Annotated in this window: 49 protein-coding genes and 1 riboswitch (1 of these 50 cut by a window edge); of the genes, 21 read left to right on the plus strand and 28 right to left on the minus strand. The window is 69.7% G+C overall.

Annotated elements, in window-relative coordinates; all coding sequences use genetic code 11:
• The 6 genes from ACXJLU_RS10335 to ACXJLU_RS10360 form a co-directional block, all read right to left on the minus strand.
• Window positions 1–370, minus strand: a 370-nt coding sequence (locus tag ACXJLU_RS10335; RefSeq protein WP_457330509.1) for a CinA family protein, incomplete at its 3' end; no start/stop codon positions are given.
• Complete coding sequence (locus tag ACXJLU_RS10340) at window positions 367–924, minus strand: phosphatidylglycerophosphatase A family protein (RefSeq protein WP_457330511.1); 558 nt, start codon at window positions 922–924, stop codon at window positions 367–369. The genes ACXJLU_RS10340 and ACXJLU_RS10335, both read right to left, overlap by 4 nt.
• Window positions 921–1,883, minus strand: coding sequence for a thiamine-phosphate kinase (thiL, locus tag ACXJLU_RS10345; RefSeq protein ID WP_457330630.1), 963 nt, complete (start codon window positions 1,881–1,883; stop codon window positions 921–923). The genes ACXJLU_RS10340 and thiL overlap by 4 nt, the downstream gene beginning before the upstream one ends.
• A gap of 8 nt (window positions 1,884–1,891) precedes the next feature.
• Window positions 1,892–2,752: an SPFH domain-containing protein gene (locus ACXJLU_RS10350; RefSeq protein ID WP_457330513.1), complete on the minus strand. Its 861-nt coding sequence runs from the start codon at window positions 2,750–2,752 to the stop codon at window positions 1,892–1,894.
• A 22-nt stretch (window positions 2,753–2,774) separates the two neighbouring features.
• The gene (locus ACXJLU_RS10355) at window positions 2,775–3,401 is read right to left on the minus strand and encodes a response regulator transcription factor (RefSeq protein ID WP_073465212.1); all 627 of its coding nucleotides are present in this window, start codon (window positions 3,399–3,401) and stop codon (window positions 2,775–2,777) included.
• A gap of 77 nt (window positions 3,402–3,478) precedes the next feature.
• Entirely contained in the window at window positions 3,479–5,521 is a 2,043-nt protein-coding gene (locus ACXJLU_RS10360) for a sensor histidine kinase (protein ID WP_457330633.1), read from the minus strand.
• Between the two features lie 170 nt (window positions 5,522–5,691).
• Here ACXJLU_RS10360 and ACXJLU_RS10365 point away from each other — a divergent pair, with 170 nt between their 5' ends.
• The 4 genes from ACXJLU_RS10365 to ACXJLU_RS10380 all read left to right on the plus strand — a co-directional run bounded on the left by ACXJLU_RS10365 (window position 5,692) and on the right by ACXJLU_RS10380 (window position 10,042).
• A complete protein-coding gene (locus ACXJLU_RS10365) occupies window positions 5,692–7,986 on the plus strand; it encodes an NADP-dependent malic enzyme (protein ID WP_073465080.1) in 2,295 nt (764 codons plus the stop codon).
• A gap of 386 nt (window positions 7,987–8,372) precedes the next feature.
• A complete protein-coding gene (locus tag ACXJLU_RS10370; RefSeq protein ID WP_235002265.1) occupies window positions 8,373–8,720 on the plus strand; it encodes a guanyl-specific ribonuclease in 348 nt (115 codons plus the stop codon).
• Between the two features lie 43 nt (window positions 8,721–8,763).
• Window positions 8,764–9,159 carry a barstar family protein gene (locus tag ACXJLU_RS10375; protein ID WP_056813467.1) on the plus strand — a complete coding sequence of 132 codons (396 nt, stop codon included), beginning with the start codon at window positions 8,764–8,766 and terminating at the stop codon, window positions 9,157–9,159.
• A 253-nt stretch (window positions 9,160–9,412) separates the two neighbouring features.
• Window positions 9,413–10,042, plus strand: a complete 630-nt coding sequence (locus ACXJLU_RS10380) for a porin family protein (protein WP_457330516.1) — start codon at window positions 9,413–9,415, stop codon at window positions 10,040–10,042.
• Between the two features lies 1 nt (window position 10,043).
• Here ACXJLU_RS10380 and rsmA read toward each other — a convergent pair whose 3' ends face one another.
• From rsmA to ACXJLU_RS10395, 3 genes are read right to left on the minus strand one after another with little or no spacing between them, the layout of a single operon-like run.
• Window positions 10,044–10,808 carry a 16S rRNA (adenine(1518)-N(6)/adenine(1519)-N(6))-dimethyltransferase RsmA gene (rsmA, locus tag ACXJLU_RS10385; RefSeq protein WP_457330518.1) on the minus strand — a complete coding sequence of 255 codons (765 nt, stop codon included), beginning with the start codon at window positions 10,806–10,808 and terminating at the stop codon, window positions 10,044–10,046.
• 19 nt (window positions 10,809–10,827) lie between these two features.
• The gene (locus tag ACXJLU_RS10390; protein ID WP_457330520.1) at window positions 10,828–12,165 is read right to left on the minus strand and encodes a peptidylprolyl isomerase; all 1,338 of its coding nucleotides are present in this window, start codon (window positions 12,163–12,165) and stop codon (window positions 10,828–10,830) included.
• Complete coding sequence (locus ACXJLU_RS10395) at window positions 12,162–14,567, minus strand: LPS-assembly protein LptD (protein WP_457330522.1); 2,406 nt, start codon at window positions 14,565–14,567, stop codon at window positions 12,162–12,164. Before ACXJLU_RS10395 ends, ACXJLU_RS10390 begins: the two co-directional genes overlap by 4 nt.
• Window positions 14,568–14,682: 115 nt before the next feature.
• Between ACXJLU_RS10395 and ACXJLU_RS10400 the strand changes: the two genes are divergently transcribed.
• Window positions 14,683–15,753: an aminoglycoside phosphotransferase family protein gene (locus ACXJLU_RS10400; protein ID WP_457330524.1), complete on the plus strand. Its 1,071-nt coding sequence runs from the start codon at window positions 14,683–14,685 to the stop codon at window positions 15,751–15,753.
• Here the strand turns inward: ACXJLU_RS10400 and ACXJLU_RS10405 are convergent, their stop codons facing one another.
• Entirely contained in the window at window positions 15,754–16,704 is a 951-nt protein-coding gene (locus ACXJLU_RS10405; protein WP_073465073.1) for a LysR family transcriptional regulator, read from the minus strand. It lies immediately after the preceding gene.
• Window positions 16,705–16,751: 47 nt separating this feature from the next.
• Between ACXJLU_RS10405 and ACXJLU_RS10410 the strand changes: the two genes are divergently transcribed.
• From ACXJLU_RS10410 to ACXJLU_RS10420, 3 genes are all read left to right on the plus strand, one after another.
• Window positions 16,752–17,333 carry a DUF4148 domain-containing protein gene (locus ACXJLU_RS10410; RefSeq protein WP_457330635.1) on the plus strand — a complete coding sequence of 194 codons (582 nt, stop codon included), beginning with the start codon at window positions 16,752–16,754 and terminating at the stop codon, window positions 17,331–17,333.
• A gap of 162 nt (window positions 17,334–17,495) precedes the next feature.
• Complete coding sequence (locus ACXJLU_RS10415; protein ID WP_457330526.1) at window positions 17,496–19,430, plus strand: ABC transporter ATP-binding protein; 1,935 nt, start codon at window positions 17,496–17,498, stop codon at window positions 19,428–19,430.
• 5 nt (window positions 19,431–19,435) lie between these two features.
• Window positions 19,436–21,085, plus strand: coding sequence for an NAD(P)/FAD-dependent oxidoreductase (locus ACXJLU_RS10420; protein ID WP_457330528.1), 1,650 nt, complete (start codon window positions 19,436–19,438; stop codon window positions 21,083–21,085).
• Here the strand turns inward: ACXJLU_RS10420 and ACXJLU_RS10425 are convergent.
• The 7 genes from ACXJLU_RS10425 to ACXJLU_RS10455 all read right to left on the minus strand — a co-directional run bounded on the left by ACXJLU_RS10425 (window position 21,075) and on the right by ACXJLU_RS10455 (window position 29,553).
• Entirely contained in the window at window positions 21,075–22,400 is a 1,326-nt protein-coding gene (locus ACXJLU_RS10425) for an amidohydrolase (protein ID WP_457330637.1), read from the minus strand. The two genes, ACXJLU_RS10420 and ACXJLU_RS10425, sit on opposite strands and share 11 nt — an antisense overlap.
• 86 nt (window positions 22,401–22,486) lie before the next feature.
• On the minus strand, window positions 22,487–23,962 hold the full coding sequence (locus ACXJLU_RS10430) for a M20 family metallopeptidase (protein ID WP_457330530.1): 1,476 nt from the start codon (window positions 23,960–23,962) through the stop codon (window positions 22,487–22,489).
• A gap of 140 nt (window positions 23,963–24,102) precedes the next feature.
• A complete protein-coding gene (locus ACXJLU_RS10435) occupies window positions 24,103–24,936 on the minus strand; it encodes an alpha/beta hydrolase (protein ID WP_457330532.1) in 834 nt (277 codons plus the stop codon).
• A gap of 57 nt (window positions 24,937–24,993) precedes the next feature.
• Window positions 24,994–25,854: an alpha/beta fold hydrolase gene (locus tag ACXJLU_RS10440; RefSeq protein ID WP_457330534.1), complete on the minus strand. Its 861-nt coding sequence runs from the start codon at window positions 25,852–25,854 to the stop codon at window positions 24,994–24,996.
• 85 nt (window positions 25,855–25,939) lie between these two features.
• Window positions 25,940–26,470 carry an SRPBCC family protein gene (locus tag ACXJLU_RS10445; protein ID WP_457330536.1) on the minus strand — a complete coding sequence of 177 codons (531 nt, stop codon included), beginning with the start codon at window positions 26,468–26,470 and terminating at the stop codon, window positions 25,940–25,942.
• Between the two features lie 18 nt (window positions 26,471–26,488).
• On the minus strand, window positions 26,489–27,517 hold the full coding sequence (locus ACXJLU_RS10450; protein WP_457330538.1) for an MBL fold metallo-hydrolase: 1,029 nt from the start codon (window positions 27,515–27,517) through the stop codon (window positions 26,489–26,491).
• Between the two features lie 20 nt (window positions 27,518–27,537).
• Window positions 27,538–29,553, minus strand: a complete 2,016-nt coding sequence (locus ACXJLU_RS10455) for a ferritin-like domain-containing protein (protein WP_457330540.1) — start codon at window positions 29,551–29,553, stop codon at window positions 27,538–27,540.
• A gap of 72 nt (window positions 29,554–29,625) precedes the next feature.
• On the opposite strand from ACXJLU_RS10455, the gene ACXJLU_RS10460 reads away from it, so the two are divergent.
• The 3 genes from ACXJLU_RS10460 (at window position 29,626) to ACXJLU_RS10470 (ending at window position 30,817) form a co-directional block, all read left to right on the plus strand.
• The gene (locus ACXJLU_RS10460; protein WP_457330542.1) at window positions 29,626–30,240 is read left to right on the plus strand and encodes a DUF1993 domain-containing protein; all 615 of its coding nucleotides are present in this window, start codon (window positions 29,626–29,628) and stop codon (window positions 30,238–30,240) included.
• A 62-nt stretch (window positions 30,241–30,302) separates the two neighbouring features.
• Window positions 30,303–30,527: an addiction module protein gene (locus ACXJLU_RS10465; protein WP_457330544.1), complete on the plus strand. Its 225-nt coding sequence runs from the start codon at window positions 30,303–30,305 to the stop codon at window positions 30,525–30,527.
• Window positions 30,524–30,817: a type II toxin-antitoxin system RelE/ParE family toxin gene (locus tag ACXJLU_RS10470; RefSeq protein ID WP_457330546.1), complete on the plus strand. Its 294-nt coding sequence runs from the start codon at window positions 30,524–30,526 to the stop codon at window positions 30,815–30,817. Before ACXJLU_RS10465 ends, ACXJLU_RS10470 begins: the two co-directional genes overlap by 4 nt.
• Here ACXJLU_RS10470 and ACXJLU_RS10475 read toward each other — a convergent pair.
• From ACXJLU_RS10475 to ACXJLU_RS10485, 3 genes are read right to left on the minus strand one after another with little or no spacing between them, the layout of a single operon-like run.
• Window positions 30,814–32,241, minus strand: coding sequence for an efflux transporter outer membrane subunit (locus ACXJLU_RS10475; protein WP_457330548.1), 1,428 nt, complete (start codon window positions 32,239–32,241; stop codon window positions 30,814–30,816). The two genes, ACXJLU_RS10470 and ACXJLU_RS10475, sit on opposite strands and share 4 nt — an antisense overlap.
• Window positions 32,234–35,422, minus strand: coding sequence for an efflux RND transporter permease subunit (locus tag ACXJLU_RS10480; RefSeq protein ID WP_457330550.1), 3,189 nt, complete (start codon window positions 35,420–35,422; stop codon window positions 32,234–32,236). The genes ACXJLU_RS10475 and ACXJLU_RS10480 overlap by 8 nt, the downstream gene beginning before the upstream one ends.
• A 40-nt stretch (window positions 35,423–35,462) precedes the next feature.
• Complete coding sequence (locus ACXJLU_RS10485; protein ID WP_457330552.1) at window positions 35,463–36,737, minus strand: efflux RND transporter periplasmic adaptor subunit; 1,275 nt, start codon at window positions 36,735–36,737, stop codon at window positions 35,463–35,465.
• Window positions 36,738–36,960: 223 nt separating this feature from the next.
• On the opposite strand from ACXJLU_RS10485, the gene ACXJLU_RS10490 reads away from it, so the two are divergent.
• A complete protein-coding gene (locus ACXJLU_RS10490; protein WP_457330554.1) occupies window positions 36,961–37,665 on the plus strand; it encodes a TetR family transcriptional regulator in 705 nt (234 codons plus the stop codon).
• Here the strand turns inward: ACXJLU_RS10490 and ACXJLU_RS10495 are convergent.
• The gene (locus ACXJLU_RS10495) at window positions 37,592–38,770 is read right to left on the minus strand and encodes an MFS transporter (RefSeq protein WP_457330556.1); all 1,179 of its coding nucleotides are present in this window, start codon (window positions 38,768–38,770) and stop codon (window positions 37,592–37,594) included. The two genes, ACXJLU_RS10490 and ACXJLU_RS10495, sit on opposite strands and share 74 nt — an antisense overlap.
• Window positions 38,771–38,868: 98 nt before the next feature.
• Between ACXJLU_RS10495 and ACXJLU_RS10500 the strand changes: the two genes are divergently transcribed.
• Complete coding sequence (locus ACXJLU_RS10500; RefSeq protein ID WP_457330559.1) at window positions 38,869–39,639, plus strand: DeoR/GlpR family DNA-binding transcription regulator; 771 nt, start codon at window positions 38,869–38,871, stop codon at window positions 39,637–39,639.
• Window position 39,640: 1 nt separating this feature from the next.
• On the opposite strand, the gene ACXJLU_RS10505 is transcribed toward ACXJLU_RS10500, so the two are convergent.
• Together ACXJLU_RS10505 and ACXJLU_RS10510 are read right to left on the minus strand one after the other, a co-directional pair.
• Entirely contained in the window at window positions 39,641–40,603 is a 963-nt protein-coding gene (locus tag ACXJLU_RS10505; RefSeq protein ID WP_457330561.1) for an MBL fold metallo-hydrolase, read from the minus strand.
• An 82-nt stretch (window positions 40,604–40,685) separates the two neighbouring features.
• On the minus strand, window positions 40,686–41,279 hold the full coding sequence (locus tag ACXJLU_RS10510) for a helix-turn-helix domain-containing protein (RefSeq protein ID WP_457330563.1): 594 nt from the start codon (window positions 41,277–41,279) through the stop codon (window positions 40,686–40,688).
• 131 nt (window positions 41,280–41,410) lie between these two features.
• Here ACXJLU_RS10510 and ACXJLU_RS10515 point away from each other — a divergent pair, with 131 nt between their 5' ends.
• The 5 genes from ACXJLU_RS10515 (at window position 41,411) to ACXJLU_RS10535 (ending at window position 44,473) form a co-directional block, all read left to right on the plus strand.
• Complete coding sequence (locus ACXJLU_RS10515) at window positions 41,411–42,124, plus strand: SDR family NAD(P)-dependent oxidoreductase (RefSeq protein WP_457330565.1); 714 nt, start codon at window positions 41,411–41,413, stop codon at window positions 42,122–42,124.
• Entirely contained in the window at window positions 42,121–43,242 is a 1,122-nt protein-coding gene (locus ACXJLU_RS10520) for an S-adenosylmethionine:tRNA ribosyltransferase-isomerase (RefSeq protein WP_457330567.1), read from the plus strand. Before ACXJLU_RS10515 ends, ACXJLU_RS10520 begins: the two co-directional genes overlap by 4 nt.
• A gap of 49 nt (window positions 43,243–43,291) precedes the next feature.
• Window positions 43,292–43,879 (plus strand): chalcone isomerase family protein, encoded by a 588-nt coding sequence (locus ACXJLU_RS10525; protein WP_457330569.1) that lies wholly within the window; start codon window positions 43,292–43,294, stop codon window positions 43,877–43,879.
• Window positions 43,880–44,003: 124 nt separating this feature from the next.
• Complete coding sequence (locus ACXJLU_RS10530; RefSeq protein ID WP_457330571.1) at window positions 44,004–44,279, plus strand: hypothetical protein; 276 nt, start codon at window positions 44,004–44,006, stop codon at window positions 44,277–44,279.
• Window positions 44,279–44,473 (plus strand): hypothetical protein, encoded by a 195-nt coding sequence (locus ACXJLU_RS10535; protein ID WP_457330573.1) that lies wholly within the window; start codon window positions 44,279–44,281, stop codon window positions 44,471–44,473. Before ACXJLU_RS10530 ends, ACXJLU_RS10535 begins: the two co-directional genes overlap by 1 nt.
• Window positions 44,474–44,479: 6 nt before the next feature.
• On the opposite strand, the gene metW is transcribed toward ACXJLU_RS10535, so the two are convergent.
• Window positions 44,480–45,064 carry a methionine biosynthesis protein MetW gene (gene metW, locus ACXJLU_RS10540; RefSeq protein WP_457330575.1) on the minus strand — a complete coding sequence of 195 codons (585 nt, stop codon included), beginning with the start codon at window positions 45,062–45,064 and terminating at the stop codon, window positions 44,480–44,482.
• Window positions 45,061–46,209, minus strand: coding sequence for a homoserine O-succinyltransferase MetX (metX, locus tag ACXJLU_RS10545; protein WP_457330577.1), 1,149 nt, complete (start codon window positions 46,207–46,209; stop codon window positions 45,061–45,063). The genes metW and metX overlap by 4 nt, the downstream gene beginning before the upstream one ends.
• A 46-nt stretch (window positions 46,210–46,255) precedes the next feature.
• Window positions 46,256–46,333: riboswitch (SAM riboswitch) on the minus strand.
• A gap of 205 nt (window positions 46,334–46,538) precedes the next feature.
• Here metX and ACXJLU_RS10550 point away from each other — a divergent pair.
• A complete protein-coding gene (locus ACXJLU_RS10550) occupies window positions 46,539–48,323 on the plus strand; it encodes a pectate lyase (RefSeq protein WP_457330579.1) in 1,785 nt (594 codons plus the stop codon).
• On the opposite strand, the gene ACXJLU_RS10555 is transcribed toward ACXJLU_RS10550, so the two are convergent.
• The 3 genes from ACXJLU_RS10555 to ACXJLU_RS10565 form a co-directional block, all read right to left on the minus strand.
• Complete coding sequence (locus tag ACXJLU_RS10555) at window positions 48,309–50,012, minus strand: VanW family protein (RefSeq protein ID WP_457330581.1); 1,704 nt, start codon at window positions 50,010–50,012, stop codon at window positions 48,309–48,311. The two genes, ACXJLU_RS10550 and ACXJLU_RS10555, sit on opposite strands and share 15 nt — an antisense overlap.
• Window positions 50,013–50,082: 70 nt before the next feature.
• On the minus strand, window positions 50,083–50,943 hold the full coding sequence (locus ACXJLU_RS10560) for a response regulator (protein WP_457330583.1): 861 nt from the start codon (window positions 50,941–50,943) through the stop codon (window positions 50,083–50,085).
• Window positions 50,940–54,332 carry a hybrid sensor histidine kinase/response regulator gene (locus ACXJLU_RS10565; RefSeq protein WP_457330585.1) on the minus strand — a complete coding sequence of 1,131 codons (3,393 nt, stop codon included), beginning with the start codon at window positions 54,330–54,332 and terminating at the stop codon, window positions 50,940–50,942. The genes ACXJLU_RS10560 and ACXJLU_RS10565 overlap by 4 nt, the downstream gene beginning before the upstream one ends.
• 188 nt (window positions 54,333–54,520) lie before the next feature.
• On the opposite strand from ACXJLU_RS10565, the gene urtA reads away from it, so the two are divergent.
• Together urtA and urtB are read left to right on the plus strand one after the other, a co-directional pair.
• Window positions 54,521–55,786, plus strand: a complete 1,266-nt coding sequence (gene urtA, locus ACXJLU_RS10570) for an urea ABC transporter substrate-binding protein (RefSeq protein ID WP_457330587.1) — start codon at window positions 54,521–54,523, stop codon at window positions 55,784–55,786.
• A 111-nt stretch (window positions 55,787–55,897) separates the two neighbouring features.
• Window positions 55,898–56,509 carry the 5' portion of an urea ABC transporter permease subunit UrtB gene (gene urtB, locus ACXJLU_RS10575; RefSeq protein WP_457330589.1) on the plus strand. 303 nt of this gene lie beyond the right edge of the window, so only the first 612 of its 915 coding nucleotides appear in the window; it begins with the start codon at window positions 55,898–55,900; the stop codon falls past the right edge of the window.

Below are 56,509 nucleotides of genomic sequence, written 5' to 3' on the forward strand. Positions count from 1 at the left end.
GCGCCCAGGCCAGCCACACCGTGCCGACCGGCTTGCCCGGCACCGCGCCGCCCGGGCCGGCGATGCCGGTCACCGCGACCGCGAAGCGCGCCGGCGAGTGCCGCAGCGCGCCCTCGGCCATCGCGCGTGCCACCTCTTCGCTGACGGCGCCGTGCTGCGCGATCAAGGCGGCAGGCACGCCCAGCATCTGCGTCTTGGCCTCGTTGCTGTAGGTCACGAAGCCGCGTTCGAACCAGTCGCTCGAGCCGGCGACCGAGGTGCAGGCCGCGGCGATCAGCCCGCCGGTGCAGGACTCGGCCGTCGCGATCGAGCCGCCGCGCTGCCGCAGCACGCGGGCCAGCGCCAGCACGGCCGGTTCGAACTCGTTCACAGGAACCTCCACAGCGCGATCACCAGCAGCGCGCACAGCGCCGCCACGAAGTCGTCGAACAGGATGCCGAAACCCTGCGCCCAGCCGATCGGCTGGCCGCGGCGCAGCTTGAAGAGGCCGTCGGCCCAGGCGACCGGGCCGGGCTTCACCGCGTCGAAGAAGCGGAACAGGCCGAAGGCCACCGCCTGCGTGAGCAACCCGGCCGGTGTCACCAGCCACAGCACGGCCCAGAACGCGAGCACCTCGTCCCAGACGATGCTGCCCGGGTCGGCGATGCCCAGGTTGCGCGCCGTCACCGTGCAGGCCCACCAGCCGACCAGCGTGCCGACAGCCAGCACCAGCAGCCACTGCAGGTCGCCCAGGTGGGGTTGCATGATGACGAACGCGAGCCAGGCCCACAGCGTGCCGACCGTGCCCGGCGCGACCGGCGACAGCCCGCTGCCGAAGCCGAGTGCGATGACGTGCGCCGGGTGGCGGAACATGAAACCGAGCGTGGCGCGCTGCGGGGCGGGGCGCAGCGGCTGAAGCAGGGGCGGCTCGGTGGGCGTCGTCATGATTTGAAGTGGTCGAAGGCCGCGAAGCGCTGGTCGACCGCCGCGCCATCGCCGTCCACCAGTCGCAGGCCGTGCGAGGCCGGCTCGATGCGGCCGATGCGCGTCACCGTCACACCGGCTCCGTGCGCGGCTGCCAGCACGTCCGCGGCCTGCGAGGGCGGCGCGGTGAACACCAGTTCGTAGTCGTCGCCGCCGGCCAGCGTGCAGTTGCGCTGCAGCGCGAGCGGCTGCGCGGCCAGCACCGGGCTGCGCGGCAGGGCATCGACCTGCAGCGTGGCGCCTGCGTTCGAGCGCTTCAGGATGTGGCCGAGGTCGCCGAGCAGCCCGTCGGAGAGGTCGATCGCGCTGGTCGCGATGCCGCGCAGCGCGATGCCGAGCGCGACGCGCGGCGTCGGCAGCTCCATCGCGGCGCGCACCTGCTCGAAGCCGTCGCCGGCCAGCGCAATGCTGCCGCGGAACACCTCGAGCGCGAGCCGCGCATCGCCCAGCGTGCCGCTGACCCAGATCTCGTCGCCGTCGCGCGCGCCCGAGCGCAGCAGCGCCTGCCCGGGTGGCAGCTCGCCGAACACCGTGATGCACAGGTTCAGCGGGCCCTGCGTCGTGTCGCCGCCGACCAGCTCGCAGCCGTGTGCATCGGCCAGTGCCAGCAGGCCACGCGAGAAGCCGTCGAGAAAGGCTGTGTCGATGCGCGGCAGCGCCAGCGCCAGCGTGAACGCGAGCGGCTGCGCGCCGCAGGCCGCCAGGTCGCTCAGGTTGACCGCCAGCGCCTTGTGGCCGAGCCGCTCCGGCGCGACCGTCGACAGGAAGTGCCGGCCCTCGACCAGCATGTCGCTGGAGGTGGCGAGCTGCATGCCCGGTGTCAGGTTCAGCAGCGCGCAGTCGTCGCCGACGCCGAGCGCCGCGCGCCGCGCCGGCCGCGTGAACCAGCGCGCGATCAGGTCGAATTCGCCGACGCCCATCGCCTCGCTCACTTGCCGGTGCCGCCGATGTTGATCAGCGGTGCCGTCTGCATGTTCGCGGGAATCACGACGGTGGTCGTGCCGCCCTTCTCGGCGAACTTCTGCAGCGCCAGGTTCGACTCGTGCTGCAGGTACTCCCGCGTCAGGCTCTGGTTGATGATCTGGTTGGCGCGCGCGATGCCCTCGGCCTTCTTGACCTCGACCTGCGCCTCGGCTTCGGCGATCGCGATGCGCTGCTTCGTCGTCTCGAGCTGCTTCTGCGCCGCGACCGAATCCTGGATGGCTTTCTCGATCGCCGGGTCGGTGGTCAGCGAGCGGATCACGACGCGCGTGACCAGGAACACGCCCTTGTCGTTGGCATCGAGCTCGCCCTGCAGCGATTTGCGCACCGCCAGCGCCAGCTCCTCGCGCTGCGTGTGCATCACCAGGCTGTCGATGTGCGAGGCCTGCTGGTAGATCGCATTGCGCGCCAGGCGCTGCAGCAGCGCATAGGCCGGCAGGTAGACGCGGCTGCCTTCGTCGCGGGTGTGCTGGCCGGCGTACTTCACGTACAGGTCGGCGATCGAGCCGGGCATGACCCGGTAGTAGACCGTCACGTCCAGGTCGCGCAGCGACAGGTTGTCGCGGGCCTTCGGCGTCAGGTCGTTCAGGTCGAGGCCGATCTCCTTGGCCGAGAACTCCTGCACCCGGCTGATGCCCGGAAGGCCCAGGTAGATGCCGGGCTCGACTTCGTCGGGGCTGACCTTGCCGAGCGTCGTGCGGATGCCGACGTTGCCCGACTCCACCGTGCCGCAGCTGCTGAAGCCCGCCACCAGCAGCAACACGACCGCCACGGCCACGACCGTGCGGATGATTCCCTGGATGCTCATCGTCGTATCCCTCCTGTCGGCATTATGTTTCGCGCATCCGGTTGGCCAGTTCGACCGCGGACTTCACGTCCATCTTCTCGAACACGCGTGCCCGGTGCACCTCGACCGTGCGCACGCTGATGTTCAGCTCGTCGGCGATCAGCTTGTTGGGCCGGCCGTCGATCACGCGCTCCATCACCTCGCGCTCGCGCTCGGTCAGCTCGGCCAGGTGCTGCTCCAGCGTGACGCGGTCGCGCCGGCGCAGGATCGCCTGCGTGCTCTGCGCGAGCGCCTGCTCCACGCGGTCGACCAGCGCGTTGTCCGAGAACGGCTTCTCGACGAAATCGAACGCGCCGCGCTTGACGGCGGCCACCGCGGTCGGCACGTCACCGTGGCCGGTCAGGAAGATCACCGGCAGCGCCTGCAGCAGGCCACGCTCGGCCAACCGTTCGAACAGCGCCAGCCCGCTGGTGCCGGGCATGCGCACGTCCAGCACCAGGCAGCTCGGCGACGTCGGCCAGCCGGCGGAAGTGGCCGCGGCCAGGCGCGGCGCGAGCATGGTCTCGAAGGCCTCGGCGCTCGCGAAGCCTTCGGACAGCAGCCGGCGCGAGCGCAGCAGCCAGGCCAACGCCTCGCGCACGATGTCTTCGTCGTCGACCAGGTAGACCATCGGCAGGCCGAGGTGGGGCGGCGTGGTCGCGCTGCCGCCGTGGGAGGGGCTGGGGTGGCTGTGGGGGGGACTGCTGTTCATGGGCTCGCGTTCTTGCTGTCGGCGGGCAGCGTGAACCTGAATTCTGCGCCGATCACGCGCTGCGCTGCATCGAGGCGGTTCTCGAACACCAGCAGGCCGCCGTGCTGCTCGATCACCGTGCGGCACAGGCTCAGCCCGAGCCCCATGCCCTCGGGCCGGGTCGTGAAGAAGGGCGTGAACAGCCGCGGCGCGACCTCGTCGGCGACGCCGGTGCCGCGGTCGACGATGCCGAACGCGACCCAGCGGGCGTCGACTGGGCGCACGCGGATGGTCAGCTCGCGCTCGGCGGCGGGCGTGTGGGACTCCATCGCCTGGATCGCGTTGCGCGTCAGGTTCAGCAGCACCTGCTCCAGCATCGTGCGGTCGCAGACCACGCGCGGCATCGGCTTCGGCAGGTCGAGCTCGATGCGCGTGCCGCTCTTGCGCGCCTGCAGCCGCACCAGCGGCAGCACCGCGTCGATCAGCAGGTCGGCGCGCACCGGCTCGCGCGCCTGTTCGCGCCGGCGCACGAAGTCGTGCACGCTCTTGATCACGCGGCCGGCCCGCTCGGCCTGCTCGGCGATGCGCTGCGAGGCCTGGCGCAGCAGCGGCAGCGTGTCGGCGCAGTCGCCGTCGACATCGTTGATCAGGTTCAGCGAACCAGCGGCATAGCTCGCGATCGCCGCCAGCGGCTGGTTCAGCTCGTGGCTCAGCAGCGAGGCCATTTCGCCGACGGTGGCCAGCCTTGCCGTCGCCTGCAGCCGCTCCTGCTGCTGGCGCGAGACCTCCTCGATCTTGCGTTGCGCGCTGACGTCGAGCGCCGCGCTCATCCAGCCGGTGTGGCGGCCGGCGCCGTCGACCAGCGGCGCCTCGAAGATCATCACCGCGAAACGCTCGCCGGTGCGCCGCATGAACACCGTCTCGTAGCCCTCGCGCGGCGGCACCGTGCCGGCCAGGCGCACCTGCTGGCGCTTGGTGTACTCCGAGGTCAGCTCCGGCGGCCAATAGGGTGGCGTGGTCTGCCCGACCAGTTCGGCCGCGCTGAAGCCCACCATCTCGCAGAAGGCCGGGTTCACGTAGGTGATGCGGCCGTGCGGGTCGCGCGCGCGCAGCCCGGTGACCAGCGAATCCTCCATCGCCTTGCGAAAGCTCAGCGCCTCGGCGAGCGCCGACTCGGCACCGGCGCGCTTGCGCACGTCGCGCGCCAGCAGCGCCACCACGCCGCCGAGCGCGAGCGACAGCCCGAGCACCAGCGCGGTGCTGAGGTTCGGGATCAGCTGCGGCCGGCCGGCGCTGCTGTCCACCCGCAGCTGCAGGCTCAGGCCCGGCAGGTCGACCAGCCGCTCGGCGATGAAGGCCCCCGCGCCGCGCGGCAGGCCCGCGCGCGCGAGCCGCGTGCCGTCGCCCTCGATGAACGACAGCTCGTGCACCCGCTTCACCTCGCTGCCCACCGTTTCGTCCAGCAGCCGGCCGAGCGCGAAGGTGCCGGCCATGAAGCCGAGGTTCTGCCCGCTGCCGGCGATCGGGATGCAGACGTCCATCACCTCCAGGCCCAGCCCGCCGGGCAGCGGCACGAAGTAGCTGCGCGAGTACGACGGGCTGCCCTGGCGGCGCGCGGTGGTGCACGCGAGCTCGGTCTCGAGGTCGATGTCGTCGCGGCGGATCTGCGTGAAGGCCGAGCCGTGCAGCGGCGAGTCGACCGATTCGGTGATCTCCAGCTGCGCGTCGCGCCGCTCGATGCGCAGCAGTTCGCGGTGCGTGCGCAGCAGCGTGGCCGCATCCTGTTGCCACAGCGGGATCGACGGGTTGTTCCACAGCAGCGCCTGCAGGCTCTGCAGGTCGCGGCCGAGCGCCTGCTTGATGTCGCCTGCGGCCGCGGTGGCGGTGGCATCGACCTGCTCCTGCGCCCGGCTGCTCTCGTAGCCGAGCGTCAGCCACACCAGCAGCGACTGCGCGATCAGCAGCAGCGCCACCAGCGTCGCCCACGGCAGCGCGCGCCGCCAGCCCCGCGGCGGCAGGGATTCGGGGACGGAAGGGGGCGGGGGCAGCGGGGGAAGCATCACTCGGGCGCGGATCACTCGGGCGCAGGGAACACCCCGCAGTATTGCGAATGGCCGGGCCGCGCGGGTACGCAGTTTCGCGCATGGGGGCCGGCGGCGCGCTGCGCAACACTGCAATCCGCGCCCCCTCCTACAATGCTTTCCCCTTCGAGGACCCACGAGATCACGCCATGGCCCAATCAGACAACAAGCATGCGGAACTGCGCCGAGCGGCGCTGGAGTACCACGAGTTCCCGGTGCCCGGCAAGATCGCCATCGCCGCGACCAAGCAGCTGATCAACCAGCGTGACCTGGCCCTCGCGTACTCGCCCGGTGTGGCTGCGGCCTGCGAAGAGATCGTCGCCGACCCGGCCAACGCGTTCCGCTACACCGCGCGCGGCAACCTGGTGGCCGTCGTCACCAACGGCACCGCGGTGCTGGGCCTGGGCGACATCGGGCCGCTGGCGTCGAAGCCGGTGATGGAAGGCAAGGCCGTGCTGTTCAAGAAGTTCGCCGGCATCGACGTGTTCGACATCGAACTCGCCGAACGCGACCTCGACAAGCTGGTCGACATCATTGCCGCGCTCGAGCCGACCTTCGGCGGCATCAACCTCGAAGACATCAAGGCTCCCGACTGCTTCTACGTCGAGCGCAAGCTGCGCGAGCGGATGCACATCCCGGTGTTCCACGACGACCAGCACGGCACCGCGATCACCGTCGGCGCGGCCGTGCTGAACGCGCTGAAGGTGGTCGGCAAGGACATCGACAAGGTCAAGCTCGTGACCTCCGGCGCCGGCGCCGCGGCGCTCGCCTGCCTCGGGCTGCTGCTGAAGCTGGGCATGCCGCGCGAGAACATCTGGGTCACCGACCTGGCCGGCGTCGTCTACGAAGGCCGCACCGAGCTGATGGACGAAGACAAGATCCAGTTCGCCCAGAAGACTTCGCACCGCAAGCTGGCGCAGGTGATGGACGGCGCCGACATCTTCCTCGGCCTGTCGGCCGGCGGCGTGCTGAAGAAGGAGATGGTCGCGACGATGGCGGCCAAGCCGATCATCCTGGCGCTGGCCAACCCGACGCCGGAGATCCTGCCGGAAGAGGTGAAGGAAGTGCGCGCCGACGCGATCATCGCGACCGGCCGCACCGACTACCCGAACCAGGTCAACAACGTCCTGTGCTTCCCGTACATCTTCCGCGGCGCGCTCGACAGCGGCGCGACCACCATCACGATCGAGATGGAGATCGCCGCGGTGCATGCGATCGCCGAGCTGGCCCAGGCCGAGCAGAGCGAGGTGGTGGCCGCGGCCTATGCCGGCGCGACGCTGAGCTTCGGCCCCGAGTACCTGATCCCGAAGCCGTTCGATCCGCGGCTGATGATGAAGATCGCGCCGGCGGTGGCACAGGCCGCGGTCGACTCCGGCGTCGCGACGCGTCCGGTCAAGGACATGGACGCCTACCGCGAGAAGCTGCAGAGCTTCGTCTATGCCTCGGGCACGACGATGAAGCCGATCTTCACGCTCGCCAAGTGCGCCAAGCACAAGCGCGTGGCCTTCGCCGAAGGCGAAGAAGAGCGCGTGCTGCGCGCGGTGCAGGTGGTGGTCGACGAGAACCTCGCGCGCCCGACGCTGATCGGCCGGCCCGAGGTCATCGCCCAGCGCATCGAGAAGTTCGGCCTGCGCCTGAAGGCCGGCACCGACTACGACCTGGTCAACACCGAGCACGACGAGCGCTATCGCGACTACTGGCAGACCTACCACCGCATGATGGCGCGCAAGGGCGTCACCGCGCAGCTCGCCAAGATCGAGATGCGCCGCCGCCTGACGCTGATCGGCGCGATGCTGCTGCACAAGGGCGAGGTCGACGGCATGCTGTGCGGCACCTGGGGCAACACCGCGATGCACCTGCAGTACATCGACCAGGTGATCGGCCTGCGCAAGGGCAGCAAGACCTACGCCTGCATGAACGGGCTGATCCTGCCGAACCGGCAGGTGATGCTGGTCGACACCCACGTCAACTACGACCCGACGGCCGAGCAGCTGGCCGAGATCACCGTGATGGCCGCCGAGGAACTCAAGCGCTTCGGCCTGCGCCCGAAGGCGGCGCTGCTGTCGCACAGCAACTTCGGATCGAGCAACCAGCCGTCGGCGGTGAAGATGCGCGATGCGCTGGCGCTGCTGCACGAGCAGGCGCCGTGGCTCGAGGTCGACGGCGAGATGCACGGCGACGCCGCGCTCGATGCAGCCTACCGCGCCGAGCTGATGCCGACGAGCACGCTGTCCGGCGAGGCCAACCTGCTGGTGCTGCCGAACATTGACGCCGCCAACATCAGCTACAACCTGCTGAAGACGGCTGCCGGCGGCGGCATCGCGATCGGCCCGGTGCTGCTGGGCGCGGCCAAGCCGGTGCACATCCTGACGCCGTCGGCCACGGTGCGACGCATCGTCAACATGACCGCGCTGACGGTGGCCGACGCGAACGCGGCACGCTGATCGCAGCGACGATCCGACAAAAACGGCCGACGGCCGCGCACCAAGCACAGCTTGGTGCGTGCGCCAGAAATGTCCAGCGGTCGCGCACGGGCATGTGACACCTCTGTCATCGACCCGATCACGCTGGTTTCTGCTCCAAGCATCGCCTGGATGTGCCGATCCATATGGTCCCAGACGAATGCGAGCATTCACTGATTTTCAGTGCGCTCTGCCCCAAATTGAGGCAGCAGCTTGAGCTTTGCGAGTTGATTCGGTACCATCCTGGTTTCCGAATTCAGGGATAACCCGTGTCTCTCTCCGGTTTGCTGGCCGGTTTTGCAAGTCAGTTCGATGGCCGAGGCCGCCGGTGTCAGCACTGGGGCCGCGCGGCAATCGTGGTGGCTGTCATGGCGGCCAGCGTGGTGTCGGTGCCTGCAAAAGAAGCGCCGCGCACAGCCGACGAGATGGTCACGGTGGCCCTCGCGACGCTGCCGGCCGAGGCCCAGGCGACAGAACGGCTGATCAGAACCGGAGGCCCGTTTCCGTATCCCAAGGATGGCAGTGTGTTCGGCAACCGCGAACGCCAGCTACCGGCACAGCGCCGCGGCTACTACCGCGAGTACACCGTGACGACCCCGGGGGCAAGGAACCGCGCTGCCAAGCGCATCGTCTGCGGTGGCTACCAGGTCACGACACCGCAGGCGTGTTACTACACCGACGACCACTACGCGAGTTTTCGCCGCATCGTGAAGTGAGGGTCAGCTGATGGATTCTTTTGAACCAAGGAGGAACGAGACCATGCTCTTGCAGACCGTCCGTCCAAACATCGTCCAGTCGATACGCGCCTACCGCGTCGAGGATTTGCAGGAAGCCGCGCAAGGCGTGGGCCAGCACTTCCTCTATGCGAACCTGACCAACGCCCAGTCCAAGCAGGACGTGCTGGACAGCATTGCCGAGTCCTTCCTGTTCCCGTCGCATTTCGGCAAGAACCTGGATGCGCTGTACGACTGCATGACCGACCTGGTGCACAAGTCGGGCACGCAACCCGGCTTCGTCGTGGTGCTGGAGCAGCTGCCCGACAACCCGCGCTTCGACCGCGAGGCCCGCGAGCAACTGCTCGACGTCTTCCGCGATGCGGCTGATTTCTGGGCGGAACGAAAAATACCGTTCAGGTGCTTCTATTCTTTTCAGTAGCCCGCTCCCAGGAACAAGGGTCATGGGAGCGGGCGACGGAAACGGCCCAGATTGCAGAGAACAAGCCAGCCAAGCCGGCGGCCAAGAGCGCAGCCAACGCGAACTTCGGAATGAACATGCCGATGATGAGTAGCGCGTTCGACACCTCGATGTGGCTGAACGCAGCCTGATCGATCGAGCCTCTGTCAAGCCCGCTTCGGCGGGCTTTTTCTTGGGCACAATGCGCCGCACACAACGACAGGGAGGAACAACCATGGCATTCGGACTTGGCGCGCGAGCGTGGCTTGCGGCGGTTTTGACGCTGGGCGCGGTCGCTGCGGCGGGCGCGCAGGAGGGCACGCAACAGGGCACGCAAGGGGGCACGCAAGAGCGCAACACGGCAGGTGAATCGCTTCCCGTCGACGTGTCGGCCTCCGGGTGGTACGTGTCAGGCGGCGTCGGCCTCAGCCGATACCGCGTGTCGAACGGGCAGGGCGGTCATGAGACCCTGACCGGACACGGTGGCAAGCTGATGCTGGGCTACCAGTTTCGCCGCTCGCTGCGGCTGGAGGCCGGCGCCGTGTCGCTCGGCTCCGACTGGCGGACCGGTCCGGCCATCGCGCTGGTCGGCGCGATCCACCTCGGCGACCACGTGGCGCTGCTCGGGCGTGTCGGCGCCTATTACCGGCGCACGGCCCGCAGCGAAGCGTTCCTCGGATTCGACACCCACGATCGGGACGAAAAAGGCACCGAGCCGACGCTGGGAATCGGCGTCGAGTGGTACCTGCAGCCCCGGTTGTCGGCGTTGCTGGAGGTCGAGTCCTACGAGTCGCAACTGAAGTACATCTTCGACGACACGCGCGGTGCCGACATGACCACGCTGTCGCTGCGCTATCGGTTCTGAACTAGGGCTGCTGCACCGCCCGCACCAGCGCCAGGTAGTCCGCGACCGGTACTTCCTCGGCGCGGCGCTGCACATCGAAGGTCCCTGCGAAGCCGCGCTCGTCGAGCCAGCGGCCCAGCGTGTGGCGCAGCAGCTTGCGCCGCTGCGAGAACGCCACCATCACCAGTTCGCCCAGCAAGGCCTGCGGCACGCCGGCGGCAGCGGGCAGCGGCTGCATGCGCACCACCGCCGAATCGACCCGCGGCGGCGGATCGAAGGCTTCGGGCGGCACGTCGAGCACCGATTCGATGTCGTAGCGCCACTGCAGCATCACGGTCAGCCGGCTGTAGTCCTTGTTGCCGGGAGAGGCGGCCATGCGGTCGACCACCTCCTTCTGCAGCATGAAGTGCTGGTCCTGCACCTGGTCGACGGCGTCGAGCAGGTGGAACAGGATGGGCGTCGAGATGTTGTAGGGCAGGTTGCCGACGACCCGCAGCTTCTGGCCGGCCTGCGCGGCCAGCGCGGGGAAATCGACCTTCAGCACGTCGGACTCGACCACCGTCAGCTCGCTGCGCTTGCGCAGCCGCGCTGCCAGGTCGCGGTCGAGTTCGATCACCGTGAGGTGTTCGCTGCGCGCGACCAGCGGGTTGGTCATCGCGCCGAGCCCCGGCCCGATCTCGACCAGCGCCTGGCCGGGCCGCGGGTCGATCGCATCGACGATGGCGCCGATCACCGCGCCATCGGACAGGAAATGCTGCCCGAAGCGCTTGCGGGGGATGTGCTTCATCGGGCCGGCGCGGCCAGGCTCACTGCGGCGCCTCGCGCATCTCGATGTAGGCCCGCGCGCGCAGGTCGCGTGCCCAGGCGGTGTAGGCCTCTTCGAACTTCTGCTCGCGCAGGATGTTGCGGGCCTGCTCGCGCTGCTGGCGCAGGTCGAGCGACATCTTGCGCCGCTCGATCACCTGGATCAGGTGCACGCCGAAGCGCGAGACGACCGGTTCCGACAGCCCGTTGATCGCCAAGGCGTTCATCGCCTCTTCGAACTCCGGCACGAAGCCGCCCGGCGACACCCAGCCGAGGTCGCCGCCTTGCGGCGCGCTGCCGTCCTCGGAGTTGTCGCGTGCCAGCTGGTCGAAGTTGCGCGAACCGCTCTGGATCTGCCGCTTCATCTCCTGCAGCCGCCGCACTGCCGCTTCTTGCGAGAGCTGCGGTGACGGGCGCAGCAGGATGTGGCGGGCGCGCGTCTGCGTCACCGAGAAGGCGCCGCCCTCGCGCTTGTCGATCAGCTTCATCACGTGGAAGCCGGCACCGGAGCGCAACAGCGTCGGCGCCACCTCGCCCGGCTTCAGGCCACGCACGGCCTCGACGAAGATATCGGGCAACCGGTCGGCCGGGCGCATGCCGATCTCGCCGCCGCGCGCCTTGTTGCCATCTTCGGACACCTCGCGGGCGACCACCTCGAACGGGCTGCTGCTGCGCACGCGGTTCAGTGCCGCTTCCGCCTTGGTGCGGCGCTCGGCGATCAGGCTCTCGCTCGCGTTCTCGGGCACCGTGACCAGGATCTGCGCGATGTTGTATTCGGTCGCGCTGCCGGCCGCGGCGCGCTGCTTGTCGAGCACCGCGTCGACCTCGGCGTCGGTGATCGTGATGCGCGCCTGCACCTCGCGCTCGCGCACCCGCTCGACCTGCAGCTGGTCGCGCACGTTGTTGCGGAAGCGCACGTAGTCGATGCCTTCCTTCTTGAGCCGCTCGCGCAGCTGGGCCGGCGTCAGCTGGTTCTGCGCGGCGACATTGGCCACCGCGCGTTCGAGCTCGACGTCGTCGACGCGCTGGCCGACGTCGCGGGCATTGGTGATCTGCACGCGTTCGTCGATCAGTGCGTCGACCACCTGGTGGCGCAGTTCATCGTCGGGCGGCAACTTGGACTTGCTGCGCTGCGCTTCTTCACGCAGCCGGTCGATGCGCTGCTGCACCTCGCCGGCGGTGACCAGCTCCTGGTTGACGATCGCGACGATGTAGTCGGCGGTCTGGGTGCGCGAGCGCGAGGCAGGCGCCGTGGTCTGGGCCTGCACGGCCGACGTCGCGACGGTCGCGGACAGCAGCGACATCAGCGCGCGGGAAGCAAGGCGTTGGAATGCAATCATGGTGTCGTGGGGCTCGCAGCGGGCGCGGCAGAATCGTCGCGCAGCAGGCGGTAACCGGGGATATTGTCCTTCAAGACCTTCAGCGGGTTGGTGCCGAGGCGCGACAGGCCGATCAGCTCCAGCTCGAAGCCGAGCTGGGTGGTCGCTTCCTGGTCACTGGTCGACGAGCGCTTCGCGATCACGCGGCCGATCCAGCAGCCGGCGTCGTACTCGAAGCCGACCACCGAATCGATGAGCCGCCGTTCGGTCACGTTGTAGCTCATGCGTCCCACCGAGTACCAGGCTCCGATGCAGCGGCCACCGCGATCGCTGCTCTGGCCGGGCCGACCGTACAGCGGCCACTGCCAGCCCACCTCGAACTGCTCGCTCACGCTCGGCTTGCCGGGGGGAGCGCTGTCGATGCGATTGAAGCGGTAGTTGGTGTTGATGGTGCGGTACGGGCCGGGTGAATAGCGCACGCCGACGATCGAACGCACGGTCTTGCGCTGCTCGGGGCTGTACTGCATCGCGGTGTCGAAGCGCCAATGCTTCAGCAGGCCCGACGACCCGGTCAGCAGCAGGTCGGACACGCTCTGCGAGATCGGATCCCCGGTGGGTGTGATGCGCTGGTCCTCGAACAGGTAGCGCTGCGCCAGGCCCAGGCGGAGCAGCTCGGAGCCGTCGCCCGAGTCGAGCATGCGGGTGGTGACGCCGGCGGTCAGCTGGTGCGCGTCAGACACCCGGTCGATGCCCGAGAAGCTGTTCTCGGTGTAGATCGAGTCGAAGTTGAAGTCCTTCTCGGCCGAATCGAAGTTCGGCAGGTTAAATTGCTGGCGGTAGGGCGTCTTCGTGTAGAAGAGGCGTGGCTCCATGGTCTGGCGTGCCGGGCGACCGAACAGCTGCGTGTCGCGCTCGAGCACCCAGGCGCTGTCGAGGCTGAAGGTCGGGATCACGCGGTGGAATCGGTCGTAGCCACCGCCCATCGGGAGATCGAGCCGGTAGCTGGCGGCGTTCACCAGCACCTTCGGGGTCAGCGTCCAGCCGGGCGTGCCGAACGGCCACGCGAGCGAGCCCAGCAGATGCAACCGCGAGCCGAGCGGCCGTGGGTTTGACGCCGTATCGCCGGGCGAGATGCCGACCAGGTGGCCTTCCGGGTTGACGAAGCGGTTCGCCTCGGCCTCCATGCCGAACTCGAGCCCGCCGAACAGCGGCTGCCAGGTGCGCACCCCGACCTGCGGCAGCCGGTCGTAGGGCGTCGCCAGCGGGCTGTCGACATCCTGCAGCACCTGCCAGCGCTGGACGCGCGCATAGGTGGTCCAGAGGCCGAAATCGCTGGCCACCCGTGCATCGCCGAGCAGCAGGCGCGGCGTCAGGCTGTTGATGCCGCGCGGCAGGTCTTTCCAGTAGTCGTCGTCGCTCACGCGCATGACGTTGGTGCTGTAGCGCGTGTTGCCGAGCAGCAGGCCTTCCTGCTCCAGGTTGAACGCGCTGCGGGTGATGCCGGCCTGGCGGTCGTTCGGCAGCAGGTTCAGGTCGACGCGGCCTGTGTGGCCCGGCTCGAGGTAGCGGAACTCGGTGTCGAGCGCCGCGCCGCGCTTGGAGATGATGGCCGGCGTCAGCGTCGCGTCGCGGTTCGGCGCGATGTTCCAGTAGTACGGAACGGCCACCTGCAGGCCGCTCTTGTTGTCGATGTCGATGCTCGGCGGCAGCCAGCCCGACTTGCGGTCGTCGCTCAGCGGAAAGCTCAGCACCGGGGCCGCGAGGATCGGCACGCCGTAGAAGCGCAGCACCGCGCCCTGCGCGATGCCTTCGTTGTTCGCGAAGTCGAGCTTCACGCGGTCGGTCGACAGGACCCACGCCGGCGTGCTGCCGTCGGTGTCGTCGACGCGGCAGCTGGTGTACGTGGCACCGGTGGCGACGATCAGCTGCTCGCCGAAGAAGTCGAGCCGCTCGGCGCTGCCGCCGGCCTGGGTGCGCGAGAAGAAATAGGTCGGTCGCAGGAAGAAGCCTTCGAAGCGCTCGACCTTCAGCTGCAGCTCGGGGCCGGTGTAGACGTTGCCGTCACGGCTGACGCGCACCTTGCCGGTGGCATGGGCCAGGTCGCTGACCTGCTCGTAGGTCATGCGGTCGGCGCTGATCTGCATCGGGCCGCGCTGGAAGCGGGCGTTGCCTTCGGCGATGACGTCCTGGTCGGGGCGGGCGCGGACCTCGTCGGCCTCGAGCACCATCGCGTTGACGGGGGCCGAGGCGGCGGATGCGGCCGCAGCCGGCGCGACCGCGGATGCCGCAGAAGCCGCAGAAGCGGGAGCATCAGGCGGCACGACCGCCTGCGCCCAGCCGGTCGACAGCCAGCCCGCGGCCGAGGCCACGAGGCTCAGGCGGATCGCGCAGACGGAGAGTCGAAGAGGGAACGGCGGCAGCAAGGGAGCGAGGGCATCAAGGGCGGAGGGACGGCTCGGTGCCGCGGCACCGGCACGATGCCAGGCGGCGCGCCCAGGGCGATTTGTAGAATCGATTATCCACGAGCAGTATCCCCACATGCCCTTGACCCCTGATCCGACGACCTCCGAGTCGACCGTGCCCCCGCTGGCCTGGCCTGACGACAGCCGCCGCGTCGCCTTCGAAAGCTGGCTGCGGCAATTGGCGGGCCGGGGCATTCACGCGAGCGGCGCGCGCCCGGCCAGCAACGACGCCAGCTTCCGCCGCTACCTGCGGGTCGACACCGAGGCCGGCACGCGCATCGTGATGGACGCGCCGCCCGAGAAGGAGGACTGCCGCCCGTTCGTGAAGGTCGCCGCGCTGCTGCGCGCCGCCGGCCTGAACGCGCCGGAGGTGCTCGACTGGCATGCCGACGACGGCTTCATGCTGCTGTCCGACCTGGGCGACCAGACTTATCTGTCGCAGCTCGACGACCACAGCGCGCCGGCGCTGTATGCCGATGCGAGCCAGGCGCTGGTGCGCCTGCAGGGCATCGAGGCGGCGTCGCAGCTGCCGGCCTACGACCGCACGCTGCTGATGCGCGAGATGCAGCTGTTCCCCGACTGGTACGTGAAGCATGCCGGACAGGTGCTGACGGCGGACGAGCAGACCCAGTGGGCCGCTTGCGTCGAGCGCATCGTGCAGAACAACCTGGCCCAGCCGATGGTGCTGGTGCACCGCGACTACCATTCGCGCAACCTGATGGTCTGCCCCGCCGCCGGCGCGGCCACCAACCCGGGCATCCTCGATTTCCAGGACGCCGTCTGGGGCCCGATCACCTACGACCTGGCCAGCCTGCTGCGCGACGCCTACGTCGAGCTCCAGGAAGACGTGCAGATCGACCTCGCGGTGCGCTATTGGGAGCGGGCGCGCAAGGCCGGCCTGCCGGTGCAGGACGACTTCGGCGAGTTCTGGCGCGATTTCGAATGGATGGGCCTGCAGCGCCACCTGAAGGTGCTGGGCATCTTCGCGCGGCTGTACCACCGCGACGGCAAGGACGGCTACCTGCAGAACCTGCCGCTGGTGTGGCGCTATGCGCACCGCACCGCCAGCCGCTACAACGGGCTGGGCGCGCTGGCGCGGCTGCTGGAGCGCCTCGTCGGCGAGACGCGCCAGGACGTGTTCAGGTAGTCAGCGGGTCTCGCAACCGGCCGCCGCGAGCCAGGGGTCGGTCTCGCCGCCGCCGAAGGTCTCGAGCAGGAAATCGATGAACGCCCGCGTGCGTGCCGGCACGTGCTTGCGCGTGGGCATCGCGGCATACAGCGTCGTGGTCAGCAGGTGCCAGCGCGGCAGCACGCGTTCGAGCGCGTGCTCCATCAGCGCGTCCTCGACGACGAACGACGGCAGCCCGGCGATGCCCATGCCGGCCAGCGCCGCGGCGTACATCGTGTCGATGTGCGTCGTGCCGAGCGCGGGGCGCCCCGGTGTCAGCGTGTAGGTCTCGCCGGACGGCTCGTCGTCGCCCCAGACGCCTTCGTGGAAGGTCAGCTCGCGCAGGAAGGTCGGCACCATCGCCTCGTGGCCGGCCAGTTCCGACGGGTGCACCGGGCGGCCACGGCGGTTCAGGTAATCGGGCGACGCGCAGGTGATGACCTCGGAGCGCGCGAGGCGCCGCGCGACGAAATCGCCATCGAGCGGGCGGTCGCCGACCGACAGGATGCTCACGTCGAAGTTCTCGTCGACCGCCTCCACCGGGCCGGGGCACGACAGCTCGATCGTGACCTTCGGGAACAGCGCGCGGAACTTGGGCAGGTGCTTGGCAATCTGGTGCACCGCGAAGGCCGGCGGCGCCAGCACGCGCAGGTGGCCGCGCGGCTCGGAGGTGGCGGCGCTCGCGAGCGCCTCGGCTTCTTCGACCTCGGTCAGGATCTGCTGCACGCGTTCGAGGTAGAGCTCGCCGGTGTCGGTGAGCGCGAGGCGGCGCGTCGTGCGGTTGATCAGCCTGGCGCCCAGGTGCTCTTCGAGGTCGGCCACGAGCCGCGTCACGACCGCGGGAGACAGGTTCAGCCGGCGTGCCGCCGACGCGAAGCTGCCCTCTTCAATCACCCGGGAAAACACCCGCATCGAATGCAGCCGATCCATTCTTTCACCCTCATTGTTTCTTTTTTGACAATGCGGCATTGAAGCACGTGCTGTTTATTGATTCAAGCGCAATGTCTACAGTTCACCCCATCGATGAGGCCAACGCAACAAGTGACTCACCGAGGCTGGACAAGACGGCTCTAACCCCTGAAGCCGCCCTGCCTGGAAACGTCAACCTTCTGAAGGAATTCATCATGACCACCAAGAACTTCGCCGCCCTTGCCACCGTCGCCCTTGCCCTGGCTGGCGCCTCCGTCACCGCGTTCGCTGGCGACACCGGCCTGACCCGCGAGCAAGTGCGTGCCGAACTGGCCCGTGCCCGTGCCAGCGGCGAGCTGCTGCCGAACTCGGAAAGCTACGGCTACAACAACGCATCGATCACGCTGCCGAAGGCCGCGGTGGCCGCGACCGCCGACAGCGGCAAGAGCCGCGAGCAAGTGCGCGCCGAACTGGCCCGTGCCCGTGTCGACGGCACGCTGGTCCCGAACTCGGAAAGCTACGGCTACGCCACCCCGGTGGTCACCGGTGCCGCCAGCCGCACCCGTGCCGAAGTCCGCGCCGAAGCCATCGAAGCGGCCAAGACGCACAAGAGCGATGCCAGCTATGGCGCCCTGTCGACCGGCTACTGATCGCTGACGCGCCTGTCGGGCGCTTCGGTTGAGGGACACCGCAGAAGCCGCCTCCGGGCGGCTTCTGTCGTTACGGCGTGAGTTCCGCGCGAGAATGGCGCATCCCCCAACCTCCGATGCGGCGCACGCCACAAGCCTGCGCCGCCTTGCATTGGCGCCGCCATGTCAGCCTTCTTCCTGAAACGCATCCGCCCGACCGCCGTGCCCCACGGCGAGCCGCCGGCCGGCCTGCTGGCCTTCTACTGGCACTTCATCCGGCAGACGCGCCCGCTGTACGCCGCGATGTTCGTCACCGGCCTGGCGGTCGCGCTGATCGACACGCTGGTGCCGGTCTTCATCGGCAAGCTGGTCACGCTGATGGAAGCGCCCGACCGCGCCGCGGCGTTCAGCGCCGCAACCCCGATGCTGCTCGGCATGGCCGCGCTGGTGCTGATCGGCCGGCCGCTCGCGATGATCCTCGATGCCACCGTGCGCAACATCGCGGTGATCCCGGGCGTCACCAGCCTGATCCGCTGGCAGAGCCACTGGCACGTGGTGCGCCAGAGCTGGCCGTTCTTCCAGAACGATTTCGCCGGCCGCATCGCCAACCGCGTGATGCAGACCAGCAATGCGCTGCGCGAGAGCGTCGTCAGCTCGATCCGGGCCATCTGGTACATCATCATCTACGGCCTCACGTCGCTCGCGCTGATGGCCAGCGCCGATTGGCGCCTCGCGGTGCCCACCGTGTTCTGGTTCGCCGGCTACGTGGTCTTCCTGCGCCATTTCGTGCCGCGCATGCGCGACCTGGCGCGTGCCAGTTCCGAACTGCGCTCGGCCGTGATGGGCCGCGTGGTCGACAGCTACACCAACATCCTGACCGTCAAGCTGTTCGCCCGCGCGCGCGACGAGGACGCCTACGTGCGCGAGACGCTCGACGAGCACACCCTCGCGATCGCCGCGCACATGCGGCTGACCACCCAGTTCATGGCGACGCTGTCGACGATGAACGCGCTGTTTCTCGTCAGCACTGCGACGATCGGCGTGCTGCTGTGGGCGCACGGCCAGATTCCCGCCGGCCTGGTGGCGACCGCGCTGCCGCTGGCCTGGCAGATCGCGAGCGTCGCCGGCTGGGTCAGCTGGGAGGTGACCGGCATCTTCGAGAACGTCGGCGTGGTGCAGGAGGGCATGGAGACGATCGCGGTGCCGCACACGCTGGTCGACCGGCCCGATGCGCGCGAGCTGGCGGTGCCGCGGGGCGAGATCCGCTTCGAGCACCTGACCTTCACCTACGGCCGCAGCGACGGCAAGCGCGTGCTCGACGACCTGAACCTGGTCGTGAAGCCGGGCGAGCGGGTCGGGCTGGTCGGCCGCTCGGGCGCCGGCAAGTCGACGCTGGTGAACCTGCTGCTGCGCTTCCACGAGGTGGAGCAGGGCAGCATCCGCATCGACGGACAGGACATCGCCGGTGTCACGCAGGAGAGTCTGCGCGGCGCGATCGGCCTGGTGACGCAGGACACCTCGCTGCTGCACCGCTCGATCGCGGCCAACATCGGCTATGGCCGCCCGGGCGCCACGGCGGCCGAGGTCGAGGCGGCGGCCCGCAAGGCGCAGGCGCATGCCTTCATCCTGGAGCTGCAGGACTGGAAGGGCCGCACCGGCTACGAGGCGCACGTCGGCGAGCGCGGCGTGAAGCTCTCCGGCGGCCAGCGCCAGCGCGTCGCGATCGCGCGCGTGGTGCTGAAGGACGCGCCGATCCTGGTGCTGGACGAGGCCACGTCGGCGCTCGACAGCGAGGTCGAACTCGCGATCCAGGACCAGTTGCTGAACCTGATGGAAGGCAAGACGGTGATCGCGATCGCGCACCGGCTGTCGACGATCGCCCGCATGGACCGGCTGATCGTGCTCGAGCAGGGCCGCATCGTCGAGCAGGGCACGCACGACGAACTGCTGCAGCTCGACGGCCACTACGCGATGCTGTGGAAGCACCAGTCGGGCGGCTTCCTGCCGTACGACCAACCCCTGCCGGCCGACCCGGGCGCGGACGACGAGGCCGTGATCGACGACGCACCCGTCGACGAGCTGCGCTCGGCCCAGCAGCCCGAGCCCGCGGGACAATAGCGCCCATGCTCCGAATCACCGAACTGCGCCTGCCGCTGGCCCATGCCGAAGGCGCGCTGCGCCCGGCCGTGCTGCAGCGCCTGGGGCTGGCCGAGGCCGCGCTGAAAGCCTTCACCGTCTTCAAGCGCAGCTACGACGCGCGCAAGAAGGCGGCCATCGTGCTGATCTACACGGTCGACTGCGAACTCGCGGACCCGGCCGACGAAGCCGCGCTGCTGCAGCGCTTCGCGGCCGACCCGCACGTCAAGCCGTCGCCCGACACCCGCTACCGCTTCGTCGGCCATGCGCCGGCCGATTTCCAATCGTCGGGCCGGTCGCGCCCGCTGGTCGTCGGCTTCGGGCCCTGCGGGCTGTTCGCCGCGTTGATCCTCGCGCAGATGGGCCTGCGGCCGATCGTGCTGGAGCGCGGCAAGGAGGTCCGCCAGCGCACCCAGGACACCTGGGGCCTGTGGCGCAAGAACATCCTGAACCCCGAATCGAACGTGCAGTTCGGTGAGGGCGGTGCCGGCACCTTCTCCGACGGCAAGCTGTGGAGCCAGATCAGCGACCCGCGCCACCTGACGCGCAAGGTGCTGGCCGAGTTCGTCAAGGCCGGCGCGCCGGAAGAGATCCTGTTCGTCAGCAAGCCGCACATCGGCACCTTCCGGCTCGTCAGCATGATCGAGAAGATGCGGGCCGACATCGAGGCGGCGGGCGGCGAGATCCGCTTCGAACAGCGCGTGACCGATGTGCTGATCGAGAGCGATCACATTCGCGGCGTGACGCTGGCCTCGGGCGAGCAGCTGCGCGCCGACCACGTCGTGCTCGCGCTCGGCCACAGCGCGCGCGACACCTTCGCGATGCTGCACGAGCGCGGCGTCTACATGGAAGCGAAGCCGTTCTCGGTGGGCTTCCGCATCGAGCACCCGCAGTCGATCATCGACCGTGCGCGCTTCGGCCCGAACGCCGGCAACACCATCCTCGGTGCCGCCGACTACAAGCTGGTGCACCACGCGGCCAACGGCCGCTCGGTCTACAGCTTCTGCATGTGCCCGGGCGGCACGGTGGTCGCGGCGACCTCCGAGCTCGGCCGCGTCGTCACCAACGGCATGAGCCAGTACTCGCGCAACGAGCGCAACGCGAACGCCGGCATCGTGGTCGGCATCACGCCGCAGGACTACGCGCAGGACCCGAACGCCCCGGGACCGGTCTCGCCGCTGGATGGCATCGAGTTCCAGCGGCGCATCGAGTCGCGGGCCTTCGAACTCGGTGGTGGCAACTATGAAGCGCCGGGCCAGCTGGTCGGCGATTTCGTGAAGGGCCAGCGTTCGCGCGAGTTCGGCAGCGTGCAGCCGTCGTACAAGCCGGGCGTGCTGCTCGGCGACCTGCACCCGAGCCTGCCCGACTACGCGATCGAGGCGATCCGCGAGGCGCTGCCGGCGTTCGAGCGGCAGATCAAGGGCTTCTCGATGCCGGATGCGGTGCTGACGGGCGTCGAGACGCGCACCTCGTCGCCGTTGCGCATCACGCGCGGCAAGGATTTCCAGAGCCTGAACGTCAAGGGCCTGTACCCGGCGGGCGAGGGCGCGGGCTATGCCGGCGGAATCATGTCGGCCGGCGTCGACGGGATCGAGGTTGCCGAGGCGCTCGGCGCGTCGATGTTGACTAGGGGCTGACCAGGAAATCCAGCGCGAGCGTCGCGAGCACCTTCACGCCCAGACGCATCGCCCCTTCGTCGAAATCGAAATCCGGCGCGTGGTTCGGCGGCGCGTTCTGCGGCGTCTTGCCGGGCGGCGTCGCGCCGAGGATGAAGAACAGCCCCGGCACCTGCTTCTGGTACTCCGAGAAATCTTCCGACGCGCTGATCTTCGGCAGCTCGATCACCTGGCCGCCGCTCGCGCGCTGCAGCGACGGCATCATCCGCGCCAGCAGCTCGCGCGGGTTGTCGGTGACGGCATAGGTGGCCGGGCCGAAGCTGACGCTCGCCTGCGCGCCGCTGGCCGCGGCGATCGATTCGGCGGTCGTCACGATGCGGCGCTTCGCGTCCTCGCGCATGTCCTCGTCGAAGCTGCGCAGCGTGCCGCGCATCTCGACGCTGTCGGGCAGCACGTTCTCGCGGTTGCCGCCGTGGATCGACGAGATGCTCAGCACCGCCGGCTCGTGGCTGATGTTGAGCTGGCGGCTGACGATGGTCTGCAGCCCGGTGACGATCTGCGCCGCGACAACGATGGGATCGACCCCCGCCCACGGCGCGCCGCCGTGCGTGCCGCGGCCCCGCACCGTGATGCGCAGCGAATCGGCGCCGGCCAGCATCGGCCCGCCGCGCACGCCGAGCATGCCGGAGGCCAGGTTCGGCGAGAGGTGCAGGCTGAACACCGCATCGACCTTCGGCCGCTCGAGCACGCCTTCCTCGACCATCGCGCGCGCGCCCCAGCTTTCGGCGGCGGTCGACGGCAGATCGGCGAGGCCCTCTTCGGCCGGCTGGAAGATGAACTTCACCGTGCCCGGCACCTGCGCACGCAGCCCGGCCAGCAGCTCGGCCACGCCCATCAGCATCGCGGTGTGGCCGTCATGCCCGCAGGCGTGCATCACCGGCGTCTGCACGCCCTGGTAGCGGCCGGTCTGTTGCGACGCGAACGGCAGGTTGGTCGACTCGGCCAGCGGCAGCGCGTCCATGTCGGCGCGCAGCGCCACCACCTTGGAGCCGGGCAGCCCGCCGCGCAGCAGGCCGACCACGCCGAGGCCGCCGACGCCGGTCTTCACCTCCATGCCGAGCCGGCGCAGGTGCTCGGCCACCAGCGCGGCGGTGCGCACTTCCTGGCCCGACAACTCGGGGTGGGCGTGGATGTCGCGGCGCCAGGCGATCACCCGAGGCACGATCGGCGCGAGGCGCGCATCGAGGGCCGGAAGGTCGGTGCCTTGGGGCTGCGCCAGTGCGGTGCCGGCGAGAAGGCTGCAGGCGAAGAATTGCGCGGCCCTTCGATACCTCAGGGTGAACGGGCTCTTTGTGTTCGCTGGTCGCGTTACACCTACCGTTCGGGCTGAGGTATCGAAGCCGGGCACCAACCGCGCCAAGCTCAAGGGCACGCAGCCATCACCTGCGCCACCGCCGCCGTCAGCTTCTTCCCATACGGCACATGCAGGAACTCGTTCGGCCCGTGCGCGTTGCTCTTCGGGCCGAGCACGCCGCAGACCATCATCTGGGCCTTCGGGAAGCCCTTCTGCAGCAGGCTCATCAGCGGGATCGTGCCGCCCTGGCCGACGTAGCCGCACGGCGCGCCGAACTGCGCCTGCGATGCGCCGTTCAGCGCATCTTCCAGCCACGGCGCGAGGCTCGGCGCGTTCCAGCCGCTCGCGCCATGGGCGCCGGCGCGGCCGTCGGCAGCAAAGGTCACGCGCGCGTTGTACGGCGCGTTGTCCTCGAGCAGCGCCTTCAGGCGCTCCGCCGCCTCGTTGCCGTCGATCAGCGGTGGCAGGCGCAGGCTCAGCTTGAACGCGGTGTACGGCCGCAGCACGTTGCCGGCGTTCTTCAGCTCGGGGAAACCGTCGGCACCGGTGACGCTCAGCGTCGGGCGCCAGGTGCGGTTCAGCAGCGCCTCGGTCGGGTCGGTGGTGGTCGGCAGCGTCGGGCCGCCGTCGGCACCGCAGGCCCACGGGAAGCGCTTCCAGACCTCGTCGCCGAGGATCTGCGCCGTGGTGCGGGCCTGCGCGAGGCGGTCGCCGGGCACCTCGCAATGAAAGCTCTCCGGCAGCAAGCGGCCGGTCTTGCTGTCTTCGAGCCGGTCCAGCACCTGGCGCAGGATGCGGAAGCTCGACGGCACCAGGCCGCTGGAGTCGCCGGAGTGGATGCCCTCAGTCAGGATCTCGACCTTCAGCACGCCGCTGACCATGCCGCGCAGGCTGGTCGTGAGCCACAGCTGGTCGTAGTTGCCGGCGCCGCTGTCGAGGCAGACGACCAGGCTCACGTTGCCCAGCCGCTCGCGCAGCACGTCGAGGTAGGCCGGCAGGTCGAACGAGCCGCTTTCCTCGCAGGCCTCGATGATGCCGACGCAGCGCGGGCGCGGAATGCCCTGCCGGTCGAGCGCCATGATCGCGGTCAGCGATGCGTAGACCGCGTAGCCGTCGTCGGCACCGCCGCGGCCGTACAGCAGGCCGTTCTCGTACTTCGGCGTCCAGGGCCCGAGGTCGTTGCGCCAGCCGTTGAATTCGGGTTGCTTGTCGAGGTGGCCGTACAGACAGATGGTGTCCGTGCTGCCGGGCTTGGTGGCCGGCACCTCGAAGAAGATCACCGGCGTGCGGCCTTCGAGCCGCACCACCTCGAGCGTCAGGCCGGCGACCTTCTTGCTTTCGACCCAGCTCGCGGCGTCGCGAATCACCCGCTCGATGTGGCCGTTCTTCTGCCAGTCGGCATCGAACATCGGGCTTTTCGCCGGGATCGCGATGTAATCGGTCAGCGCCGGAACGATCTCTTCATCCCAGGTGCGGTTCGCAAACTCGGCGATGGCGGTGGCTTCGTCGGGTTGCAGCGGAAGGTTGGGGTCGCGAGCGTTCATGCCGGTTCTCCTGGTGCGAGGTCCCTTGTGGGGAATCGCAGAGTGTAAAACCGACCGCACCAGGCGATGCAGATCCGACCCACAAGGGCACACGATGAAACGGAGATGCGCGAATGCGTCACACAGGACGCGCGCGCCGGTCAGGCCACGGCGAAGCGGCGCAATCCGGCCTGCAGCGCGGCGAACACCTCGGCCCGCTCGGGTTCGTTGAAGATCTCGTGGAACAGCGGCGTGAATTCCTGTGCGGTGACGACTGCCTGCGGTGCTGCCGCGGCGAAGGCCTGGCTGCCGGCTGGCGCGACGCAGCGGTCGCTGCCGGCGTACAGCAGCAGCGTCGGCACGGACCATGCGGCCGCGCGGGCGCGCACCCACTCGCCGCCGTCGACGATGAAGCGCACCAGCCGCGGCGTCACGCGGTCGTGCACCAGCGGGTCGGCGACGTAGGCCGCGACGACCGCCGGGTCGCGCGAGATCCAGGCCGGCTTCAGCCCGTTGCCGACCGCGAGCGACGGCGCGATCGGGCCGAGCAGCGCGAGCAGCAGCTTCTGCGCGCCGTTCATGCCGGGGTCGAGCGCGGGCGACGACATCACCAGGCCGTCGACCGGGCGCCACCACGGCGCCTTGGTGTCGGCGGCGAAGCGCGAGACGACCAGCCCGCCCATGCTGTGGCCGAGCAGCACCAATGGTCCGCGGTGCGCGGTGCGGGCCGCATCGATCACGTGCGACAGGTCGTCCATCAGGTCGTGCGCGGTGGCGAGCTGCCCGCGGCCGCCCTCGCTGCGGCCGTGGCCGCGCTGGTCGTACGCCAGCACATGCCAGCCCCAGCCGTTCAGGTGCGCGATCACATGGGCGTAGCGGCCCGCATGCTCGCCCAGCCCGTGCACCAGCACGACGACGCCGTGCGCCGCGGTGCCGGCCGGGTGGTGCGAGAGGTGCAGCTTCAGGCCGTCGGTGGTGTGCAGCGAGGTGTCCATGGCCAGCGAGTTTAGGCAGTGCCCGCATCGCCGGCCATCGGGCTTGTCATGATCGACTCAGGCGGCTTGCGGTTGCAGGTCGAGCCTGGAAGCAGCCACCGGGTCGAGGTGGGTCGCCATCCAGCGCACGACCGTTGCCGCGTGCGTGATCGGCCCCAGGTGGCCGGCGCCGGCCAGCTCGCAGCGCTGCGCCTGCGGCAGCGCGTCGGCCAGCAACTCGACGATGCGTCGCGCCGGCGCGCGGGTGCGCTCGCCGTGGATCAGCAGCAGCGGCATCGCGAGGCGCGACAGCACCTGCGGGCCCCAGGTGGCCGAGAACAGCGCGTCGAAGTGATGGGGCACCACCGGCATGCGCGCTGCGATGGCCTCGCGGCGCGCCGGGCTCAGGCCGTCCCAGGCCGCGTCACCGCCCCAGTAGGTCGTGAAGGCGCACGCCGCAGCCAGCGCATCACCCTGCTCGAGCAGCCGGGCGACTCGCGACGCGATCTCGCGCACCTCGGCGAGCGACGGATCCTGCGGCGCCATGCGGCGGATGATGCCGACCGCGACCGGCTCGTACAGCGTCAGCGAGCGCACCCACTGAGGGTGGCGCAGCGCGATCTGCAGCGCGACCGCCGCGCCGTACGAATGGCCGACCAGGTGGATGCCGCGGCGCACCAGCCCCCAGGCCGGCTGCATGAGCTGGGTGACCGCGTTCGCATCGACGTGCAGCGTGTTCAACGTGGCCGATGGCCAGGCCGGGCTGCGGCCATGGCCGTGCAGGTCGGGCGCGACGACCTGCCAGCGCTCGCTCAGCGCGTCGGCGAGGCCGTTCCATTGCGCATGCGTGCCGGTCGACGAGTGCAGGCACAGCACGACCGGGCCGTCGCCCTGGGAATGGGCGGCCAGGCGACCGGGGTGGGGGAGGGGCGCTTTCATGACTTCTCCAGCGGATCGGAGGCGTCAGGATGCGGGTCCCGTGTATCGACGCCGTGTCACCCACCGGCGCCAATTGATTCAATGGTTACGCCTTCTCCGCCGCCGCCTTCAGGTTCGCGAGCCCGGCCTCGAAATCGCGCCCGATCAGCGTGTCCATGCTCAGGAACATGCCCATCAGCTTCGACACGTACGGCGTCGGTCCGTGCATCACCCAGTGCACCAGCGTCGCGTCGTCCTGCGGCTTCAGCGTGAACTCGGCGATGTTGTGGCCTTCGAACGGCTTGATGAAATCGAGCTTGATCGAGAGCGCCGAGGCCGGCGTGCTCTGCATGATCTCCATGCGGCCCTGGCCCACCTTCGCGTTGCCGCGCCATTCGTAGACCGCGCCGACACCACGCGCCGCACCGCTGTGCGTGCGCACCATCGCGGGGTCGAGCTTCTCCCACGGCGACCACTCGGGCCAGCGGTGGAAATCATCGAGCAGCGGGAAGATGCGGTCGGGCGGGGCCTTGATCGCGAGCGAGCGCTCGACGCGGAAGGTGCCGGGCCGCGTCGTCGCGAACAGCAGCACCGCAGCGATCAACAGCACGACGACGAGGGCGATGGTCATCCACATGGCGTGTCCTCCGCAGGTTCAGCCGGATCCACCCGGCGTGGGCCGGCGAGGCGGGAATTGTCGCGTCTCGCCGATCGCGAGCACGAAGAATTCATCGTCTGGCAGCGCCTGCAGCCGGCGCTGCTCGGCGAGCGCGTGCGGCGGGTCGTCGAGCGCCTCGTCGGACAGCTGGAAGGTGCCCCAGTGCACGCCGAGCGAGCGCTTGGCGCGCAGGTCGCGGTGGATGCGGATCGCCTCCTCGACGTCGACGTGCTGCGGCGCCATGAACCAGCGCGGCTCGTAGGCGCCGATCGGCAGCAGCGCGATGTCGAAGCCGCCGCCGTTCGCCGCCGACTGCCGCTCGGCGAAGCGCGCCTGGATGTCGATGAAGTCGCGCGAGTAGGCGGTGTCGCCGGCGTAGAACAGGTGGCAGTCGGGCGCGAACACCGCGAAGCCGCCCCACAGCGTCTTCATGCGGTCGGCGAGGCCGCGGCCCGACCAGTGCTGGGCCGGCACCAGCGTCACCTCGACCGGGCCGGACGGCGATGGCACGCTGTGCGAGGTCCACCAGTCGAGCTCGACCGCGTTCGCGATGCCGCGCTCGGCCAGCCAGGCCTTCACGCCGAGCGGCACGATGAACAGCGGCGGGCCACCCGGCTGGCGTTGCAGCGCGTCGACCGACGCGCCGTCGAGGTGGTCGTAGTGGTTGTGCGAGGCCAGCACGAGGTCGATGTGCGGCAGGTCGTTCAGCGCGACGCCGGGCGGCAGGTGCCGCCTCGGGCCGGCGAACGACACCGGCGACGCGCGCTCGGAGAAGACCGGGTCGGTCAACAGCGTCAAGCCGCCGAGCTGGGCCAGCACCGTCGCATGGCCGATCCAGGTGACGGCGGGCCGCATCGCCGCACCGGCGCGCGCATTGCCCTGCACGAACGCGAGGTCCGGCGCCACGCACGGGATCGGCCCGCGCGGTGGCCGCGGCACGCCGTTGCGGTGGGCAGCCCAGCGCCAGCGCAGCACGTCGGCCAGGCTCTTCGGTTCGAAGCCCGCGTAGTTGTTCTGGAACGCCACTGTGCGGTCGTCCGCGGTCGTCAGACGCCGTCGGCGACGAAGCCGACCACCGCGTGCGAGTTGTCGCAGAACGGCTTGTTCTGCGACTGGCCGCAGCGGCACAGCCGCGTGCTGGTCAGCCGGTCGACGGTGCGGCCGGTGCCGGCGCACAGCTCCAGGTTGCCGCTGACTTCGAGCGGCCCGTTGCGCAGCGGGTCGACGCGCAGCGCACCGCCGCGCAGCGCGAGGGGTTGCGATTCGCGCGTCGCGGGCTCGCCGGACGCCTTGAAGCCGGCCGCGTTGTGCGAGCCGTCGCAGTAGGGCTTGTTGGCCGATTGCCCGCAGCGGCACAGCGTGGCGCGCAGGCGGGAACCGCCGTTGGGCTGCACGGCCGACAGCTGCATGTCGGCATGGAAGGCCAGCGGCCCGTTCTCGCGCAGGCGGGCTACGTTGACCAGCGGCGGCGCCTCGTCGGGGCCGCCATCGAGGCGCTGGTAGGTGATCGCGCCCGACGGGCAGCTGTGCGCGACGATCGCGATGCGCTCGGGCGTCGCCTGGTCGGGGTACAGCCAGTCGCCCGGCGTGTTGGCGAGGAACACCGCGGGCTCGCCGAGCACGCAGTGGCGCGAATGGATGCAGCGCTGCGTGTCGAAGCGCAGCAGCACGTCGCGGCCGCGGGCTTCGTCGGGTGGCTTCGGGGTGGGGCGGGCAGCCGCCGGTGCGACCGGTGTTGCCGCGACGGGGGCCGGGGTGACCGGTGTCGGGGCGACCGGCGCTGCGGCCTGGCCGGTGATCACCGGCCAATGCCGGTCATGGTCGGCCGACCAGTAGTTCGAGAAGCGCCGCATCGCCTGCGCGTGCCGCGCGAGCGATGGCAGCGCGCCGGGTTGGGCGGCCAGGGTCTCCAGCCGGTCGGCGACGCAGCCGCAGCGCTCGGCGAGCACCAGCGTCGCGGTCTCGACCGACAGGTAGGTCAGCACGGTGCGCGATGCGGTGAAGGTCATCCCGGCGTTGACGCCCGGGTGCTTGTCGCTGGCCGGCATCGCCGACAGCGCGCTGCCCATGTCGCCGAGCATGTGCATCAGCGCGAGGGTCTGGTCGGCCATCTCGCGGCGGCGCGCGGTGGCGGTCTCGGAGCGAGGCGTCACGTCGGCGAGCGCCGACAGCAGGCGCAGCATCAGCTCGTAGCAGACGTTGGCGACGTCCAGCAGCGCGGCGGCCGGCTCGGCGGTGACGTGCACCCGCAGCCCGGCGACCACCGGGTTGCGCATCACCGGGTTGCGCGCCGCGGGCCGGGCCGGCTCGAACGCCGGGCGGCGCGCCTTCAGGCCCTGCCATTCGCTGCGGATCGCGCAGAAGCGCGCGTAGTGCGAGCCGCTCTTGTTCTCGCGCGAGCCCTCGCCCTGGTGCACGATGAACTCGACGGCCTGGCGCGCCTCGGCCAGCGTGCCGACGGTCATCAACCCGGGCAGCCGGAAATCCTGCAGGGCCAGCTGTGCTGCGCGCGGCCCGATGAACACCTTCGCCTCGCCGCTGTGCTGCACCAGCAGCTCGCAGCTCTCGGCGATCGATTCGTACAGCTCGCCGACGGTGGTGTAGTCGTCCGGCAACATCGACAGCCGGCCGGCGACGGCCCGGCGGTGGTAGCTGGTCTTCTCGTAGTGGCGGCCGTCGCGCTCGGCGACATCGGCCGGCCGCTCGAGGTAGACGAAGTGGTCGAGCGTGGCTTCGTCGAAGGGCGCGAGTTCGACCGCGATGTCGGCCGGGAACAGCCCGGGCGCGATCGGGAAGTTGAAGCGCCGGTAGTGCGGCCGGGCGCCGATCGCCACCGCGATGTTGTTGGCCAGCACCAGGTGCAGCATCTCGTCGGTGGCGATCGCGATGATCTCGCGCCGCCAGCGCTGCACGGCGGCGAGTTCGTCGGGTTCGAGCCCCTCGTCGGCGTTCTGCTTCAGCGAGAACGCCGCATAGAGGTAGGTGCACATCAGGCAATGCTCGATCTCGGCGGCTTCGGCGAGCATGCCCACGAGCTGGGCGCGGTGGGAGGCGGGGGTCATGGCCGGCAGCATGCCGGGGAGGGCGGCGCGATGCAAGGGCTGCAGGTGCATTGCGGCTGCTAGGCTTGCGCGATGAACCCACCCATGCTGTGGCAGGCCTCGGTGCCTGTCTTCCTGCGCTACCTGGAGCGGCTGCGCGGTTGGCTCGATCTGACGCAGAGCCGCCTGCCGGCGGCGGACGCCGAAGCCCTGCTCGGTGCGCGGATCGCCGACGACATGAACCCGTTCGCGACGCAGGTCGTCATCGCGGCGAACTTCGCGTTGCGCGCCTGCCACCCGCTCGCCGGGTTGCCGGTGCCGCCGGCGGGTGCGCCCGAGCCTGGCTTCGACGGGCTGCGTGCGGTGATCGACCGCGTGTCAACGATGCTGCGCGAGCTGCCGCCCGCGGCCTTCGAGAGCGCTGCGCGGCGCATGCTGGAGAGCCAGGCGGGTGATGCGCTGGTGCGCCTGCCGGCCGATGAGTTCCTGCAGCACTACGCGCTGCCGAACTTCTTCTTCCACCTGACGACTGCGTACGCGATCCTGCGCAGCCGGGGCGTGCCGATCGGCAAGGCGGATTTCGATGGCTTGCATGCCTATCCGCCGGCTGGCGGCGATGGCGTCGGGTCGGCCGAGGAGCGCCGCGCGGCGCTACCAGGCCACCGCGATCAAGGAAGGGGATGGAGCGCGCATGGCTCTCGTTCGTGAGCCCGTTGCCGCCAACTGTGGCAAGCTTTGCCGCTCACCGTCATTCGCCGCGGAGATTCGTCATGCCAACCCGCATTGAAGTACTGGAAGCAGAAGTCTTGTCGCTGTCGCCGGATGACCGGTCACGCTTGCTCGAGCGGCTGATTGCCAGCCTCGACGCCGATCCGGACATTCAGGAATCCTGGGTCGAAGAGGCCCAGCGTCGTGAAGCCGAGGTCGCCAACGGCACGGTCGGCTTTGTGGCCGGCGACGAGGTCGTGGCCCGTCTGAGGGCCAGTCTGCGGTGAGCTATGTCGTTTTGCCGGCTGCCGAGCAGGAGTTGGCAAGCGCCCTGGAGTTCTACAGGCAGCGAGGCGGTCGAGCGTTGGCCGAGGCGTTCGTCGCCGAGTTCGAACGCCTTGCCAGGCTGCTTGTCTCGAACCCCCTTCTCGGCACACCGGCGGCGAAAGGGCTTCGCATCCATCCCCTGCGCCGCTTTCCGTATTCGATCGTGTACCGAGCCACATCCGAGCGAATCGAAGTGCTCGTGGTAGGACATCACCATCGACGACCTCGCTACTGGCGGGGTCGGGCCTAGTTCGCCGCTGCCGCGTCCTTCCACCCACCCCCCAGCGCCTTGTACAGCGTCACCAGGTTCTGCGCCTGCTGCGCCTGCACCYGCACCACCGCCTGCTGCGCGGCGAACAGCGAGCGCTGCGCATCCAGCACGTCGAGGTAGCTGGCCGCGCCGTTGCGGTAGCGCAGGTCGGCCAGCCGGTAGCGTGCCTGCTCGGCATCGGCCTGCGCGCGCTGCGCACGCGCCTGCTCGCCGAGCGTCGCGCGGCCGGCCAGCGAATCGGAGACCTCGCGGAACGCGGTCTGGATCGCCTTCTCGTACTGCGCCAGCGCGATCTCGCGGCCGACCTTCACGCTGTCGAGGTTGGCCTTGTTGCGGCCCGCATCGAAGATCGGCAGCGTCGCCTGCGGCTGAAAGCTCCAGCCGAACGAGCCGCTCTTGAACAGGCCTGACAGGTCGCTGCTCACCGAGCCGACCAGCCCCGTCAGCGTGATGCGCGGGAAGAACGCCGCACGCGCCGCGCCGATGTTGGCGTTGGCCGCGATCAGCTGCTGCTCGGCCGCGCGCACGTCGGGCCGGCGGTTCAGCAGGTCCGACGGCAGCCCTGCGGGTACCTCCGGCAGCACCTGGTCGGCCACCAGCGACACGCCGGCCGGCAGGTCTTCCGGCAGCGCCTGCCCGAGCAGCAGCACCAATGCGTTCTCGTCCAGCATGCGCTGGCGCGTCAGCTGCGCGAGCGACACGCGGGCCGCCTCCAGCAGCGATTCGGCCTGCCGCAGGTCGAGTTCCGAACTCGCGCCGTTGTCGAACTTCAGCCGCGTGAGCTTCTGCGAATCCTCGCGCGTCTTCAGCGTCTGCTTCGTCACGTCGAGCAGTTCGTCGTCGGCCAGCAGGTTGAAGTACGCATTCGCGACCGACGCGATCAGGCTGATCTGCACCGCCTTGCGCGTCTCTTCGGTCGCCAGGTATTGCGCGAGTGCTGCCTGGCTCAGGCTGCGCACCCGGCCGAACAGGTCGAGTTCATACGACGAGACCGCGAGGCCCACGCTGTAGGTGCTGGTGATGGTGTCGGGCCCGGCGGTCTGGCGCAGGCCGCTCGCGGCCGCGTTGACCGTCGGCCATTCGTCGGCGCGCTTGATCTGGTAGGCCGCGCGCACCTGCTCGATGTTGAGCACCGCGACGCGCAGGTCGCGGTTGTTCTTCAGCGAGAGGTCGATCAGCCGCTTCAGGCGCTCGTCGGCGAAGTAGCTCTGCCATTCGATGTCGCTCGCCTTCGGGCCGGGGCGCGCGGTGGTCGCCTCGCCGGCGAACGAGCCGGGCACCGGCGCCGGCGGGCGCTCGTAGGTCGGGATCATCGTGCAGCCGGCCGCGAGCAGCGCGCTCGCGACCAGGGCCAGGGCAGGGGCCGGGCCGCGCAGCAGCCGGGTGCTTCGGAAATCACTCATGGGAACCATCCTTCGCCGGGGCGGCCGCCGGCGCTGCGGGTGCCGGGCTGCCATTCAATTCGTGGGCGTACATGCGGCGCTGCCGCTCGCTGCCCTTGAAGATGCGGCGCACGACGACGAAGAACACCGGCACGAAGAACACCGCCAGCAGCGTCGCGGTGAACATGCCGCCCATCACGCCGGTGCCGATCGCGCGCTGGCTCGCCGAGCCCGCGCCCGAGGCCACCACCAACGGCAGCACGCCGAGGATGAAGGCCATCGAGGTCATCAGGATCGGGCGGAAGCGCAGGTGCGCCGCCTCCAGCACCGATTCGACGACGCCCTTGCCCTGCGCATGCAGGTCTTTCGCGAACTCGATGATCAGCACCGCGTTCTTCGCGCTCAGCCCGATCACCGTGATCAGGCCGACCTTGAAGTAGATGTCGTTCTCGAGGCCGCGGAAGGTCGCCGCCAGCACGACACCCAGCACGCCGAGCGGCACCACCAGGATCACCGACAGCGGGATCGACCAGCTCTCGTACAGCGCCGCGAGGCACAGGAACACCGCCAGCAGCGAGAAGCCGAGCAGGATGAACGCGGTCGAGCCCGACAGCTTCTCCTCGCGCGACTGGCCGGTCCATTCGAATGCGAAGCCCGGAGGCAGCTGCCCCGCGAGCCGCTCCATCTCGGCCATTGCCTCGCCGGTGCTGCGGCCGGGCGCGGCATCGCCCGCCAGCCGCATCGTCGGGTAGCCGTTGTAGCGGATGGTCTGCACCGGGCCGCTGATCCAGCGCGTCGTCGCGAAGGCGGCCAGCGGCACCGGCTGGCCCTTCGTGTTCAGCGCGTTCAGGCGCAGCAGGTCTTCCGGCTGCATCCGCGCCGGCGCATCCGCCTGCACCACCACGCGCTGCAGCCGGCCGGCGTTCGGGAAGTCGTTGACGTAGGCCGAGCCGAGCGCGGTCGAGATGGTCGCGTTGATCGAATCGAAGCCGACGCCCAGCGCGTTCGCCTTGTCGCGGTCGATGTCGATCTGCAGCTGCGACGCGTCTTCGAGGCCGTCGGGGCGCACGCCCGCGACGATCTTGCTCTGGCCCGTGAGACCCAGCAGCTGGTTGCGCGCCGCGAGCAACGCCGCGTGGCCGTTGCCGCCGCGGTCCTGCAGCCGGAACGCGAAGCCCGACGCATTGCCCAGTTCGGGGATCGGCGGCGGGCTGAGCGGAAAGATGAACGCATCGCGCACGCCCATCAGCGCGCCGAACGCGCGGCCGGCCACCGCTTGCGCCTTGTGCTCGGCGCCCTTGCGCTCGTCCCAGTCTTTCAGCGTGACGAACGCGAGGCCGGCATTCTGGCCCTGGCCCGAGAAGCTGAAGCCCAGCACGCCGACCATGCTCTGCACTTCCGGCTGCTTCAGGATGTAGCCCTCGACCTGCTGCATCACCTCGACCGTGCGGTTCACGGTGGCGCCCGGCGGCAGCTGCACGTTGACGATGATGTAGCCCTGGTCTTCGGCCGGCAGGAACGAACCCGGCAAGCGCGCGAAGAAGAAGCCCACCGCCGCGATGATCGCGACGTAGATGATCAGGAAGCGGCCGGCGCGCTTGAGGATCTTCGCGACCCAGCCTTCGTAGCCCTTCGCGGTGCGCGCGAAGCCGCGGTTGAACCAGCCGAAGAAGCCGGTCTTCTCGTGGTGGTGGCCGGCCTCGACCGGCTTCAGCAGCGTCGCGCACAGCGCCGGTGTGAGCGACAGCGCCATGAAGGCCGACAGCGCGATCGACGCCACCATCACCGCCGAGAACTGGCGGTAGATGTTGCCGATCGAGCCGGCGAAGAACGCGAGCGGCACGAACACCGAGATCAGCACCACCGTCACGCCGATGATCGCGCCGGAGATCTGGTCCATCGCCTTGCGGGTGGCCTCGCGTGGCGACAGCCCCTCCTCGCTCATGATGCGCTCGACGTTCTCGACCACGACGATCGCATCGTCCACCACGATGCCGATCACCAGCACCATGCCGAACATCGTCAGCACGTTGATCGAGAAGCCGAGCCCGAGCAGCGCGCCGAACGTGCCCAGCAGCGCGATCGGCACGACCAGCGTCGGGATCACCGTGTAGCGCCAGTTCTGCAGGAACAGGTACATCACGACGAACACCAGCGCGACCGCCTCGAGCAGCGTCTCCACCACCTGCGAGATCGAGATCTTGACGAAGCGCGAGCTGTCGTACGGCACGCTGTACTTGACGCCCTGCGGGAAGTAGCGCGACAGCTCGTCCATGCGCTTGCGCACCGCGGTGGCGGTGGCCAGTGCATTGCCGCTCGGCGAGAGCTGCACGCCGATGCCGGTCGACGGCTTGCCGTTCAGGCGCGCCGAGGTGGCGTAGGTCTGCGCGCCGAGCTCGATGCGGGCCACGTCTTTCAGGCGCACCGTGGAGCCGTCGGCGTTCGCGCGCAGCACGATGTTGCCGAACTGCTCGACATTGCTCAGCTGGCCGTTGACGACGACGGTCGCGAAGATCGACTGGCCCGGCAGGTTCGGCAGGTCGCCGATGGTGCCGGACGAGACCTGCGCGTTCTGCGTGCGGATCGCGGTGGCGACGTCGGTGGCCGACAGGTTGAAGCCGACCAGCTTGGCCGGGTCGATCCAGACGCGCATCGCGCGCTCGGTGCCGAACAGCTGGGCCTGGCCGACGCCGGGGATGCGCTGGATCTCGGGCAGCACGGTGCGCGACGCGTAGTCGCCGAGCGCGATCGGGTCGTAGGCCGGGTTGTCGGATGACAGGATCGTGAACAGCAGGAAGTTCGAACGCGCCTTGTCGACGCGCACGCCCTGCTGCGTGACGGCCGACGGCAGGCGCGGCGCGGCGCGGCTCAGCCGGTTCTGCACGTCGACCTGCGCGAGGTCGGGGCTGGTGCCCGGCTCGAAGCTGAGCGTGATCGAGCCGGTGCCGTTGGCCTGGCTGACCGACTCCATGTAGAGCAGGCCGGGCGAGCCGTTCATTTCCTGCTCGATGACGCTGATCACGCTGTCTTCGAGCGTCTGCGCCGAGGCACCGGGGTAGGTGGCCGACACGACGATGGAAGGCGGTGCGACCGGCGGGTACTGCGAGATCGGCAGCTGCGTGATCGCCACGCCGCCGAGCACGATGATGAACAGCGCGATCACCCACGCGAAGATGGGGCGATCGATGAAGAACTTGGCCATGGAGGAAGGCTCGCTGGTTCTGTCTTTTGGGTAGTCGGGCTCAGTTGCCCGAGGCAGCGGAAGCGGGCGCGGAGGCAGCCGCGGCCGACGCCGCACGCGGCTGCCACGGCACCGGCTTCACCGGGCCGGGGCCGCGCAGCTTCTGGAAGCCGTCGACCATCACCTGCTCGCCGGGTTTCAGGCCGTCGGTGACGAGCCACTGGCCGTCCTGCGCGGCCGAGCCGATCTTGATCGGGCGCGGCGAGACCTTGCCGTCGGCACCGACCACCATCACGGTGTCGCCCTGGTTGGTGCGGGTGACCGCCTGCTGCGGCAGCGCGATCGCGCCGTCGACCTGCGCCTGCTCGAGCCGCACGCGCACGTACATGCCGGGCAGCAGCAGGCCGTCGGCGTTCGGCACCTCGGCGCGCAGCGTGATCTGGCCCGAGGTGGCGTCGACCGTCAGGTCGGAGAACAGCAGCCGGCCCGGCTTCGCGTACTCGGTGCCGTCTTCCAGCACGATGCGCACGATCGCGGCATCGTCGGCGCCGGCGCGCTTCAGCTTGCCGGCCTCGAGGGCCTTGCGCAGCTTCAGCGTTTCGGTGGTCGATTGCGTGAAGTTCACGTACATCGGGTTGATCTGCTGCACCACGGCCAGCTGGGTCGCCTCGCCCTGGCCGACCAGCGCGCCTTCGGTGACCAGCGCGCGGCCGATGCGCCCGGCGATCGGCGACGTGACCGATGCGTAGCCGAGGTTGATCTGCGAGGTCTGCAGCGCGGCGCGGGCCGACGCGACATCTGCCTCGGCGGATTTCTGCGCCGCGACCGCGTTGACGAAGTCCTGCTTGCTGATCGCGTTGGCCTCGATCAGCGGCTTGTAGCGCTCGGCCTGCGCGGTGGCCTGCGTCAGGTTGGCCTGGGCGCGCGCGAGCGAGGCCTGGGCGCTCTGCTGGTTCGCGACGTAGGGCGCGGAATCGATCTGGAACAAGGCCTGGCCGGACTTCACGTCGCTGCCTTCGCGGAACAGCCGCTTCTGCAGGATGCCGGCCGCGCGGGCCCGCACCTGCGCGACACGCGAGGCCTCGAGCCGGCCCGGCAGCTCGGTCACCAGGCCGACCTCGCGCGGCGCGACCGTCACGACCCCCACCTCGGGCGGCGGTGGGGCACCGGCGCCACCCGGGGCGGCACCGCCACCGGCCGCGCCGTCCTTGGCGCCGCAGGCCACCAGCATCGCGACGACGACCGCCAGCGGCAGCACCTTGAGGGCGCGCTGCGCGCCTCGGGCCGTGGAAACAACAGCAGCACTTTCCGCCGCGACGTTCTTCAACGCAGACATGCAAATCCCTTCCGGATGCTGCGCCCGCCGCGGGCGCCTGATGAGCTGGGGGAAAGCCGACAAGGCCAAAGGCCGGGTGGAAGACCCGGCTGGACTTGTCGACGATGCGGGTTAGTATACATACACGATTGAATGTAAACCTCCCATTTACCTTACCTACAAGGTAGCGGCAGTGCTCTTACCGAGTGCTTACCGGCACCGATCACCGAGGAGTCGCCACGCGATGGCGCGACGAACGAAAGAAGAGGCCCTGGCCACCCGCAGCCACATCCTGGACACCGCCGAGCTGGTGTTCCAGGAGCGTGGCGTGTCGCGAACGTCGCTCAACGACATCGCGCTGGCGGCCGGGCTGACCCGCGGCGCCATCTACTGGCACTTCAAGGACAAGGGCGACCTCTTCAACGCGATGATGCTGCGCGTGACCTTGCCGATGGAGCAGATGGTTCACGCGAGCGACGACCCGCAGTTGGACGCGCCAGTGGATCACATTCTGGAAAGCTTTGTCGATGCCCTGCGCAAGACGGTGCACGATCCGCAGGTGCGCCGGGTGTTCGACATCGCCTCCCACAAGGTCGAGTACGTCGACGAACTCGACAAGGTGTGGGAGCGGCACCGCCAGGCGCACAACGAGATGCTGGAGCGCGTCGAGAGCGCGCTGAAGCGGGCGGTGCAGCGCCACCAGATCGTGCTGCGCACGCCGGCGCGCACGGTGGCGATCGGCCTGCATGCGCTGATCGACGGGCTGATCCGCACCTGGCTGCTGGAGCCGGATTCGTTCGACCTGGTGCGGGTCGGCCGGCAGGTGCTGGAGGGCTACCTGGTGGGCATGGCGCCGGCGCCCGCGGTGCCGATGGTCACGCCCGTGCCGGGTTCGTCGCCGGCGCCGGCCGGGGTTCGTCGAGGTGGTGGGCGAGCAGCGCGATCGTAGCGGCCAGCCCGGCCAGCACCAGCAGCGCGAAGCGCAGGCTCGTCAGTTGCGCGAGCCAGCCGATCAGCGGCGGCCCGAGCAGGAAGCCGCCGTAGCCGAGCGTCGCCATCGCCGCGATGCCCTGGCCCGGGCCGCGCCGGGCCCGCCGTGCGGCGGTGCCGAAGACCAGCGGTGCGATGGTGGCGACGCCGAGCCCGACGGCGACGAAGGCCGCGAGCGTCAGCCCCGCGTTCTGCGTCAGCAGCGCGGCGGCGAACAGCAGCGCGGCCACCGCATTGCCGGCCCGCAGCAGGGTGGCGGCGCGCCACACCGCCATCAGCCGGTCGCCGGCCAGGCGCAGCGCCATCATTGCGCAGGCGAACGCGGCGTAGCCGAAGGCGCCGAGCGCGGCGCTCAGGCCGAGGCCGTCCTTCACGTAGACCGCGCTCCAGTCGGCCATGCCGCCTTCGATCAGGAAGGCGCAGAACACGATCGCGCCGAGGCCGCCCATGCCCGGCTCGGGCAGCGCGAAATGCGGCGCCGGCTCGGCCGGCTTCGGCGGCGTGGCCTGCAGCCAGCGCATCGTGACCAGCAGCACCAACGCGAGCACCGCCGCGACCGCGCCGATGTGCAGCCCGGGCGCAATGCCGTGGTGCGCCATCGTGCCGCCGAGGGCCGCGCCGCACAGGCCGCCGGCGCTCCACAGCCCGTGCAGGCCCGACATGATCGGCTTGCCGCGGCGCGACTCGACCTCGACCGCCAGCGCGTTCATCGCGACGTCCATCGCGCCGTTGGCCGCGCCGAGCAGGAACAGCGTGAACGCCAGCGGCAGCAGCGAGCCGACCAGCACCGGGTGCGGCAGCAGGAAGCAGTAGACGAAGCCGGTCGCGAGCGTCAGCCCGCGCGCGCCGAGCTGGCCGATGCCGCGGCCCGCGAGCTGGAACGAGACCAGCGCGCCGGCCCCCATCGCCAGCAGCGCCATGCCGAGCTGGCCTTCGCTCAGGCTCAGCGCGTCGCGCACCGCGGGGATGCGCGAGACCCAGCTCGCGAAGCCGGCGCCGTTGGCGAAGAACACGGCGGCCATCGCGAGGTGCTCGGCACGCGAGGCGGTGGGAGAGGAAGACATGGCGGCTCCGAAAGCATGAACGTGCTTGAGCGAAATCGATCAAGTTCGAGCATATTAGAGCAGTCGACCGGGCCGGGCAAGCTAGAATTCGCGCCACGATGGTCCGCAAGACACCTGCCCCTCCCTGGTTCGGCGAAGAACGCCGGGCCCGCACGCTGAAGCTGCTGCAGGAGAAGGGGCGCGTCGAGGTGCTCGACCTTGCTCGAATGATGGGCGTCTCCGAGCACACGATCCGCCGCGACCTGCTCGACCTGCAAGCGCAGGGCGCGCTGCACAAGACGCATGGCGGGGCGGTGTCGCTGGACACGGCACGGCTCGATTTCGCGGGGCGCGCCGATGTGATGGCGGATGCGAAGCAGGCGATCGGCCGCGCCGGCGCGGCGCTGATCGAGCCGGGGCAGACGGTGATCATCGATGCCGGCTCGACCTCGCTGAGCCTGGCACGCGCGCTGACGGCGCGGCCGGTCACGGTGATCACGAACTCGCTCGACGTCGCGGCGCTGTTCGACCGCGACCCCGGGGTGCAGCTGGTGCTGACCGGTGGCACCTGGCACACGCAGGCGCGTGCGCTGTGGGGGCCGGCGGCGCGCGAGATGCTGCAGCAGTGCCGGGCCGACTGGGCGGTGCCGGGCGCGTGCTCGGTCGACCTGCGCATGGGCATCACCGTCACCGACGAGGCCGACGCGGCGACCAAGCGCGCGATGATCGGTGCCGCGGCCCGCACGATGGTGCTGGCCGATCACTCGAAGCAGAACAACGTGTCGCCGTTCGCCGTCGGGCAGTGGGGCGAGGTGCACACGCTGGTCAGCGACCGCGCCTGGCCCGAGGTCGAAGCGCTGGGGGTGCGGGTGCGCGTGGCACCCGAATGACTTACCGGATCTGCTGGTAGTCCACCGGCACCCAGATGTAGCCGCGCCCTTCGGCACGGATGTGCCCGATGCCCGGGAACGGCAGGTGCGCACCCGCCACCAGGAAGCCGCCCTTGGCTGCATCGGCGTACGCCTTCTTGCGCTGGATCGCGGCCGACTTCGAATCGCTGTCGAACGAGATCGTGACCTGCGGCTGCGCGAACTGCACCGCGGCGACGTGCATCAGGTCGCCCCACAGCACCAGCTTTTGCCCCTTGGACTCGACCGCGTAGATCGAGTGGCCCGGCGTGTGGCCGCGCGCGGCGAACGAGCGCACGCCCGGCACCAGCTCGGCCTCGCCGTCGAAGGGCTTGAACTTGCCGGCGGCGACGTACGGGTTCAGCGAGGCCATCGCGCCCTGGAAAAAGCCTTGCACCTCCTTCGGGGCTTTCTCCATCGTGGCCTGGCTCAGCCAGAAGTCGGCGTCATGCTGGTCGGCCCGCACGATGGCGTTCGGGAACGCCGGCTTGCCATCGGCCAGCAGTCCGCCGACGTGGTCCGGGTGCATGTGGGTGATGTAGACCTCATCGACCTGCTCGGGCTGGTAGCCGGAGGCCTTCAGGTTGGCCAGCAGGTTGCCGGCCGTCGGGCCGAACAGGCCGGCGGCGCCGGTGTCGACCAGCACCAGCTTGCTGCCGGTGTTGATCAGGTAGCCGTTGACCGAGGTCTGCACGGTGTCCTTCTGGAAACCCTTGTCGAGCAGCTTGCCGACGTCCTTCTGTGTCGTGTTGGTCAGCAGCTGCTTGGGCTGCAGGTCGAGAGTGCCGTCGAACAGCGCGGTCACCTCGATGTCGCCGAGCATCATCCGGTAGTAGCCGGGCGCCTGCGTCTTGAGCTGCGGCGCGCCGGCCTGTGCGGCGGTGGCGAGGACCAGCGAGCCGACCAGCGCGGCCAGGCCGTTGCGAATCCAGGGCGTGAATGTCATTCGAATTTCTCCTCGGGTGCGGAAGTGCGGGCGCAAGCATAGGGGCGAGGTGCTTTCCCCACAGCGCAGAGGGGCAGCGTTCCTACACACCCGCCTTGGCGAGCACCACCAGTGAAATGCCGCGCGCAGGTTCGAGTGCATCGGCGTTCTGGTACGAGTGCGGCAGGTTGCCCGGAAAGGCCAGCACCTCGCCCTCGGCCAGCGTGTAGCGCTCGCCAGCCACCATCAGGTTGACGCGGCCGTCCAGGCAGGTGAAGAACTCGCGCGTACCGGGCAGGTGCGGCGTGCCGCCCATCACCGCGCCGGGCTCGAAGTCCATCACCTCCATCATCTCGTCCGGTACCGATTCGGGCACCAGCACGCGCAGCATGACGCCGCGGCCCTTGCCGGCCGGGCGGCTGCGCAGCGCGACCTCGTCAGCCGCCCAGTGGCGCACCATCGCACGCGGCGACGCCAGCAGCTCGTCGATCGGCACGCCGAGCGCGCCGGCCACCTTCACCAGCACCGACAGCGACGGGTTGCCGTCGCCGGACTCCAGCGTCGCGATCGTCGAGCGCGGCAGTGCGGCCGATTTCGCGAGGCCGTCCTGCGTCAGGCCGCGCGTGTGGCGCAGGCTGACGAGGTTGCGGGCCAGGTGGCTGGCGGTGGCGCTGGACGGGGCTTCAGGCTCGCTCATGAGGGCCGCATTGTGACCACATGGCGCGGCCGTGACGACGGAACGGACGCTTCGCCAACGGATCGGTCCGCGCGCTGGGCGGTGTGCGTGAGGCTGCCTATCGTGAGGCCATCACTTTACGGAGTCTCCTCATGAACACCCTTCGAGACGATCCACTGGCCGGACTGCGCGTGGCCATCACCGGCGGCACCTCGGGCCTCGGCCTCGCGCTGGTGCAGGCACTGTCGGCCCGCGGCGCGCGCGTCGCGTTCATCGCCCGCGATGCGGCGCGCGTGCGGCGGGTCGCGCAGGACCTGCCCGGCACGCACGGCATCGCCGGCGACATCGCGCGCCGGGACGACATCCACCCGATCGCGCTGCAGGTCAACACCGCACTCGGCGGGCTGGACGTGCTGATCAACAACGCGTCCAGCCTGGGCCCGGTGCCGCTCGCGCTGCTCGCCGACACCGAGTGCGAGGACCTGGAGGCCGCGCTCGCGACGAATGTGCTCGGGCCGTTCCGCCTCGGCAGGGCGCTGCTCGGCGCGCTGGCCGCGTCGGCGCGCGGCGGGGCGCAGGCACTGGTGCTCAACGTCAGCAGCGATGCTGCTGTCACGCCCTACCCCGGCTGGGGTGCCTACGGGGCCAGCAAGGCGGCGCTGCACCACCTGAGCCGCATCTGGGATGCCGAGTTGCGCGAGCACGGCGTGCGCGTGTTCTCGGTCGACCCGGGCGACATGGACACGCCGCTGCATGCGCTGGCCGTGCCCGATGCCGACCCGGCGACGCTGAAGCGCCCGGCGGATGCGGCGCGGACCATCGTCGCGTTGATCGCCAACACCGTCGCCCACGCGGAGGCCGCATGAAGGCCGCCGCGCTGCCGACCCAGCGCCCGCGCGACGCCCGCCTGCTGGTGATCGACCGGCATGGCGAGCTGCACCATGCCGAGCGCTCGCACCTCGCCCACTGGCTGCGCCCTGGCGACCTGCTGGTGGCCAACGACGCGGCGACGCTGCCGGCCAGCCTGCACGGCACGCACTTGCGCACCGGCGAGCCGATCGAGGTGCGGCTGGCCGGACGGGCCTCGCTGCGGGTCGATGCGGTGCACGCATTCACCGCGATCGTCTTCGGTGCCGGCGATTTCCACACCCGCACCGAAGACCGCCCCGCGCCGCCGCCGTTGTGCGCGGGCGACCGGCTGCAGCTCGGCCCGCTGCAGGCGACGGTCGCGCGCCTGCTCGACCACCCGCGCCTGATCGAGCTGCGCTTCGACGGCGATGCCGACGCGATCTGGGCCGGCATCGCCCGCCACGGCCGGCCGATCCAGTACGCCCATGTGCCGCAGCCGCTCGCGCTGTGGGATGTGTGGACGCGCGTGGCGACGCTGCCGGTCGCGTTCGAGCCACCGTCGGCCGGTTTCGTGCTCGACTGGCAGATGCTGCATGCGCTGCGCGAGCGCGCGATCGGCTTCGCGACGCTGACGCATGCGGCCGGCCTGTCGTCGACCGGCGATGCCGCCCTCGATGCGCGGCTGCCGTTCGACGAGCCCTACCACCTGCCGGCGTCGACGGTGCAGGCTATCGCCGACACCCGGCGCAGCGGCGGGCGCATCGTCGCGCTTGGCACCACCGTCACGCGGGCGCTCGAGCATGCGGCGCAGGCCGGGCCGCTGCGCGCCGGCGAGGGCCTCGCGACCCAGCGGCTCGGGCCGTCCAGCCGGCTGCAGGTGGTCGACGCGATCGTCAGCGGCACGCACGAGCCGGGCAGCAGCCACCATGCGCTGTTGCAGGCCTTCGTCGATGCTGCGGTGCTGCGCCGCGCCGATGCGGCGCTGGCCGCTCGCGACTACCGCACGCACGAGTTCGGCGATTCGGTGTTGATCGAAAACGCGCGCAGTCCCCAAAGATCACCGCGCCAGGGTTCACGAACGATCGTGCGATCCATCGACCAGCCCGGGTTCGCCGGCTTGTTGCGGCCGGCATAAGCCCGAATAATCGGCGCCATCCAACAATCAGATGGTCCCGAGGAGACGCATGACCCCGATTCGCACCCCCTTCGCCGCCTTGATGCTCGGGCTGGCCTTGATCGCCGGGGCCGCCCAGGCTGCGTCGACGACGACCAAGTTCGAGCCGCTGCTCCAGGTGCAGGGCACGCCGCTGCTGCTGAACGGCGCGGGCACGCGCTTCAAGGCCATCTTCAAGGTCTACGACCTGGGGCTGTACACCAGCAAGAAGGTCGGCACGCCGGAAGAACTGCTGGCGCTGGGCGGCCCGAAGCGGCTGCAGTTCACCGCGCTGCGCGACCTGCCGGGCACCGACCTCGGCCGGCTGTTCATCAAGGGCATGTCGGAGAACTCGCCGAAGGAGATGGTGCAGAAGCACACGCTGTCGGCGACCCGGCTGATCGAGATCTTCTCGGGCCGCTCGAAGATGGCCGCAGGCGAGACCTTCGCGATGGAGTTCATGCCGGGCAAGGGCACCACGTTCTACATCATGGGCCAGCCGCAGGGCGAGCCGGTGGGCGATGCCGAGTTCTTCGCGATGGTGCTGAAGATCTGGGTTGGCGACGCGCCGGCCGACCACCTGCTGAAGGCGGCGCTGCTGGGGCGCGACAAGGAGTAGCGAACAAGGCGAGCGCAGGGGGCATCCGGCTCCGCGCTTGCCAGCCGCGGCGGGATCATGTACATATCATGTCCATCCCCTGAACCCGCTGGAGCGTACCGTGTCCGGAGCCGTTGAACGCATCGTGGTGCAAGCCACCTCCCAGGAAAAGAAGGCGATTGCCGCGAAGGCCGAGCGGCTCGGCCTGCCGATCTCTGAACTGATGCGCCGCGGTGCCGCGGCCTACGAATCCGTCGAAGGCGAGGCCGATCTGCAGGCGTTGGCCGAAGCGGCCAAAAACGCTGCCGACCGCGCGGCCGCATCGATCGACGATGCGCTCGACTTCATCGCCGCCAGCAACAAGCGCATCGCCGCGATGGAAGCCAAGGCTGCCCGCACCCCGGCGCGCAAAGCCGCCTGATGGGGATCACGGACAAGGTCTGGAGTGCGTTCACCTCCGTCATCAAGCTCGAGGACAAGGTCAACCGCCAGTCCGAGGCGATGAAATCTCAGCAGCAGAAGATCGAAGACCTGACCGGCCGCGTGATCCGGCTCGAGGCGCAGCTCGAACTGCTGACCGGCGTTGCGCTGCTCAAACGACTGAAGAGCGACTGAGGCGCTTCAGGTTTTTTCGAACTTGAACACCGCGACGCTCGCGGTCAGGTTCGGCCGGCGCCGGCGCACCGCACCATTCTGGATGCCGAACGAATCGAGGATCTGCAGGCCGCTCTTGCGCGCCAGCACCTCGAAATCCGCATACGTGCCGACGCGGATGTTCGGCGTGTCGTACCACTCGTAGGGCAGCGCCTTCGTGACCGGCATGCGCCCGCTCGCGATGCGCAGCCGGTTCGCCCAGTGCGCGAAGTTCGGGAAGCTGACGATGCCCACGCGGCCCACCCGCGCCGTCTCGAGCAGCATGCGCTCGGTGTTGCGCAGGTGCTGCAGCGTGTCGAGCTGCAGCACGACGTCGAAGCTGCGGTCCTCGAACATCGAGAGGCCTTCCTCGAGGTTCAGCTGGATCACGTTGACGCCGCGCTGCGTGCACGACAGCACGTTGGCGTCGGAGATCTCGATGCCGTAGCCGCTGCACCGGCGGTGGTCGCGCAGGTGGGCGAGCAGCTCGCCGTTGCCGCAGCCCAGGTCGAGCACGCGCGAGCCGATCGGCACCATCTCGGCGATGAGTTCGATGTCCTTGCGATCACTCATGCCGGGGCTCCCACGGCCGCGAACTCTTTCGCGATGTTGTCGAAGCGCGCGCGCAGCACCCCGTGGTAACGCGCGTCGTCGAGCAGGAAGGCGTCGTGCCCGTGCGGCGCGTCGATCTCGGCGTAGCTCACGTCGAAGCGGTTGTCGAGCAGTGCCCGCACGATCTCGCGCGAGCGCTCCGGCGCGAAGCGCCAGTCGGTCGTGAAGCTCACCAGCTGGAACTTGCAGCGCGCGCCGGCGAAGGCCGCGCTCAGGTCGCCGCTGTGCTCGCGCGCCGGGTCGAAGTAGTCGAGCGCGCGCGTGATCAGCAGGTAGGTGTTGGCGTCGAAGTACTCACTGAACTTGTCGCCCTGGTGGCGCAGGTAGCTCTCGATCTCGAACTCGATGTCCTGCGTGCTGTAGCCGGGCGCGCCGCTCTTCAGGCCGCGGCCGAACTTGGCCTCCATCGCGTCGTCGCTCAGGTAGGTGATGTGGCCGATCATCCGCGCCACCCGCAGCCCGCGCTTGGGCACCACGTGGTAGCCGTAGTAGTGGCCGCCGTGGAACTCGGGGTCGGTGACGATGGCGCGCCGCGCCACTTCGTTGAACGCGATGTTCTGCGCCGACAGGTTCGGCGCGGTCGCCACCGCGATGCAGTGGCGCAGCCGATCCGGGTGGCGCAGCGACCAGCTCAGCGCCTGCATGCCGCCCAGGCTGCCGCCGAGCACCGCGGCCAGCTGGGCGATGCCCAGGCGATCGAGCAGGCGGGCCTGCGCGTCGACCCAGTCTTCCACCGTGACCACCGGAAAATCGGCGCCGTAGACGCGGCCAGTCGCCGGGTCGACATGCATCGGCCCGGTCGAGCCGAAGCAGGAGCCGAGGTTGTTGATGCCGATCACGAAGAAGCGGTCGGTGTCGAGCGGCTTGCCCGGGCCGACCAGGTTGTCCCACCAGCCTTCGCTGCGCGGTTCGCCCGCCAGCGTGCCGGCGACATGGTGCGACGCGTTCAGCGCATGGCACACCAGCACCGCGTTGCTGCGCTCGGCGTTCAGCGTGCCGTAGGTCTCGTAGACGAGCGTGTAGTCGCTCAGTTTCGCGCCGCTGCGCAGCGGCAGCGCTTCGGTGAACTGCATCACCTGCGGTTTGACATCACCCACGGAACTCATGTGGACACACACCCCGAAAAGAAAACCGGCGTCGCCAAGAATCGAGACACCGGTGGGTGCGTCCTTTCTTTAGCTGGTTTTTTAAAGCGCCCGCAAGCCGGAACAAATCAGCGCTGGCGGCAAGTATAGGACGCCAGGGCGTTTCGCCCCGGTTGCGGTGAACCGGATCACGTCGTCGTATCTCTTGAATGTGAGTCGGCCGGGTGGTGTCAATTTGCGTGCAATCTGACAGGGATTGCCCCAGCAAGTCGTCGATTCTTGAGTTGTACGATGACTGATGACACACGATGAAATCGTTTGTCATTTCACAACATCAGGAGGCAGACAACATGCAACGACGCAGCTTTCTCGGGGCCGCACTGAGCCCCATCGCCCTGGCCGCCTGCGGTGGCGGCGATGACGACACCCCGGCGCCGCCGGCCCCGCCCACCGCGCAAGGCACCGCGATCGACGCGATGAAACGCGCGGTGGCCTACATGGACGAAGAGGTCTCCTACCGCGGCGGCTACGTGTGGTCGTACTCACCCGACCTGACGCAGACCTTCGGCGAGATGGAGGCCAAGCGCACGATGTGCTGGATCCAGCCGCCCGGCACGCCGTCGGTCGGCAACGTCTTCCTCGACGCGTACCACGCGACCGGCGACGAGCGCTTCTACCAGGCCGCCGAGCGCACCGCGCTCGCGGTCGTCGCGGCCCAGCACGCCTCGGGCGGCTGGAACTACATCCACGACTTCGCCGGTGAAGAATCGCTGAAGCACTGGTACGAGACCATCGGCAAGAACGGCTGGCGCCTCGAGGAATTCCAGAACTACTACGGCAACGCCACCTTCGACGATGCCGGCACCGCGGTGGCCTCGCAGCTGATGCTGCGCATGTGGCTCGAGAAGAAGGACGCGCGCTTCGAAGCGCCGCTGAATCGTGCAATCGATTTCATACGTCAGGCCCAGTTCGGCGCCGAGCTCGGCATCGCCAACGGCGGCTGGCCGCAGCGCTTCCCTCACTACGCCGGCTCGAAGGCGAGCATGCCGCAGCCGAACCCCGAGCAGATCCCGGCCGGCGCGCACGCCGGCATGGAGGACGGCGACTACACGCTGCACGTCACCTTCAACGACGACGTGATGGGCGAGAACATCAAGTTCCTGACGATGTGCGTGCTGGCGCTGGGCCGCACCGACCTGCTGGACAACATCACCCGCGCGATGGAGTGCATGCGCGCGATGCAGCAGCCCGGGCCGCAGGCCGGCTGGAGCCTGCAGCACCTGTCGCGCGAGACGAACGGCCGCCCGGCGGGCGCCGCCGCGGGGGCGCGCACCTACGAGCCGCGCTCGCTGGCGACGCACACCACGCAGACCAACATCCAGCAGCTGTTCCACTACTTCACGCTGACCGGCGACCGCAAGTTCCTCGCGCGCATCCCCGAAGCCATCGCGTGGCTGAAGACGGTGCCGCTGCCGGCCGACGCGATCCAGCGCAACGCGCTGCTCAGCGGCCGCACGCACGCCACCTTCATCGAGCTCGACAGCAACGAGTCGCTGTACGTGCACCGCTACGGCTCGAACATCCACAACGGCGCCTACTTCGCCGACAAGGACCTGACGAACACGCTGAGCCACTACTCGGCCGGCCGCTCGGTCGACCTCGCCGGGTTGCAGAAGCGCTACGACGATCTGAGCGGGATGAGCGATGCGGCGGTGGCCGAGCTGGTGGCGCGCTCGCCGCTGAAGGCGACGCAGCCGACGGCGCTGCCGAAGTTCTTCGGCATCCGCGAGGTCGATTTCCCCGACCTGTTCAGCGGCGCGAAGATGACGACGCCGGTGGTGCCGCAGACCGAGGTCGACACGCTGGTCGCCGACCTCGGCACGAAGAACTACTGGACGGCGCCGGTGCCCGAGGTGGTGAACCCCTACCGCGGCGACGGGCCCGCGGCGCCGTACACCGGCACGGCCTACCGCAGCAAGCACGTGGGCGACATCTACGACACCTCGCCGTACCCGGCCGACAACCCGCCGGACATCGCGCCCTACGTGAAGCGCGACAAGCCGCAGTTCATCGTGACGGCGGACGTGATCCGGCGCCTCGGGCGGTTGATCGCGTTCGTGTCACCGGTGGTCTGAGGCGGCCGTCTCGTAGAGGGCCAGCGTCAGCGCGAGCGTGTCGCCGGCCAGCACCAGGCGCAGGCCCGGTGTGCGGGGATCCAACCCGCACGCCGGCGTTGCGATGACCGGCAGGCCGCGCGYGAGGCCCTGAAGCAGCCAGCGCGGCGCATGCTCGACATGCGCCGGCAGCACCACGGCACCGACGCCGCGCCACGGGTCCTCCGCATCGAGAGGCACCTGTTCGATGCCATGCCAGAAGCCGGGCGACTCGCTGGCGCGGCCGAGCACGGCCAGCGGCAGCCCGAGCGCCCGGCAGGCCTCGCGCAGTTCCGGTGCGCCCTTGCGCGCCAGCGACGAGGCCGGAAACAGCAGCGTTCCGCCGCGCGCCGAAGGCGCTGCCGCGGGTCGGTCCCAGTCGAGAATGCCCACCTGATGGAGGCCGCGAGTCCGCAACCAGCGGGCGACCGCATGGTGCGGCGTCAGCACGCGAACCGCGCCACGCAGCGCCTTCCACTCGGCATCGACGCGCCAGTCCGGCGCACGGTACTCGCGCAGGCCGGCCGCGGTCGGTTCGCCGGCCTGGCCGTCCAGCTGCTGATGCAGCATGCGCAGCGGCGACCGGGTCATCATCACCGTCACGCGGCGCCCGCCGAGCGCGCCGCGGCGCTGCAGCTCGGCCAGCGCATCGACCGGAACGACCAGTTCGTCGGCCTCGATCGGCACCCGCGCGAGCCAGGCCGAGGCACGCGCATCGTCGGCGGCGATCAGGTGATGCTGGCGCCGGGCCGGCCGATGGCGGCAGGCACGCGCCGCGAGCCGATGCCAGCGCTCGGTCAGGCCGGCGGGCGACATCGCGCGACCGCGGATGCCGCGAGCGGCGAGCCAGGTGTCGAACTCCGGCCAGCCGGCCACCGGCATCACGGCGACCCGTTCACCGACGGGGCGCGACCCCACGCGGCGCAGGCAATCCGCTTGCGCGCAGTCCAGGCAGTCGTGCGCCGGCGGCCGGCGGCCGAGCTCGATCGGAACGGGCCGTGCCGAGCGCGCCGGCGGCGATGCACCGCGCAGCCGGACGATCAAGCGCTCGCCGTCGAGCCGCGCCTCGACGACGACACGCTGCGGCAGCGCGAAGCGCAGGTCGAGGTAGTTCCAGAACACCGTCGCGTCGCGCCGTGCCTCGGCCTGCGAGCCCGGCACGGCACGCGAATGCGGATGGCGCTCGACGATCCGCGCCCCGGCATCGAGCGCCACGGCATACAGCGCATTCGACAGCTGGCACAGGCCGCCGCCGATGCTCGCGATCAGGCACCCCTCGCGCAACTCCCGGCCGGGGACGAAGCCGCGGCGACGGGTCGGGGCGCCGATCGCATGCCAGAAGCTGAAGACTTCGCCGGGTTGCACGACGAGTCCGTCGAGCCGCGAGGCGGCCGTCCGCAGGTTGTGGACCTTGCCGGCGGTCAGCGGCCATTCGTGCGGCGCGTGCTGCGTCCACAACGGCGTGATGCACTCGGCACGCACCGGGTCCTGCGATGTCGATCGGGTGGTCGCGAAGCGGGTGCCGTTCCATCGGTCGACCAGGTCGCGACCGCGGCGCATCCAGCGCAGGCCCTCGGCACGCCACGCGAAGTCGAGGGCCTGAAGGCGCGAGGTCCACCAGCCTGACGCGGCCGGCACCGAGGGAGCGGGGAGGGGCGAGATGTCGTGCATGCCGGCGAATGTGCCGGTCGGTCGCGAGGCGGACGCGAAGTCCGTGTGAAGCGCGCGAGAACGGACCGGCTCAGCCGAGTTCCCGGCTCGCCAGCGCCGCCGCCGCGGCGCGCGTCTCCACGCCGAGCTTCTCGAACACGTGCTCCAGGTGCTTGTTCACGGTGCGCGGGCTCATGCCGAGGATCTCGCCGACGTCGCGGTTGGTCTTGCCCTTCGCGATCCACGACAGCACCTCGGTCTCGCGCGGCGTCAGCGACGCGGTGCTCAGGCGCGTCGGCGCCGCATCGCTCGCGGCCTGCACCCGCAGCAGCAGCATGCGTTCGCCCAGCCCGACCGCGCCGGCGTGTCGCACCGTCAGCACCCGGCCATCGGCAGCGACGCTGCGGTGTTCCAGCGGGCCGTCGCTCGCCCACGCCGCCGGCAGGCCTTCCGGGTGGAACTCGCGCAGCCACGCCGCCGCCTGCGGCGAGCGCCACGCGACGCGCCCCTGCGCGTCGAGCACCAGCACGCCGTGCCCGCCGACGTCCACCGCCTCGCGTGCGAGCCGCACCGCGCGCGCATTGCGCACGTGCGTGGCCAGCCGCACCAGCACCTCCTGCGCCCGCACCGGCTTCACGACGTAGTCGACACCACCGCTCTCGAAGCCCTCGACGATGTGCGGCGTCTCCGACAGGCCGGTCATGAAGATCACCGGGATGTGCGACAGCGCCGGGTCCTGCTTGATGCGCCGGCAGGTCTCGAAGCCCGACAGCCCCGGCATCAGCGCGTCCAGCAGGATCGCGTCCGGCGTCGCGAGGTCCAGCCGCGCCAAGGCCGATTCGCCGTCGCGCGCGACCAGCACCGTGTAGCCCTCGGCCTCGAGCGACGCGCACAGCGCGCCCAGCGACTGCGGCGCATCGTCGACCACCAGCACCACCGGCGACGCACTCACAGCGTCTCCGTCGACACGTCGCGCAGGGCCTGCGTCAGCCGGTCGAGCAGCGCATCGAGCTCGAAGCGCTCCACCAGCAGCCGCATCGCGCGCAGCTCGGCCTGTGCCGCCGGGTGCTCCCCGGTCGCCGCATCGAGCGCCGCCTGCACACCCTGCAGGTGCCCGAGCCGCGCCAGCCGGATCAGGTCGCCGATCAGCTCCGCCGGCAGCGCCGTCGCGCCGACCGGCCCGGGTGCACCGGCCGTGGCCCAGTTCGGCAGCGCCAGCTCGGCCAGCCACTCGATCTGCAGGTGCCGCTGCAGCATGTCGAGCAGCTCCGATTCGATCACCGGCTTGTCGACGAAACCCTGGCAGCCGGCCGCGGCCAGCTTGTCGGCCTGGTTCTCGAACGCGTTCGCCGACACCATCAGGACCGGCACGTGCAGCAGCCCGGCCGCGCGGATCTGGCGCGCCGTCTGCCAGCCGTCCATGTCGTCCATCGAGACATCGAGCAGCACGGCATCCGGGCAATCGTCGAGCACGCTCTCCAGGCACTCGCGCCCGCTCGCCGCCTCGCGGATGCGAAAGCCCAGCGGCATCAGCAGCCCGGCCAGCATCTGCCGCTGCGTCGGCTGGTCGTCCACCACCAGCAGGCTGCGCCGCGGCCCGAGGTAGCCGGTGACCGGCCGGTGCGTGCGCCGCGGCAGCACCGGCGCGCTGATCTCGCGCAGGTACAGCCGCGCGGTGAAGGTGCTGCCCTGGCCGGGCGCGCTCTTCAGCGACAGCTCGCCGCCCATCAGCTGGGTCAGCAGGTGGGTGATCGTCAGCCCGAGGCCGGTGCCCGGCTCGCCGGTGCGCCGCCCGGCGCTGCCGCGCTCGAACGGCAGGAAGATGCGCTCCTGGTCCTGCGCCGCGATGCCGATGCCGGTGTCGACCACCTCGAAGCGCGCCAGCTCCAGCCGGTAGTCCAGCTTCAGCGTCACGCTGCCGCGGTCGGTGAAGCGCACCGCATTGCTCAGCAGGTTGATCAGGATCTGGCGCAAGCGCTTCGCGTCGGCGTTCACATGGTCGGGCACGCGGCCGCTGGTCTGCAGCGTGAAGACCAGCCCCTTCGCTTCCGCCTGCGGCGCCACCATGCGCACCAGGTCGTCGAGGAACTCGTGCATCGGCAGCGGCGCCCTGTCGAGCCGCAGCCGGCCGGCCTCGATGCGGGCCAGGTCGAGCAGCCCGTCGACCAGTCCGTGCAGGTGCTCGCCGCTGCGGTGGATGGTGTCGACCGACGCGCGCCGCACGCCCTGCACCTGCTCGTCCTTCAGCAGGATCTGCGCATAGCCGAGGATGCTGTTCAGCGGCGTGCGCAGCTCGTGCGTCATGCCGGCCACGTAGCGCGTCTTCGCCTGGTTGGCGGCCTCGGCCAGGTCCTTCGCGGCCTGCAGCGCGGCGTCGGTGCGGCGGTGCGCGTCGATCTCCTTCGTCAGCAGCTGGTTCTGCCGGTTCGATTCGTCCTGCGCCATGTGCCGGCTCTCGCTGCCCAGCACCACCCACCAGGCGCCGACCGCCGCCGCCAGCGAAAGCAGCGCGAACACCTTCAGCAGCGGTGCCTTCAGCGCAGCCTGCGCGGTCGCGTGCAGCACGCCCTCCTGGTCGTAGACCACGCCCAGGATCACCGCCAGCAGGCCGATCAGCGACGCCGCCACCACCAGGTAATGCGCGACGCGGAAGTTCACCCGCGACGCGAGCCGCTGCGGCAGCACCGCGGCCAGCACCGCGCTGACCTGCTCGGCCGCGCGCGAATCGGTCTTGCAGCGGTCGTGGCAACGCGACTCCAGCGTGCAGCACAGCGAGCAGATCGGCGCGCCGTAGGCCGGGCAGTGCGCCATGTCCTCCGACTCGAACGCGGTGTCGCACACCGCGCAGGTCACGCTCTGGCCGGGCGCCCAGCGGGTGGTGTCCTGCCGCGCCAGGTACCAGCGGCCGCGCGTCGCCCAGGCGAGCAGCGGCGACACCAGCATCGCGGTGGCCAGCGCGATGAACGGCGCGAAGGCCTGCGCCGCGGCCCCGAGCGCGCCGGCGTACGCGACGATCGCGAGCACTGCCGCGCTCAGCATCGCGCCCAGCCCGACCGGGTTGATGTCGTACAGGTGGGCGCGCTTGAACTCGATGTGGCGCGGGCTCCAGCCGAGCGGTTTGTTGATCACCAGGTCGGCGACGAGCGCGCCCACCCACGCGATCGCGACGTTGCTGTACAGCCCGAGCACGCGCTCCAGCGCCTCGAACACGCCCAGCGTCATCAGCAGCACCGCGATCAGCACGTTGAACACCAGCCACACGACGCGGCCCGGGTGGCTGTGCGTCAGCCGCGCGAAGAAGTTCGACCACGCGAGCGAGCCGGCGTAGGCGTTGGTCAGGTTGATCTTCAGCTGCGACACCAGCACGAACAGCGTGGTCGCGCCGAGGATCCAGGCCGGGTTGTCGAACACGTAGCCGAAGCCGGCGAGGTACATCTGCGTGGGCTCGACCGCCTTCTCGGTCGGGATCTGGTGCTGCAGCGCGAGGAAGGCGAGGAACGCGCCGCCCAGCATCTTCACCATGCCCGGCACGATCCAGCCGGGCCCGGCCACCAGCACCGCGGCCCACCAGCGGCGCCGGTTTGCCTTGGTCTTCTCGGGCAGGAAACGCAGGTAATCGACCTGCTCGCCGATCTGCACCACCAGCGAGAACGCGACGGTGGCAGCGGTGCCGAACATCAGCCAGCTGAAGCCGTTGCTGCCCGACGCGCGGCCGACCAGCCCGGTGAAATCGACGAACACCTGCGGGTTCTTCGCCAGCACGAAGGCGTAGGGGCAGACCAGCAGGATCAACCACAGCGGCTGCGTCCACAGCTGCAGCCGCGAGATCAGCGTGATGCCGTGCATCACCAGCGGCACGATGCCGAGCGACGACAGCAGGTAGCACAGCGACAGCGGCCAGTCGAAGTACATCTGCAGCGCGAGCGCCAGGATCGCCGCCTCGAGCGCGAGGAAGATGAAGGTGAAGCTCGCGTAGACCAGCGAGGTCAGCGTGGAGCCGAGGTAGCCGAAGCCGGCGCCGCGCGTCAGCAGGTCCATGTCGACGCCGTACTTCGCGGCGTAGTAGCTGATCGGCAGCCCGGTCAGGAAGGTGATCAGCCCGACGACGAGGATCGCCCACAGCGCGTTCGAGAAGCCGTAGCCGATCGCGATCGAGCCGCCGATGGCCTCGAGCGCGAGGAACGAGGTGGCACCGAACGCGGTGTTCGCGACGCGGAACTCGCTCCACTTGCGGAAGCTGCGCGGCGTGTAGCGCAGCGCGTAGTCCTCGAGCGTCTCGTTGCCGACCCAGGTGTTGTAGTCCCGGCGGATGCGAAAGATCTTTTGCGTGGCCACGGACACCGGTTTCTCCGACAACGACGGCAGTGTCGGCTCTCATGCAAGAAGCGCTCCCGCAGGAAGCTACGTTGATTGACGTATTCGGGTTGCGCGCGCCATCCGGGACAGTCGGCACCAGCGTGAACAACGCGGCACCGCACAGGCTTGGTGCCGTGCGTCATGACGATGCCCTCAACTGTCCGGAGCCTTTCATGTCCAACCACCGCAATGACGATCTCCAGCCCGATTCGATGCAGCGCCGCCGGCTGCTGCAAGGTGCCGCTGCGCTGCCGCTGGCCGGTCTCTCGGGCCTGGCGTTCGCGCAGGCCTTCCCGACCGCCAAGGTCAACACGACGAAGCTGGCGGTCACCGACACCGAGGTGACGGTCGGCCAGTTGCACTCGGGCACCGGCACGATGGCGATCTCGGAGACCGGCTCGATCCAGGCCGAGCAGCTCGCGATCGACCAGATCAACGCGATGGGCGGCGTGCTGGGCCGCAAGATCAAGGTGATCAAGGAAGACGGCGCGTCCGACTGGCCGACCTTCGCCGAGAAGTCGAAGAAGCTGCTGGTCAACGACCGCGTGGCCTGCGTGTTCGGCTGCTGGACCTCGGCCTCGCGCAAGGCGGTGCTGCCGATCTTCGAGAAGGAGAACGGCATGCTCTATTACCCGACCTTCTACGAAGGCCTGGAGCAGAGCAAGAACGTGATCTACACCGGCCAGGAGGCGACGCAGCAGATCCTGTGGGGCCTCGACTGGGCGGCCAAGGAGAAGAAGGCCAAGACCTACTTCCTGGTCGGCTCCGACTACATCTGGCCGCGCACCTCGATGAAGATCGGCCGCAAGCACATCGAGGGGCACTTGAGCGGCAGCAAGGTGGTCGGCGAGGAGTACTACCCGCTGGGCCACACCAACTTCAACTCGCTGATCAACAAGATCAAGGTCGCCAAGCCCGACTGCATCTTCGTCGCGGTGGTCGGCGGCTCGAACGTCGCGTTCTACAAGCAGCTGAAGGCGGCCGGCGTCACCGCCGACAAGCAGTTCCTGCTGACGATCTCGGTGACGGAAGACGAGGTGCTGGGCATCGGCGGCGAGAACATGGCCGGCTTCTACGCGTCGATGAAGTACTTCCAGTCGCTGGACAACGCGAACAACAAGGCCTTCGTGTCGGCGTTCCGCGCCAAGTACGGCCCCACCTCGGTGATCGGCGACGTGACGCAGGCCGGCTACCTGGGCCCGTGGCTGTGGAAGGCGGCGGTCGAGAAGGCCGGCAGCTTCGACGTCGACAAGATCGCCGCGGCGTCGGCCGGCATCGAGCTGAAGACCGCCCCCGAGGGCTACGTGAAGGTGCACGAGAACCACCACCTGTGGAGCAAGACGCGCATCGGCATGGCGCAGGCGGACGGACAGTTCAAGGTGGTGGCGGAGTCGCCGGAGCTGATCGAGCCGAATCCGTTCCCGAAGGGATATCAGTAGCCCACCCCCGAGGCGCTTCGCGCCTCCCCCTCAAGGGGGCAACACCAGTGGACCGGCAAAGCCGGATCCACGGTGTTCGCTGGATCAGAACCTTTGCCGCGCGGGTGAACCATGACGCTCTCCGAAATGCTGAACATCAGCCTGATGCAAGGCTTCGCCGGCCTGAGCCTGTTCTCGGTGCTGCTGCTGATGGGCCTGGGCCTTGCCATCATCTTTGGCCAGATGGGCGTCATCAACATGGCGCATGGCGAGTTCATGACGATCGGCGCCTACACGATCTACCTGTTCTCGCACCTGGCCGAAAGCTACGCGCCGAAGCTGATCGGCGCGTACTTCCCGGTCGCGATCGTCGCGGCCTTCGGCTTCGCGTTCGCCGCCGGCTGGGCGGTCGAGTGGCTGTTCATCCGCCACCTGTACCGACGCCCGCTCGACACGCTGCTCGCCACCTGGGGCCTGTCGCTGGGCATGCAGCAGATCTTCCGCTCGACCTTCGGCGCGAAGGAGGTGAGCCCCACGCTGCCCGACTGGCTGATGGGCTCGTGGGCCCCATCGCCCGGCCTCGACATCCCGATCAACGGCCTGTTCGTGATGGCGCTGACGGCGGTCGTCACCGGCGGCGTGCTGCTCGCGCTGTACCGCTCGCGCTGGGGCCTGCGGGTGCGCGCCACGGTGGCCAACCGCGTGATGGCCAACGCGACCGGCATCAACACCCGCAAGACCGAC

The sequence above is a fragment of the Rhizobacter sp. P5_C2 genome, assembly GCF_054049715.1.

Coding starts and splice junctions, on each gene's coding strand:
- ACXJLU_RS10340 (WP_457330511.1), bottom strand. CDS start 924: ATGACGACGCCCACCGAGCCGCCCCTGCTTCAGCCGCTGCGCCCCGCC.
- thiL (WP_457330630.1), bottom strand. CDS start 1,883: ATGGGCGTCGGCGAATTCGACCTGATCGCGCGCTGGTTCACGCGGCCG.
- ACXJLU_RS10350 (WP_457330513.1), bottom strand. CDS start 2,752: ATGAGCATCCAGGGAATCATCCGCACGGTCGTGGCCGTGGCGGTCGTG.
- ACXJLU_RS10355 (WP_073465212.1), bottom strand. CDS start 3,401: ATGGTCTACCTGGTCGACGACGAAGACATCGTGCGCGAGGCGTTGGCC.
- ACXJLU_RS10360 (WP_457330633.1), bottom strand. CDS start 5,521: ATGCTTCCCCCGCTGCCCCCGCCCCCTTCCGTCCCCGAATCCCTGCCG.
- ACXJLU_RS10365 (WP_073465080.1), top strand. CDS start 5,692: ATGGCCCAATCAGACAACAAGCATGCGGAACTGCGCCGAGCGGCGCTG.
- ACXJLU_RS10370 (WP_235002265.1), top strand. CDS start 8,373: ATGGCGGCCAGCGTGGTGTCGGTGCCTGCAAAAGAAGCGCCGCGCACA.
- ACXJLU_RS10375 (WP_056813467.1), top strand. CDS start 8,764: ATGCTCTTGCAGACCGTCCGTCCAAACATCGTCCAGTCGATACGCGCC.
- ACXJLU_RS10380 (WP_457330516.1), top strand. CDS start 9,413: ATGGCATTCGGACTTGGCGCGCGAGCGTGGCTTGCGGCGGTTTTGACG.
- rsmA (WP_457330518.1), bottom strand. CDS start 10,808: ATGAAGCACATCCCCCGCAAGCGCTTCGGGCAGCATTTCCTGTCCGAT.
- ACXJLU_RS10390 (WP_457330520.1), bottom strand. CDS start 12,165: ATGATTGCATTCCAACGCCTTGCTTCCCGCGCGCTGATGTCGCTGCTG.
- ACXJLU_RS10400 (WP_457330524.1), top strand. CDS start 14,683: ATGCCCTTGACCCCTGATCCGACGACCTCCGAGTCGACCGTGCCCCCG.
- ACXJLU_RS10405 (WP_073465073.1), bottom strand. CDS start 16,704: ATGGATCGGCTGCATTCGATGCGGGTGTTTTCCCGGGTGATTGAAGAG.
- ACXJLU_RS10415 (WP_457330526.1), top strand. CDS start 17,496: ATGTCAGCCTTCTTCCTGAAACGCATCCGCCCGACCGCCGTGCCCCAC.
- ACXJLU_RS10420 (WP_457330528.1), top strand. CDS start 19,436: ATGCTCCGAATCACCGAACTGCGCCTGCCGCTGGCCCATGCCGAAGGC.
- ACXJLU_RS10430 (WP_457330530.1), bottom strand. CDS start 23,962: ATGAACGCTCGCGACCCCAACCTTCCGCTGCAACCCGACGAAGCCACC.
- ACXJLU_RS10435 (WP_457330532.1), bottom strand. CDS start 24,936: ATGGACACCTCGCTGCACACCACCGACGGCCTGAAGCTGCACCTCTCG.
- ACXJLU_RS10440 (WP_457330534.1), bottom strand. CDS start 25,854: ATGAAAGCGCCCCTCCCCCACCCCGGTCGCCTGGCCGCCCATTCCCAG.
- ACXJLU_RS10445 (WP_457330536.1), bottom strand. CDS start 26,470: ATGTGGATGACCATCGCCCTCGTCGTCGTGCTGTTGATCGCTGCGGTG.
- ACXJLU_RS10455 (WP_457330540.1), bottom strand. CDS start 29,553: ATGACCCCCGCCTCCCACCGCGCCCAGCTCGTGGGCATGCTCGCCGAA.
- ACXJLU_RS10460 (WP_457330542.1), top strand. CDS start 29,626: ATGAACCCACCCATGCTGTGGCAGGCCTCGGTGCCTGTCTTCCTGCGC.
- ACXJLU_RS10465 (WP_457330544.1), top strand. CDS start 30,303: ATGCCAACCCGCATTGAAGTACTGGAAGCAGAAGTCTTGTCGCTGTCG.
- ACXJLU_RS10480 (WP_457330550.1), bottom strand. CDS start 35,422: ATGGCCAAGTTCTTCATCGATCGCCCCATCTTCGCGTGGGTGATCGCG.
- ACXJLU_RS10485 (WP_457330552.1), bottom strand. CDS start 36,737: ATGTCTGCGTTGAAGAACGTCGCGGCGGAAAGTGCTGCTGTTGTTTCC.
- ACXJLU_RS10490 (WP_457330554.1), top strand. CDS start 36,961: ATGGCGCGACGAACGAAAGAAGAGGCCCTGGCCACCCGCAGCCACATC.
- ACXJLU_RS10495 (WP_457330556.1), bottom strand. CDS start 38,770: ATGTCTTCCTCTCCCACCGCCTCGCGTGCCGAGCACCTCGCGATGGCC.
- ACXJLU_RS10500 (WP_457330559.1), top strand. CDS start 38,869: ATGGTCCGCAAGACACCTGCCCCTCCCTGGTTCGGCGAAGAACGCCGG.
- ACXJLU_RS10505 (WP_457330561.1), bottom strand. CDS start 40,603: ATGACATTCACGCCCTGGATTCGCAACGGCCTGGCCGCGCTGGTCGGC.
- ACXJLU_RS10510 (WP_457330563.1), bottom strand. CDS start 41,279: ATGAGCGAGCCTGAAGCCCCGTCCAGCGCCACCGCCAGCCACCTGGCC.
- ACXJLU_RS10515 (WP_457330565.1), top strand. CDS start 41,411: ATGAACACCCTTCGAGACGATCCACTGGCCGGACTGCGCGTGGCCATC.
- ACXJLU_RS10520 (WP_457330567.1), top strand. CDS start 42,121: ATGAAGGCCGCCGCGCTGCCGACCCAGCGCCCGCGCGACGCCCGCCTG.
- ACXJLU_RS10525 (WP_457330569.1), top strand. CDS start 43,292: ATGACCCCGATTCGCACCCCCTTCGCCGCCTTGATGCTCGGGCTGGCC.
- ACXJLU_RS10535 (WP_457330573.1), top strand. CDS start 44,279: ATGGGGATCACGGACAAGGTCTGGAGTGCGTTCACCTCCGTCATCAAG.
- metW (WP_457330575.1), bottom strand. CDS start 45,064: ATGAGTGATCGCAAGGACATCGAACTCATCGCCGAGATGGTGCCGATC.
- metX (WP_457330577.1), bottom strand. CDS start 46,209: ATGAGTTCCGTGGGTGATGTCAAACCGCAGGTGATGCAGTTCACCGAA.
- ACXJLU_RS10550 (WP_457330579.1), top strand. CDS start 46,539: ATGCAACGACGCAGCTTTCTCGGGGCCGCACTGAGCCCCATCGCCCTG.
- urtA (WP_457330587.1), top strand. CDS start 54,521: ATGTCCAACCACCGCAATGACGATCTCCAGCCCGATTCGATGCAGCGC.